Annotated in this window: 56 protein-coding genes (2 of these 56 cut by a window edge); 13 read left to right on the top strand and 43 right to left on the bottom strand. The window is 63.9% G+C overall.

Annotation, left to right across the window (positions count from 1 at the left end; genetic code table 11):
- The 4 genes in view from U873_RS0133065 to U873_RS0133050 are tightly spaced (at most 14 nt apart) and all read right to left on the bottom strand, a layout consistent with a single transcriptional unit that may run on beyond the window.
- Positions 1-1,324: the 5' portion of an efflux transporter outer membrane subunit gene (locus U873_RS0133065; protein ID WP_029978824.1), read on the bottom strand. It extends 122 nt beyond the left edge of the window; only the first 1,324 of its 1,446 coding nucleotides appear in the window; it begins with the start codon at positions 1,322-1,324; its stop codon lies off the left edge, out of view.
- Positions 1,325-1,338: 14 nt separating this feature from the next.
- A complete protein-coding gene (locus U873_RS0133060; protein ID WP_025132331.1) occupies positions 1,339-4,464 on the bottom strand; it encodes an efflux RND transporter permease subunit in 3,126 nt (1,041 codons plus the stop codon).
- The gene (locus tag U873_RS0133055) at positions 4,454-7,534 is read right to left on the bottom strand and encodes an efflux RND transporter permease subunit (protein ID WP_025132330.1); all 3,081 of its coding nucleotides are present in this window, start codon (positions 7,532-7,534) and stop codon (positions 4,454-4,456) included. The genes U873_RS0133060 and U873_RS0133055 overlap by 11 nt, the downstream gene beginning before the upstream one ends.
- Positions 7,535-7,544: 10 nt before the next feature.
- A complete protein-coding gene (locus U873_RS0133050; protein ID WP_025132329.1) occupies positions 7,545-8,672 on the bottom strand; it encodes an efflux RND transporter periplasmic adaptor subunit in 1,128 nt (375 codons plus the stop codon).
- A gap of 274 nt (positions 8,673-8,946) precedes the next feature.
- Between U873_RS0133050 and U873_RS0133045 the strand changes: the two genes are divergently transcribed.
- The gene (locus U873_RS0133045) at positions 8,947-9,555 is read left to right on the top strand and encodes a TetR/AcrR family transcriptional regulator (protein WP_025132328.1); all 609 of its coding nucleotides are present in this window, start codon (positions 8,947-8,949) and stop codon (positions 9,553-9,555) included.
- A 145-nt stretch (positions 9,556-9,700) separates the two neighbouring features.
- Here U873_RS0133045 and U873_RS0133040 read toward each other — a convergent pair whose 3' ends face one another.
- Positions 9,701-10,141 (bottom strand): heme-binding protein, encoded by a 441-nt coding sequence (locus U873_RS0133040; RefSeq protein ID WP_025132327.1) that lies wholly within the window; start codon positions 10,139-10,141, stop codon positions 9,701-9,703.
- A gap of 268 nt (positions 10,142-10,409) precedes the next feature.
- On the opposite strand from U873_RS0133040, the gene gcl reads away from it, so the two are divergent.
- The 8 genes from gcl to U873_RS0133000 all read left to right on the top strand — a co-directional run bounded on the left by gcl (position 10,410) and on the right by U873_RS0133000 (position 19,909).
- Complete coding sequence (gene gcl, locus U873_RS0133035) at positions 10,410-12,185, top strand: glyoxylate carboligase (RefSeq protein WP_025132326.1); 1,776 nt, start codon at positions 10,410-10,412, stop codon at positions 12,183-12,185.
- 117 nt (positions 12,186-12,302) lie between these two features.
- Positions 12,303-13,085, top strand: coding sequence for a hydroxypyruvate isomerase (hyi, locus tag U873_RS0133030; protein ID WP_025132325.1), 783 nt, complete (start codon positions 12,303-12,305; stop codon positions 13,083-13,085).
- A 120-nt stretch (positions 13,086-13,205) separates the two neighbouring features.
- Complete coding sequence (locus tag U873_RS0133025; protein WP_025132324.1) at positions 13,206-14,096, top strand: 2-hydroxy-3-oxopropionate reductase; 891 nt, start codon at positions 13,206-13,208, stop codon at positions 14,094-14,096.
- Between the two features lie 157 nt (positions 14,097-14,253).
- Positions 14,254-15,534 (top strand): glycerate kinase, encoded by a 1,281-nt coding sequence (locus tag U873_RS0133020; RefSeq protein WP_025132323.1) that lies wholly within the window; start codon positions 14,254-14,256, stop codon positions 15,532-15,534.
- Entirely contained in the window at positions 15,524-16,939 is a 1,416-nt protein-coding gene (gene pyk / locus U873_RS0133015; RefSeq protein ID WP_025132322.1) for a pyruvate kinase, read from the top strand. Before U873_RS0133020 ends, pyk begins: the two co-directional genes overlap by 11 nt.
- A 111-nt stretch (positions 16,940-17,050) precedes the next feature.
- Complete coding sequence (locus U873_RS0133010; RefSeq protein ID WP_025132321.1) at positions 17,051-17,971, top strand: urea transporter; 921 nt, start codon at positions 17,051-17,053, stop codon at positions 17,969-17,971.
- Between the two features lie 21 nt (positions 17,972-17,992).
- A complete protein-coding gene (locus tag U873_RS0133005; protein ID WP_025132320.1) occupies positions 17,993-18,817 on the top strand; it encodes an ion transporter in 825 nt (274 codons plus the stop codon).
- 90 nt (positions 18,818-18,907) lie between these two features.
- A complete protein-coding gene (locus tag U873_RS0133000; protein ID WP_025132319.1) occupies positions 18,908-19,909 on the top strand; it encodes a sulfate ABC transporter substrate-binding protein in 1,002 nt (333 codons plus the stop codon).
- A 64-nt stretch (positions 19,910-19,973) separates the two neighbouring features.
- On the opposite strand, the gene U873_RS0132995 is transcribed toward U873_RS0133000, so the two are convergent.
- Positions 19,974-20,423, bottom strand: coding sequence for a RidA family protein (locus U873_RS0132995; RefSeq protein WP_025132318.1), 450 nt, complete (start codon positions 20,421-20,423; stop codon positions 19,974-19,976).
- A gap of 137 nt (positions 20,424-20,560) precedes the next feature.
- Complete coding sequence (locus tag U873_RS0132990; RefSeq protein WP_025132317.1) at positions 20,561-21,190, bottom strand: hypothetical protein; 630 nt, start codon at positions 21,188-21,190, stop codon at positions 20,561-20,563.
- 262 nt (positions 21,191-21,452) lie between these two features.
- Here U873_RS0132990 and U873_RS0132985 point away from each other — a divergent pair, with 262 nt between their 5' ends.
- Positions 21,453-22,661 carry an MFS transporter gene (locus U873_RS0132985; protein WP_025132316.1) on the top strand — a complete coding sequence of 403 codons (1,209 nt, stop codon included), beginning with the start codon at positions 21,453-21,455 and terminating at the stop codon, positions 22,659-22,661.
- Positions 22,662-22,785: 124 nt separating this feature from the next.
- Positions 22,786-23,670, top strand: a complete 885-nt coding sequence (locus tag U873_RS0132980; protein WP_025132315.1) for a LysR family transcriptional regulator — start codon at positions 22,786-22,788, stop codon at positions 23,668-23,670.
- A 26-nt stretch (positions 23,671-23,696) separates the two neighbouring features.
- Here the strand turns inward: U873_RS0132980 and U873_RS0132975 are convergent, their stop codons facing one another.
- The 11 genes from U873_RS0132975 to ccmA all read right to left on the bottom strand — a co-directional run bounded on the left by U873_RS0132975 (position 23,697) and on the right by ccmA (position 32,329).
- Complete coding sequence (locus U873_RS0132975; protein WP_025132314.1) at positions 23,697-24,839, bottom strand: hypothetical protein; 1,143 nt, start codon at positions 24,837-24,839, stop codon at positions 23,697-23,699.
- A gap of 108 nt (positions 24,840-24,947) precedes the next feature.
- A complete protein-coding gene (locus tag U873_RS0132970) occupies positions 24,948-25,349 on the bottom strand; it encodes a hypothetical protein (RefSeq protein ID WP_025132313.1) in 402 nt (133 codons plus the stop codon).
- 14 nt (positions 25,350-25,363) lie between these two features.
- Positions 25,364-26,569 (bottom strand): c-type cytochrome biogenesis protein CcmI, encoded by a 1,206-nt coding sequence (ccmI, locus tag U873_RS0132965; protein WP_025132312.1) that lies wholly within the window; start codon positions 26,567-26,569, stop codon positions 25,364-25,366.
- The gene (locus tag U873_RS0132960) at positions 26,566-27,036 is read right to left on the bottom strand and encodes a cytochrome c-type biogenesis protein (RefSeq protein WP_025132311.1); all 471 of its coding nucleotides are present in this window, start codon (positions 27,034-27,036) and stop codon (positions 26,566-26,568) included. The genes ccmI and U873_RS0132960 overlap by 4 nt, the downstream gene beginning before the upstream one ends.
- Entirely contained in the window at positions 27,033-27,569 is a 537-nt protein-coding gene (locus U873_RS0132955; RefSeq protein ID WP_025132310.1) for a DsbE family thiol:disulfide interchange protein, read from the bottom strand. Before U873_RS0132955 ends, U873_RS0132960 begins: the two co-directional genes overlap by 4 nt.
- Positions 27,566-29,554 (bottom strand): heme lyase CcmF/NrfE family subunit, encoded by a 1,989-nt coding sequence (locus U873_RS0132950; protein ID WP_025132309.1) that lies wholly within the window; start codon positions 29,552-29,554, stop codon positions 27,566-27,568. Before U873_RS0132950 ends, U873_RS0132955 begins: the two co-directional genes overlap by 4 nt.
- A gap of 3 nt (positions 29,555-29,557) precedes the next feature.
- On the bottom strand, positions 29,558-30,013 hold the full coding sequence (gene ccmE, locus U873_RS0132945; RefSeq protein ID WP_025132308.1) for a cytochrome c maturation protein CcmE: 456 nt from the start codon (positions 30,011-30,013) through the stop codon (positions 29,558-29,560).
- Positions 30,010-30,186, bottom strand: a complete 177-nt coding sequence (gene ccmD / locus U873_RS0132940; RefSeq protein WP_011060018.1) for a heme exporter protein CcmD — start codon at positions 30,184-30,186, stop codon at positions 30,010-30,012. Before ccmD ends, ccmE begins: the two co-directional genes overlap by 4 nt.
- Entirely contained in the window at positions 30,183-30,938 is a 756-nt protein-coding gene (locus tag U873_RS0132935) for a heme ABC transporter permease (RefSeq protein WP_025132307.1), read from the bottom strand. The genes ccmD and U873_RS0132935 overlap by 4 nt, the downstream gene beginning before the upstream one ends.
- Before the next feature lie 90 nt (positions 30,939-31,028).
- Positions 31,029-31,697: a heme exporter protein CcmB gene (gene ccmB, locus U873_RS0132930; RefSeq protein WP_025132306.1), complete on the bottom strand. Its 669-nt coding sequence runs from the start codon at positions 31,695-31,697 to the stop codon at positions 31,029-31,031.
- Positions 31,694-32,329: a cytochrome c biogenesis heme-transporting ATPase CcmA gene (gene ccmA / locus U873_RS0132925; protein ID WP_025132305.1), complete on the bottom strand. Its 636-nt coding sequence runs from the start codon at positions 32,327-32,329 to the stop codon at positions 31,694-31,696. The genes ccmB and ccmA overlap by 4 nt, the downstream gene beginning before the upstream one ends.
- Before the next feature lie 196 nt (positions 32,330-32,525).
- Between ccmA and U873_RS0132920 the strand changes: the two genes are divergently transcribed.
- Positions 32,526-34,106 (top strand): flagellar hook-length control protein FliK, encoded by a 1,581-nt coding sequence (locus U873_RS0132920; protein ID WP_025132304.1) that lies wholly within the window; start codon positions 32,526-32,528, stop codon positions 34,104-34,106.
- Positions 34,103-34,435 (top strand): EscU/YscU/HrcU family type III secretion system export apparatus switch protein, encoded by a 333-nt coding sequence (locus U873_RS0132915; protein WP_025132303.1) that lies wholly within the window; start codon positions 34,103-34,105, stop codon positions 34,433-34,435. Before U873_RS0132920 ends, U873_RS0132915 begins: the two co-directional genes overlap by 4 nt.
- Positions 34,436-34,509: 74 nt before the next feature.
- Here the strand turns inward: U873_RS0132915 and U873_RS0132910 are convergent, their stop codons facing one another.
- From U873_RS0132910 to U873_RS0132790, 25 genes are all read right to left on the bottom strand, one after another.
- The gene (locus tag U873_RS0132910; RefSeq protein WP_025132302.1) at positions 34,510-34,902 is read right to left on the bottom strand and encodes a DUF2802 domain-containing protein; all 393 of its coding nucleotides are present in this window, start codon (positions 34,900-34,902) and stop codon (positions 34,510-34,512) included.
- The gene (locus U873_RS0132905; RefSeq protein ID WP_011060011.1) at positions 34,903-35,385 is read right to left on the bottom strand and encodes a chemotaxis protein CheW; all 483 of its coding nucleotides are present in this window, start codon (positions 35,383-35,385) and stop codon (positions 34,903-34,905) included.
- A 79-nt stretch (positions 35,386-35,464) separates the two neighbouring features.
- The gene (locus U873_RS0132900; RefSeq protein ID WP_025132301.1) at positions 35,465-36,349 is read right to left on the bottom strand and encodes a CheW domain-containing protein; all 885 of its coding nucleotides are present in this window, start codon (positions 36,347-36,349) and stop codon (positions 35,465-35,467) included.
- Positions 36,350-36,433: 84 nt separating this feature from the next.
- Positions 36,434-37,222, bottom strand: coding sequence for a ParA family protein (locus U873_RS0132895; RefSeq protein WP_025132300.1), 789 nt, complete (start codon positions 37,220-37,222; stop codon positions 36,434-36,436).
- Positions 37,223-37,272: 50 nt separating this feature from the next.
- Positions 37,273-38,160 (bottom strand): flagellar motor protein MotD, encoded by an 888-nt coding sequence (motD, locus tag U873_RS0132890; protein ID WP_371261382.1) that lies wholly within the window; start codon positions 38,158-38,160, stop codon positions 37,273-37,275.
- The gene (locus U873_RS0132885; RefSeq protein WP_016963185.1) at positions 38,160-38,900 is read right to left on the bottom strand and encodes a flagellar motor protein; all 741 of its coding nucleotides are present in this window, start codon (positions 38,898-38,900) and stop codon (positions 38,160-38,162) included. The genes motD and U873_RS0132885 overlap by 1 nt, the downstream gene beginning before the upstream one ends.
- The gene (locus tag U873_RS0132880; protein ID WP_025132298.1) at positions 38,900-40,015 is read right to left on the bottom strand and encodes a chemotaxis response regulator protein-glutamate methylesterase; all 1,116 of its coding nucleotides are present in this window, start codon (positions 40,013-40,015) and stop codon (positions 38,900-38,902) included. The genes U873_RS0132885 and U873_RS0132880 overlap by 1 nt, the downstream gene beginning before the upstream one ends.
- A gap of 47 nt (positions 40,016-40,062) precedes the next feature.
- Positions 40,063-42,345 (bottom strand): chemotaxis protein CheA, encoded by a 2,283-nt coding sequence (locus tag U873_RS0132875; RefSeq protein ID WP_025132297.1) that lies wholly within the window; start codon positions 42,343-42,345, stop codon positions 40,063-40,065.
- Between the two features lie 12 nt (positions 42,346-42,357).
- A complete protein-coding gene (locus U873_RS0132870; protein WP_011060004.1) occupies positions 42,358-43,146 on the bottom strand; it encodes a protein phosphatase CheZ in 789 nt (262 codons plus the stop codon).
- Positions 43,147-43,176: 30 nt separating this feature from the next.
- On the bottom strand, positions 43,177-43,548 hold the full coding sequence (locus U873_RS0132865) for a chemotaxis response regulator CheY (RefSeq protein ID WP_003183998.1): 372 nt from the start codon (positions 43,546-43,548) through the stop codon (positions 43,177-43,179).
- 165 nt (positions 43,549-43,713) lie between these two features.
- Positions 43,714-44,454, bottom strand: a complete 741-nt coding sequence (gene fliA, locus U873_RS0132860) for an RNA polymerase sigma factor FliA (protein ID WP_007922505.1) — start codon at positions 44,452-44,454, stop codon at positions 43,714-43,716.
- Positions 44,451-45,281, bottom strand: a complete 831-nt coding sequence (fleN, locus tag U873_RS0132855; RefSeq protein WP_011060002.1) for a flagellar synthesis regulator FleN — start codon at positions 45,279-45,281, stop codon at positions 44,451-44,453. The genes fliA and fleN overlap by 4 nt, the downstream gene beginning before the upstream one ends.
- 118 nt (positions 45,282-45,399) lie before the next feature.
- Positions 45,400-46,722 (bottom strand): flagellar biosynthesis protein FlhF, encoded by a 1,323-nt coding sequence (gene flhF / locus U873_RS0132850; protein ID WP_025132296.1) that lies wholly within the window; start codon positions 46,720-46,722, stop codon positions 45,400-45,402.
- An 11-nt stretch (positions 46,723-46,733) separates the two neighbouring features.
- Positions 46,734-48,863, bottom strand: a complete 2,130-nt coding sequence (gene flhA, locus U873_RS0132845; RefSeq protein WP_025132295.1) for a flagellar biosynthesis protein FlhA — start codon at positions 48,861-48,863, stop codon at positions 46,734-46,736.
- Positions 48,864-49,091: 228 nt separating this feature from the next.
- On the bottom strand, positions 49,092-50,267 hold the full coding sequence (flhB, locus tag U873_RS0132840; protein ID WP_025132294.1) for a flagellar biosynthesis protein FlhB: 1,176 nt from the start codon (positions 50,265-50,267) through the stop codon (positions 49,092-49,094).
- A gap of 3 nt (positions 50,268-50,270) precedes the next feature.
- Positions 50,271-51,053: a flagellar biosynthetic protein FliR gene (gene fliR, locus U873_RS0132835; RefSeq protein WP_025132293.1), complete on the bottom strand. Its 783-nt coding sequence runs from the start codon at positions 51,051-51,053 to the stop codon at positions 50,271-50,273.
- A gap of 3 nt (positions 51,054-51,056) precedes the next feature.
- Complete coding sequence (gene fliQ / locus U873_RS0132830; RefSeq protein ID WP_011059988.1) at positions 51,057-51,326, bottom strand: flagellar biosynthesis protein FliQ; 270 nt, start codon at positions 51,324-51,326, stop codon at positions 51,057-51,059.
- A gap of 24 nt (positions 51,327-51,350) precedes the next feature.
- Positions 51,351-52,100 carry a flagellar type III secretion system pore protein FliP gene (fliP, locus tag U873_RS0132825; RefSeq protein WP_025132292.1) on the bottom strand — a complete coding sequence of 250 codons (750 nt, stop codon included), beginning with the start codon at positions 52,098-52,100 and terminating at the stop codon, positions 51,351-51,353.
- Complete coding sequence (fliO, locus tag U873_RS0132820) at positions 52,100-52,543, bottom strand: flagellar biosynthetic protein FliO (protein ID WP_025132291.1); 444 nt, start codon at positions 52,541-52,543, stop codon at positions 52,100-52,102. The genes fliP and fliO overlap by 1 nt, the downstream gene beginning before the upstream one ends.
- Positions 52,544-53,005, bottom strand: a complete 462-nt coding sequence (gene fliN / locus U873_RS0132815) for a flagellar motor switch protein FliN (RefSeq protein ID WP_025132290.1) — start codon at positions 53,003-53,005, stop codon at positions 52,544-52,546.
- A gap of 55 nt (positions 53,006-53,060) precedes the next feature.
- Positions 53,061-54,029: a flagellar motor switch protein FliM gene (fliM, locus tag U873_RS0132810; protein WP_025132289.1), complete on the bottom strand. Its 969-nt coding sequence runs from the start codon at positions 54,027-54,029 to the stop codon at positions 53,061-53,063.
- A 9-nt stretch (positions 54,030-54,038) separates the two neighbouring features.
- On the bottom strand, positions 54,039-54,539 hold the full coding sequence (gene fliL / locus U873_RS0132805; RefSeq protein ID WP_025132288.1) for a flagellar basal body-associated protein FliL: 501 nt from the start codon (positions 54,537-54,539) through the stop codon (positions 54,039-54,041).
- A gap of 219 nt (positions 54,540-54,758) precedes the next feature.
- A complete protein-coding gene (locus tag U873_RS0132800; RefSeq protein ID WP_025132287.1) occupies positions 54,759-56,159 on the bottom strand; it encodes a flagellar hook-length control protein FliK in 1,401 nt (466 codons plus the stop codon).
- Positions 56,160-56,256: 97 nt separating this feature from the next.
- Positions 56,257-56,601: an Hpt domain-containing protein gene (locus tag U873_RS0132795; RefSeq protein WP_025132286.1), complete on the bottom strand. Its 345-nt coding sequence runs from the start codon at positions 56,599-56,601 to the stop codon at positions 56,257-56,259.
- Between the two features lie 30 nt (positions 56,602-56,631).
- Positions 56,632-57,141: the 3' portion of a fused response regulator/phosphatase gene (locus U873_RS0132790; RefSeq protein WP_025132285.1), read on the bottom strand. It continues 1,197 nt past the right edge of the window; 510 of the gene's 1,707 nt are visible here — the last part of the coding sequence; the start codon falls outside the window, past its right edge; the stop codon is at positions 56,632-56,634.

Genomic DNA, 57,141 nt, shown 5'->3' with positions numbered 1-57,141 from the left:
GTTGCTGGGTCAGCAGGCTCTGAGCGCTGACCGTGCCGGCCAGCAGCTGGGCCTGCTGGCTGCCGAACAGTTGCTGGTTGCGTTGGAAAACCTGCTGATAGGTGTCCACCTGAAGCTGCAGGTGATTGACCGACGACAGCTGGTCCTCGACGTTCTGCAGTGCCGCCAGCACGGTGCCCCGGTAGTTGGCCACATCCTGGTCATAGCTGGCATGGGCCTGTTGCAGCGCCGCTTCCCGGGCGCCACCGTCGAACAACGTGGCCGCCAGCGCCGGACCGAGGCTCCAGATCCGGTTCGGCACCGAGAACAGGCCGCCCAGGGCGCTACCGCGAAACCCCACTTCAGCGGTCAGGTCCAGGGTCGGGAAAAACGCCGCCTCGGCCACGCCGATCCTGGCGTTGGCTGCAGCGGCCGTGCGCTCCGCCGAGACCACGTCGGGCCGGCGCAGCAGCAGGGTCGAGGGCAGGCTCAGGGGCGGACGGGGCACATGGAAGCGGTAGTCGGCCAGCGGCGCCAGGCTGAACTGTGCCGGCGCCAGGCCGACCAGTACTGCCAGGGCATGCTCGTACTGCTCACGGGAGATCTGCGCCGTCTGCAAGGCCGCCACTACCGAGCTCAGTTGATCCTGGACCAGCAGCAACTGATCGTTGGAGGCGGTGCCCTGAACGTAAGCGGCCTGGGTCATGTCCTGCAGCCGCTGGGTGATCCGCTGCTGCTCCTGCAACAGGCCGATGTCGATGTCCAGGTGCCGCAGGCTCAGGTAATTGCTCGCCACGCTGGCGCTGATCGACAACCGTACCCCGGCCAGCAGCGCATCGGAGGACTGGGCCAGGGCCTGGCTCGATTCGATGCCGCGCCGCACCTGCCCCCACAGGTCCGGTTCCCAGCTGGCTCCCAGGGTGGCACTGACACTCTGTTCGACACTTCCAGAGCCGCTGCTACTGGTGCTGCCGCTGGTACTGCTGGTGCCACTGCTGCCACCCACGCCGCGCGACCCGGAAAGCCCGGCGCTGATGGTCGGGAACAGCCCGGCGCGACTGGACGCCACCTGGGCCTGGGCCAGCCGGTAGGCGGCCTCGGCGGCAACGATCGACTGGTTGGCGCTGGCCGAACGCTGGACCAGCTCGTTGAGCTGCGGATCCTGATAGGCCAGCCACCATTGGCTGTCCAGGGCGCCCTGGGGGTTGGCCACCGCCCTTTGCCATTGCCCGCCCTCCTTGAAAGTGGTGGGCAGTGTCATGTCCGGTTGTCGATAGTCCGGCCCGACCATGCAGCCGCCCAGCAGCAGGCTGAGCAATGCCGCGCTGCACCATGTTCTGCCCATCTGGCCATGCATGATCATGCCTCCTTGACGACCCGGCCCAGGCGCTGGGACGCCCGGTCGAGCCACAGGTAGATAACAGGCGTGGTGTACAGCGTCAGCACCTGGCTGAGCAGCAAGCCACCGATGATCGAGATCCCCAGCGGGCGGCGCAGCTCCGAGCCGTAGCCGCTGCCCAGCACCAGGGGCAGCGCGCCGAGCATCGCCGCCAGGGTGGTCATCATGATCGGCCGGAAGCGGATCAGGCAGGCCCGGCGGATCGCCTCCTGGGCGCTGAGCCCCTGCTGCTGGCGCTCGGTAATGGCGAAGTCGATCATCATGATGGCGTTCTTCTTGACGATGCCGATCAGCAGAATGACCCCTACCAGGGCAATGATCGACAGCTCGGTGCCTGTCAGCAGCAAGGCGATCAGGGCCCCGAGGCCGGCCGAGGGCAAGGTCGAAAGAATAGTCAGCGGGTGCATCAGGTTTTCGTAGAGGATGCCCAGCACGATGTACACCGAGAGCAAGGCGGCGACGATCAGCAAGGGTTCGCTGGCCACCGAGGACTGGAACACCTGGGCCGTGCCGGCAAATTGCCCGACCACGCTGGCCGGCATGCGCAATTGAGCCACGGCCTGGTCCACCAGGGCGGTGGCCTGGCCGATGGACACCCCCGGCGCCAGGTTGAACGAAGCGGTCACTGCCGGAAAAGAGCCCTGGTGGCTGATGGCAATGGCAGTGCGCTGCACCGACGGTTCGGCCACCGCCGACAGCGCAATCAGCGTCTGCTGGGCATTGGCGGAAAGGTCCGGACTGGCGGCCCCGCCCTTGCCCGTGACCACCGCCCCGGGGGGCAGGTAGATCGAGTTCAGGGTCGAGGGATCGGTCCAGTACTGCGGAGCCACCTCCATCACCACGTGGTACTGGTTGGCCGCCCGATAGAGGGTCGAGACCTGGCGCTGGCCGAACGCGTCGTAGAGGGTCTGGTCAATGGCCGCCATGCTCACCCCCAGGCGCGAGGCGCTGTCGCGGTTGACCTGGACATTGGCCAGCAAGCTGTTGTCCTGCTGGTCGGTGTTCAGGTCCTTGAGCTGGGGCAGGCCACGCAGCACCGCCACCACCTTGGGCACCCACTGGTCGAGGTCGCTCTGGTCATCGGCGGTCAGGGTGTATTGGTACTGCGCGCCGCTCTGGCGCCCGCCCACGGTGACGTCCTGCACCGACTGCAGGTACAGCCGCGTGCCGGGCATGTCCCCCAGGGTCTGGCGGATCTGCGCGATCACCTGGTCGGCACTGGCATGGCGCTGCTCCAGGGGCTTGAGGGCGATGAACAGTTGCGCACTGTTGATCGCCCCGCCACCGCCGCCGCCCCCACCGACGAAACCGCCGACCGTGGCGACATTGGGGTTGTGCATGACCTTGCGGTTGATCTGCAGAAAATCCTTCTGCATGGCACCGTAGGAAATGCTCTGCGCCGCCAGGATGCTGCCGGACAAGCGACCGGTGTCCTCCTGGGGAAAGAAGCCCTTGGGCACCAGCACATACAAGGCGCCCGCGAGGAAGATCACCAGCAGCGTCACCAGCCCCATCATCCGCGAACGCGCGATGACCCAGCCCAGGGAGCGGTCGTAGAAGCGATGCACCCGCGAGTCCAGGGGCTGGGTGCCTTCGGGCAATAACTCGCGGGTGCGCAACAGCACGCTGGAAAGCATCGGTGTCACCGTCAGGGAAATCAGCATCGAAATGACGATCGACACCGACAGCGACACCGAAAACTCACGGAACAGGCGCCCGACGATGCCGCCCATCAACAGCAGCGGAATGAACACCGCCACCAGCGACACGCTGATGCTCAGCACCGTGAAGCCCACCTCCCGGGCCCCGGCCAGTGCCGCCTGCAACCGCGACTCGCCGCGTTCCAGGTGGCGCATGATGTTTTCCACCACGACGATGGCATCGTCCACCACGAAGCCGGTGGAAATGGTCAGGGCCATCAGCGACAGGTTGTTCAGGCTGTAGCCGAGGAAATACATGGCGCCGAAGGTGCCCAGCAGCGACAGCGGCACCACGATGGCCGGCACCAGGGTGCTGCGCCAGTCGCGGAAAAAGGCGAAGGTCACCAAGGTCACCAGCACGATCGAGGCGATCAGGCTCAGCTCCACATCCCGCAACGAAGCGCGGATGGTGGTGGTGCGGTCCATCAGCACGTTGAGGTGGATCGAGGCTGGGATCGAGGCCTGGAGGAACGGCAGCTCGGCCTTCACCGCGTCCACGGTGTCGATGACGTTGGCCCCCGGCTGCTTGAAGATCACCAGCAGCACCGCCGGCTTGCCGTTGAACAGGCCGAAGTTGCGCAGGTCCTCGACGTCCTCGCGCACGTAGCCCAGGTCAGCGATGCGCACCAGGCTGCCATTGCTCTGCTTGACCACCAGGTCGGCATAGTCGCCGGTCGCGTAGAGCTGGTCGTTGGCGCTCAGCACATGGTTCTGCTGGCCAAGGGTGATCGCCCCCTTGGGCAGGTTGACGTTGGCCGCGGCGATCACCTGCCGCACCTGTTCCAGGCTAACCCCGTAATGGTTGAGCCGGTCCGGGTTGAGCTCGACCCGCACCGCCGGCAAGGCCCCACCGCCGACGGTCACGTCACCAACCCCGCGGGTCTGCAGCAGACGCTGCTCCAGCAGGGTCGAGGCGACGTCGTACATCTGCCCCGGCGTGGCACTGTCCGACGTCAGGCTGATGATCAGGATCGGCGAGTCGGCCGGGTTGACCTTGCGATAGGTGGGGTTGCCCGACAGGTCGCTGGGCAGGTTGCTGCGCGCGGCATTGATCGCCGCCTGCACGTCCCGGGCGGCACCGTCGATGTCGCGGTTGAGGTCGAACTGCAGGTTGATCCGGGTCGCCCCCAGGGTGCTCGAAGAGGTCATCTGGGTGACCCCGGCGATCTGCCCAAACTGGCGTTCCAGGGGCGTGGCCACCGAGCTGGCCACGGTATGCGGATCAGCCCCGGGCAGCGAGGCGCGCACGCTGATGGTGGGAAAATCCACCTCCGGCAGCGGCGCCACCGGCAACAGGTTGAAGGCCAGGATGCCGAACAGCGCCAGCCCGGCCGCCAGCAGGGTGGTGGCGATCGGACGCTGGATGAACGGCGCGCTAAGGTTCATCGCCGTTCCCCTGCCCGCCCGTGCGCCGCCCCTTCAAACGCTGCCCCAGGCCGTGCATGGCCAGGAAGATCACCGGCGTGGAAAACAGCGTCAGCAGTTGGCTCAGGAGCAAGCCGCCAATGATTGCGATCCCCAGGGGATGCCGCAGCTCCGAGCCGATCCCGGTGCCCAGCGCCAGGGGCACCGCACCAAACAGCGAGGCCATGCTGGTCATCAGGATCGGCCGGAAGCGCAGTTCCGCCGCCTGGCGAATCGCCGCCTGGGGCGTGAGGCCACCCTTGCGCTCCAGCTCCAGGGCGAAGTCCACCATCATGATGCCGTTCTTCATGACGATACCGATCAGTAGCACGATGCCGATCAGGCCGATGATGTCGAACTGGGTGCCGGTGATCAGCAGCGCCAGCAACGCGCCCAGGGCTGCCGAGAGCAGGGTCGAGAGGATGCTCACCGGGTGCACGAAGCTCTCGTAGAGGATCCCCAGCATCAGGTAGACCACGACGATCGCTGCCAGCACCAGGAACACCTGGTTCGACAGCGACGCTTCGAAGGTCGCCGCCGCGCCTTCCAGCGAGGCTTGCACCGAGGCCGGCAAGCCCACCTGGGCTTCGATCTGCCGCAGTCGGTTCACCGCCGCGCCCAGGGTCTGGCCGGAGGCCAGGTTGAACGAGACATCGGCATAGGGAAACTGCCCCAGGCGGTTGATGGTCAGGGGCGCACGCTGCACCTGCTGAGTGATCATGCTCGACAGCGGAGCCACCCCGCCGCCGGGAATGTTCACATAGAGGCCGGTCAGCAGGTCCGCCAGGTTGCGCGACGGGCGGTCGGTGGCCATGACCACGTGGTACTGGTTGAGCTGGGTGTAGAGGGTCGACACCTGGCGCTGGCCGAAGGCGTCGTAGAGCACATCGTCGATGGCCTGGGGCGTCACGCCCAGGCGCGAGGCGGTGGCGCGGTCGATGTTCAGCTGGATCTGGTTGCCGAACTGCATGGCCTGGCTTTGCACGTCGCTGAACATCGGGTCCTGCTTCAGCGCGACAAGCATCTTGCCGGTCCACTGCTCCAGCAGGTCCGCGTCGGTGGCCTGCAGGCCCAAGCGATAGCTGGTGGTGGAGACGGTGGCATCCAGGGTCAGGTCCTGGACCCCGTGCAGGTACAGGCGGATGCCGGCGTCGTCGGCATTGCCATCGGCCAGCCGGCGGATCACTGCCGCGCTGCTGTCGCGCTGATTCCGAGGCTTGAGGTTGATCAGCAGGTTGCCCTGGTTCAAGGTCGGGTTGGTCTGGTCGATGCCGACGAACGACGACAGGCTCTGCACCGCCGGATCCTTGAGGATTCGCGCCGCCAGGCGCTGCTGCTGTTCCTGCATCTGCTGGAAGGAAATGCTCGGCGCGGCCTGGGAAATCCCCTGGATCAGCCCGGTGTCCTGTTCGGGAAAAAAGCCCTTGGGCATCAGCACCAGGGTCAACAGCGTCAGCACCGCGGTCAGCACCACCGAAAGCAGGGTCAGGGTGCGATGGGCCAGCACCCAGTCCAGGCCGCGCACATAGTGCTGGTTGACGCGGTCAAAAAAATCCGCCCGGCGCTCGCCCTGGCGGTGCTTGAGCATGCGCGCGCACATCATCGGGGTCAGGGTCAGGGAAATCAGCGCCGAAATCACGATGGTCACCGCCACGGTCATGGCGAACTCGCGAAACAGCCGCCCCACCACATCGCCCATGAACAGCAGCGGGATCATCACCGCGATCAGCGCCACCGACAGCGAGATGATGGTGAAGCCGATCTGCTCGGCCCCCTTGAGCGCCGCCTGCAACGGCGGATCACCGGCCTCGAGGTAACGGGTGATGTTCTCGATCATGACGATGGCGTCGTCGACCACAAAACCGATGGCGATGGTGAGCGCCATCAAGGTCAAATTGTTCAGGGAAAATCCCAGGGCATAGGCCACCGCCAGGGTGCCCACCAGGGTCAGGGGTACGGTCACTGCCGGGATCACTGTGGCCGCAACGTTGCGCAGGAACAGGAAGATCACCAGCACCACCAGCAGCACCGCCACCGCCAGCTCGAACTGCACATCCACCACCGAGGCACGAATGGTCTGGGTCCGATCGGTGAGCACCTCGACCTTGAGGGTGCCCGGCAGGCTGGCCCGCAGCTTGGGCAGCAGTTGCTGGACCCGGTCCACCACCTCGATGACATTGGCCCCGGGCTGGCGCTGGATGTTCAGGACGATCGACGGGGTGCTGTTGGTCCAGGCCGCCTGGCGCGGGTTCTCCGGCCCCTGCACCGAACTGGCGATCTGCGCCAGGCGAATCGGCGCGCCATTCTTGTAGGCGATCACCAGGTCACGGTACTCGTCCGCCGACTGCAGCTGATCGTTGGCACCAATGGAGTACGCCTGGTAGCGGCCGTCGATATTGCCCTTGGCCTGGTTGACGTTGGCCGTGCCCAGCAACGTGCGCAGGTCATCCAGGGACAGGCCGAGATTGTTCAACGCCGAAGTGTTGGCCTCGACCCGCACGGCCGGGCGCTGGCCACCGCTGATGGTCACCAGGCCGACCCCGGAGATCTGCGAGATTTTCTGCGCCAGGCGGGTGTCCGCCAGGTCCTCGACCTTGGTCAGGGGCAGCACGTCGGAGGTCAGGGACAGGGTCAGCACTGGCGCATCCGCCGGGTTGACCTTGCTGTACACCGGCGGGTACGGCAGGTTGCTCGGCAGGAAGGTCCCGGCCGCATTGATCGCCGCCTGCACCTCCTGTTCTGCCACATCCAGGGACAGGGCCAGATCGAACTGCAGGGTCACCACCGAGGCACCATTGGAACTGCTGGAGCCCATGGACTTGAGCCCCGGCATCTCGCCGAGCTGGCGCTCCAGGGGCGCGGTGATCGAGGAACTGATCACCTCCGGGCTTGCCCCCGGGTACTGGGTGTAGACCTGGATGGTCGGGTAATCCACCTCGGGCAGGGCCGACACCGACAACAGGTGATAACCGAGCATCCCCAGCAACAGCACGGCCACCATCAGCAAGGTGGTGGCCACCGGGCGCTGGATAAAGGGACGCGAGACGTTCATCGGCGGCTCCTTATTGGGCGACGACCTTTACCGCCGAACCGTCATCGAGCTTGTCCGCCCCCTCGGTGATCACCTGCTCGCCGGCCTTGAGCCCGGAATCGAGGATCGCGGTGACATCGCCACTGGCGGGACCGGCCTTGATGTGGCGCAGGCTGGCCTTGCTCCCGGCCACGACAAACACGAAATCACCCTGGCTGCCATGCTGGATCGCCCGGGTCGGCACCACCGGCACCTGAGCCAGGGTGTCGGCCTTGAGCCTGGCGTTGACGAACTGATTGGGGAACAGGCGCCGGCCCGCGCCATCGAAGCGCGCCTTGACGTTGATGGTCCCGGTGCTGGTGTTGACCTGGTTGTCCAGCGCCAACAGGCTGCCGGTGGCCAGCAGATCGTGCTTGTTGCGGTCGTAGGCCAGCACCGGTACCGGCCCCCTGGCCACAGCCTGGCTGATCGTCCCGAGGTCATCCTCGGGCACCGCGAACACCACGTTGGCCGGCTCCATCTGGGTAATCACCACGATCCCGGTGGTACTGCTGGAGCTCACGTAGTTGCCTGGGTCCACCAGGCGCAGGCCGGCCACGCCCTCCACCGGGGAGGTGATGGTGCAGTAGCTCAATTGCACTTCGAGGTTCTGCACACTGCCCTGGTCGGCGGCCACGGTTCCCGCCTGTTGCTGCACCGTCGACACCTGGGTATCCAGGGTCTGCTGGCTGACCGAGCCGGCCTTGATCAGCTCGCGATAACGGGCCAGGTCGCGCCGCGCGTTGTCCAGCAGCGCCTGGTCATGGGCGAGCACGCCCCGGGCCTGGGCCAGTTGCGCCTTGAGCGTACGATCGTCGATCCGCGCGATCACCTGGCCCTTGTGCACCTGTTGACCTTCATTGAATTCGACGCTGGCCAGGATGCCGTCGACCTGAGTGATCACCGTCACACTGCGGGTGGGGGTCACCGTGCCCAGGGCATCGATATACACCGGCACATCCTGCAACTGCACCGCCACCGCCACCACCGGTTCGGCGGAGGACGGAGCCTTGGCCGGATGCCGTGAGGCGGACAGGAAGAACCAGAGACCGCCGGCCAGCGCCAGAAGTATCAGAGCGGTGATGAGCAGAGTGGTGTTGCTTCGCCTGTTCTTGTTCACGACTCAGCACCCGATCCAAGCCTGATTGAACCCTGGTGAATGGCGAACCGAGCCCATTGCCGCGAGGGCTCCACAGGCCAGCGACCCGAGCAGTGTCTTGAACTCTAGCAGCCGCCTTTTACACCGCTGAAGACGTTGCATTGTTGTTCAGCTCGGTGACAGGCAAATGCGCCGAAGTGCAGGCAAACCGGGGCTGCCCCGGCATTCTTGAGCCCCGCGCAACGCCGGTGCTACCATGCGCAACCGCCCGAACAGGCAAGGAATCCTCTGGTTTATGAGCACCATCCGCGAGCGCAATAAAGAACTGATCCTGCGGGCCGCCAGTGAAGAGTTTGCCGACAAGGGCTTTGCGGCGACCAAGACCAGCGACATCGCCGCCAAGGCCGGGTTGCCCAAGCCCAACGTCTACTACTACTTCAAGTCCAAGGAAAACCTCTACCGCGAGGTGCTGGAAAGCATCATCGAGCCGATTCTCCAGGCCTCCACCCCGTTCAATGCCGACGGTGTGCCCAGCGAAGTGCTCAGCGGCTACATTCGCTCGAAGATCCGCATCTCCCGCGACCTGCCGTTCGCCTCCAAGGTATTCGCCAGCGAGATCATGCACGGCGCCCCGCACCTGAGCCCGGACCAGGTGGAACAGCTCAACGCCCAGGCCAAGCACAATATCGAATGCATCCAGACCTGGATCGACCGCGGGCAGATCGCCCCGCTCGACCCCAACCACCTGATGTTCAGCATCTGGGCCGCGACCCAGACCTACGCCGACTTCGACTGGCAGATCTCGGTGGTCACCGGCAAGACCAAGCTCGACGAAGACGACTACGAGGCCGCCGCGCAGACCATCATCCGCCTGGTGCTCAAGGGCTGTGAGCCGGACCGCTGAGAACCGGGCCACTCCGGCCTTCCTTCGATTGACCACTGGCGCAGGCGGCGAACCTGCGCAGCGCTCGTGGCGAACGCCCTGCCCCCAAAGCCCCTTCGAGCCTTGTTGAGCGGGTGTCGCCCGAGCCTTGGCCGCCCGTGCCGGGTCAGGCAGCGACGCCGGCGTCGGCCTTCAGGCCCTGGGCCTCGATAGCGCTGATGGCGCACTGTTCATCAATGTCCGACGTATCCCCGCTGATGCCGATCGCCCCGATCACCAGCCCCGCCTGATCCCGAATCAATACCCCGCCCGGCGCCGGCACCACGCTGCCCTGCCCCAGACCGTTCAACGCACCGATGAACGCCGGACGCTGCTGTGCATCCAGGGCCAGCAGGCGCGAGCCCTTGCCCAGGGCAACCGCGCCCCAGGCCTTGCCGATGGCGATCTGCGGCCGCAGCAGGCTGGCGCCATCTTCCCGTTGCAGGGTCACCAGGTGCCCGCCGGCATCCAGTACTGCGATGGTCAACGGAGCCGCACTGATCTTGCGCCCTGCACTGATGGCCTGGTTGGCCAGGTTGACTGCGACTTTCAAGGTTAAAGCGCTCATGGGTGCCGTCCTTATCTTGTTATTGAGAAAGCCTGGGGAAGCTTCTTGTAGGAGAAGTCCGATACAACAAATAGAACACAATGAATTTATTTTTTGTATACAATAATTCGCGAAAGGCAGTCCCTGCGACAAAAGGACGCCGGTTTATCGGGGTCTTGGTGAAAGCCACTGTAGCTCAAGAAAATGGATTGACCTGCGCCACCCGCCGTGAATACACTTTGCGGAAAGCCACTTGTATACAATTACAAAACGTAAGAGGCACAAAACCATGAGCAAAATGAGAGCAATCGAAGCCGCCGTTCTGGTGATGCGCCGCGAAGGGGTCGATACCGCTTTTGGCATCCCGGGTGCCGCCATCAACCCGCTGTATTCCGCGTTGCAGAAGGTCGGCGGCATCGATCACGTGCTCGCTCGACACGTTGAAGGCGCCTCGCACATGGCCGAGGGCTACACCCGCACCAAGGCCGGCAATATCGGCGTGTGCATCGGGACCTCGGGCCCTGCCGGCACCGACATGGTCACCGGCCTGTACAGCGCCTCCGCCGACTCCATCCCGATTCTCTGCATCACCGGCCAGGCGCCTCGTGCTCGCCTGCACAAGGAAGACTTCCAGGCCGTGGACATCACCAGCATCGTCAAGCCGGTGACCAAGTGGGCGACCACCGTACTGGAGCCGGGCCAGGTGCCCTATGCCTTCCAGAAAGCCTTTTATGAAATGCGCTCGGGCCGTCCTGGCCCGGTGCTGATCGACCTGCCGTTCGACGTGCAGATGGCGGAAATCGAATTTGACATCGACGCCTACCAGCCCCTGCCCCTGGCCAAGCCTTCGGCCACCCGGATCCAGGCCGAGAAGGCCCTGGCCCTGCTGGATCAGGCCGAGCGCCCGTTGCTGGTGGCCGGTGGCGGCGTGATCAACGCCGATGCCAGCGACCTGCTGGTGGAGTTCGCCGAGCTGACCGGCATCCCGGTGATCCCGACCCTGATGGGCTGGGGCACCATCCCTGACGATCACCCACAGATGGTGGGCATGGTCGGCCTGCAGACCTCCCATCGCTACGGCAACGCCACCCTGCTCAAGTCGGACGTGGTGCTGGGCATCGGCAACCGCTGGGCCAACCGCCACACCGGTTCGGTGGACGTCTACACCGAAGGCCGCAAGTTCATCCACGTGGACATCGAGCCGACCCAGATCGGCCGGGTATTCACCCCGGACCTGGGTATCGTTTCCGACGCTGGCAGCGCCCTGACCGTGCTGCTGGAAGTGGCCCGCGAATGGCAGACCGCCGGCAAGCTGAAGGATCGCAGCGCCTGGCTCAACGACTGCCAGCAGCGCAAGGCCAGCCTGCACCGCAAGACCCACTTCGACAACGTGCCGGTCAAGCCGCAACGGGTCTACGAGGAGATGAACCAGGTGTTCGGCAAGGACACCTGCTACGTCAGCACCATCGGCCTGTCGCAGATTGCCGGCGCGCAGTTCCTGCACGTCTACAAGCCACGCCACTGGATCAACTGCGGCCAGGCCGGCCCCCTGGGCTGGACCATTCCCGCGGCCCTGGGCGTGGTCAAGGCCGACCCGAACCGCCAGGTGGTGGCCCTGTCCGGCGACTACGACTTCCAGTTCATGATCGAAGAACTGGCAGTGGGCGCGCAGTTCAACCTGCCGTACATCCACGTGGTGGTGAACAACTCCTACCTGGGGCTGATCCGCCAGGCCCAGCGCGGCTTCGAGATGGACTACTGCGTGCAGCTGTCCTTCGACAACCTCAATGCGCCGGAACTCAACGGCTATGGCGTCGACCACGTCGCGGTGGCCGAGGGCCTGGGTTGCAAGGCCCTGCGGGTATTCGAACCCAAGGACATCCAGCCGGCCCTGCGCCAGGCCCAGGAAATGCTCAAGACCTTCAAGGTACCGGTGGTGGTGGAGATCATCCTGGAGCGCGTGACCAATATTTCGATGGGCACCGAAATCAACGCGGTCAACGAGTTCGAAGACCTGGCGCTGGTGGGCAACGACGCCCCGACCGCAATTTCCCTGCTCGACTGATACCCCTGGCCGCTGGCACCGGCCGGGCACCGGACGCAACCTCCCGCCAGAGGTTGCGCCCGGGCCGCCCGCCCCCTGGCGCCAGCCCTAGGCTTGACCGAACCACAGGAGACCACCATGCCGCGTTTTGCTGCCAACCTGTCCATGCTGTTCACCGAACAGGACTTCCTCGCCCGCTTCAAGGCGGCCGCCGATGCCGGTTTCAGCGGTGTCGAATACCTGTTCCCCTACGAATTCAGTTCCGCCGAGATCAAGACCCAGCTCGACGCCCATGGCCTGACCCAGGTGCTGTTCAACCTGCCGGCCGGTGACTGGGCCAAGGGCGAGCGCGGTATCGCCTGCCTGCCCGACCGGGTCGAGGAATTCCGGGCCGGGGTCGACCTGGCCATCGCCTACGCCCAGGTGCTGGGCAACACCCAGGTCAACTGCCTGGCCGGGATCCGCCCCCAGGGCGCAGACCAGGCGCTAGTGGAAAAGACCTTCGTCGCCAACCTCAAGTACGCCGCCGACAAGCTCCAGGCCGTCGGCATCAAGCTGGTGATGGAAGCCATCAACACCCGCGACATTCCCGGTTTCTACCTCAACAACACCGCCCAGGCGCTGTCGATCCGCGAACAGGTGGGCAGCGCCAACCTGTACCTGCAGTACGACATCTATCACATGCAAGTCATGGAAGGTGACCTGGCGCGGACCATGGCCAACCACCTGGAGCAGATCAACCATATCCAGTTGGCGGACAACCCCGGGCGCAACGAGCCGGGCACCGGTGAAATCAACTACCGCTTCCTCTTCGAGCACCTGGACCGCATCGGCTACCAGGGCTGGGTCGGCTGCGAGTACAAGCCGTTGACCACCACCGAAGCCGGCCTCGGCTGGCTGAAGACCCACAACGCGATCTGAACCCGTCCCCGTAGGAGCCGGCTCGCCGGCGAACAGGCCCGAAGCCTTGCAGCGCCCTTGCGGCCGCCTTCGCCGCCAAGCCGGCTCCTACAAGGTCTGTCTGAATAGAGGATTTTCATCATGGCTAAAATCGGATTTATCGGCACCGGCATCATGGGCCACCCAATGGCTGCGAACCTGCAAAAAGCCGGTCACAGCCTGTTTCTGTCCGAGCATCACGGCAAGGCTCCGGCCGACCTGATCGCCGCCGGCGCCGTGGCCCTGGCCTCGCCGAAGGAAGTGGCCCAGGAAGCCGAGTTCATCATCGTCATGGTGCCCGATACCCCCCAGGTCGAAGACGTGCTGCTGCGCGCCGACGGCGTCGCTGCCGGGATCGGCAAGGGCAAGATCGTCATCGACATGAGCTCGATCTCGCCCACCGCGACCAAGGCCTTTGCCGCCAAGATCAACGAGAAAGGCGCCCAGTACCTGGATGCCCCGGTATCCGGCGGCGAAGTCGGGGCCAAGGCCGCGACCCTGAGCATCATGGTCGGCGGTGACAGCCAAGCCTTCGAACGCGCCCTGCCGCTGTTCCAGAGCATGGGCAAGAACATCACCCTGGTGGGTGGCAACGGCGATGGCCAGACCGCCAAGGTGGCCAACCAGATCATCGTCGCGCTGAACATCCAGGCGGTGGCCGAGGCCCTGCTGTTCGCCTCGAAGAACGGCGCCGATCCGGCCAAGGTGCGGGAAGCGCTGATGGGCGGCTTCGCCTCTTCGAAGATCCTCGAAGTGCACGGCGAGCGCATGATCAAGGGCACCTTCGACCCGGGCTTCCGCATCAACCTGCATCAGAAGGACCTGAACCTGGCCCTGAGCGGCGCCCGCGAGCTGGGCATCAACCTGCCCAACACCGCCAATGCCCAGCAAGTGTTCAGCACCTGCACCGCCTTAGGTGGCGGCAACTGGGACCACTCGGCCCTGATCAAGGGCCTGGAGCACATGGCCAACTTCTCGATCCGCGACAAGTAACACGCACTGTCTGTAGCCGCTGCCGCAGGCTGCGAAGGCTCACGCAGGAGACGCTTCGCAGCGGGCCAGGGAAAGGCCCTGCACACACCGTCGCCGCTTTCGGCGGCGGCTACACCCAGCTTCAAGCCCCCCATAACAAGAAATCCGGGAGCCCGCCATGTCGGTCGATCCGCAACAATTCCTGCGTGAGCTGTTCGCCACAGCCATCGACGCCGCCCATCCGCAACACGTTCTCGAAGCCTATCTACCCAGCGACCGCAGCGGCCGGGTCATCGTCATCGGCGCCGGCAAGGCCGCCGCAGCCATGGCCCAGGTGGTGGAACGCGCCTGGCAGGGCGAAGTCTGCGGGCTGGTGGTCACCCGCTACGGCCACGGCGCGCCCTGCAACAAGATCGAAGTGGTCGAGGCCGCTCACCCGGTGCCCGACGCCGCCGGCCTGGCCGTGGCCAAGCGGGTGCTGGAACTGGTCAGCAACCTCAGCGAGCGGGACCGGGTGATCTTCCTCCTGTCCGGCGGTGGTTCGGCGCTGCTGGCCCTGCCTGCTGCCGGCATCACCCTGGCCGACAAGCAAGCGATCAACAAGGCCCTGCTCAAGTCCGGCGCCACCATTGGCGAGATGAACTGCGTGCGCAAGCACCTTTCGGCGATCAAGGGCGGACGCCTGGCCAAGGCCTGCTTTCCGGCCACGGTCTATACCTATGCGATTTCCGATGTTCCCGGCGACCTGGCCACGGTCATCGCCTCCGGCCCCACCGTGGCCGACCCGAGCACCTCGGCCGAAGCCCTGGGGATTCTCAAGCGCTACGGGATCGAGGTACCCGCAGCGGTACGCAGCTGGTTGCAGAGCCCCGAGTCGGAAACCGTCAAGCCGGGCGACCCGAGCCTGGCGCGCAGCCACTTCCAGTTGATCGCCCGCCCCCAGCAGTCCCTGGAAGCGGCGGCGGTGAAAGCCCGCCAGGCCGGTTTCAGCCCGCTGATTCTCGGCGACCTGGAGGGCGAATCCCGCGAGGTGGCCAAGGTCCACGCCGGCATCGCCCGGCAAGTGGCCCTGCATGGCCAGCCCCTGGCCGTGCCCTGCGTGATCCTCTCCGGCGGTGAAACCACCGTCACCGTGCGCGGCAATGGCCGTGGCGGGCGCAACGCCGAGTTCCTCCTGAGCCTCACCGACAGCCTCAAGGGCCACCCCGGGATCTACGCCCTGGCGGGCGACACCGACGGCATCGACGGCTCCGAGGACAACGCCGGCGCCATCATGACCCCGGACAGCTATGCCCGCGCCGCGGCCCTGGGCCTGAGCGCCAGCGACGAGCTGGACAACAACAATGGCTACGGCTACTTCGAGGCCCTGGGCGATTTGATCGTCACCGAGCCGACCCGTACCAACGTCAACGACTTCCGCGCCATCCTGATTCTCGAGAGCCCCAAACATGACGCCTGACAAGAAGGTCAAAATCCTCGCCACCCTGGGTCCGGCCATCGACGGGATCGAAGATATCCGTGAGCTGGTACAGGCCGGAGTGAACATTTTCCGCCTCAATTTCAGCCACGGCACCCACGCCGACCACGCCCAGCGCTACCAGTGGATCCGCCAGATCGAGAAAGAGCTAAACCACCCCCTGGGCATCCTCATGGACCTGCAGGGGCCGAAACTTCGGGTCGGCACCTTCGCCGACGGCAAGGTCCAACTGGTCCGCGGCCAATCCCTGCGCCTGGACCTCGACACCCAAGCGGGCAATGCCCAGCGGGTCAACCTGCCCCATCCAGAGATCATTGCTGCACTGGAGCCGGGCATGGACCTGCTGCTGGACGACGGCAAGCTGCGCCTGCGAGTCATCGCCAAGCACGCCGACGCCATTGACACCACGGTGCTCAACGGCGGCGAACTGTCGGACCGCAAGGGCGTCAACGTGCCCCAGGCAGTGCTCGACCTCAGCCCGCTGACCGCCAAGGATCGCCGCGACCTGAGCTTCGGCCTGGAACTGGGAGTGGACTGGGTGGCGCTGTCCTTCGTGCAACGCCCGGAAGACATCCGTGAAGCCCGTGCACTGATCGGCGACAAGGCCTACCTGATGGCCAAGATCGAGAAGCCTTCGGCCGTCACTCAACTGCGGGAAATTGCCGAGCTGAGCGACGCGATCATGGTCGCCCGCGGTGATCTGGGGGTTGAAGTCCCGGCGGAAGCCGTGCCGCAGATCCAGAAGAACATCATCAGTACCTGCCGCCAGCTGGGCAAGCCGGTGGTGGTGGCCACGCAGATGCTGGAGTCCATGCGCTTCTCACCGGCGCCGACCCGGGCCGAGGTGACCGACGTCGCCAACGCCGTGGCCGAAGGGGCCGACGCGGTGATGCTGTCGGCGGAAACCGCTTCCGGCGAATACCCGCTGGAAGCGGTGCAGATGATGAGCAAGATCATCCGCCAGGTAGAGACCGGCCCGGACTACCAGACCCAGCTCGACGTCAGCCGGCCCCAGGCCGAGGCCACGGTGTCCGACGCCATCAGCTGCGCGATCCGTCGGGTGTGCAGCATCCTGCCGGTGGCGGTGCTGGTGAACTACAGCGAGTCCGGCAGCTCGACCCTGCGCGCCGCCCGTGAGCGTCCGTCGGTGCCGATCCTCAACCTGACGCCGAACCTGCAGACCGCTCGCCGCCTGACCGTGGCCTGGGGCGTGCACTCGGTGGTCAACGACCGCCTGCGCCAGGTCGACGAGGTCTGCGCCACGGCCCTGGAGATTGCCCAGGCCCAAGGCCTGGCCAAGCGCGGCGACACCGTGGTGATCACCACCGGCGTGCCGTTTGGCCAACCGGGTACGACCAACTCGCTACGCGTCGAAACCCTTCTCTGACCTGCGGCCTTCGATGCCGCTGCACAACCGATCCGTACAGAGCCTCCCGCAGAGGGTGCCTTGCGGATCGAGTGCAGCGTCCGCCAAGGCTCGTATCCACTGATGTCCGTCATGCCTTCACAGTCTTTCAACGCTTTCTGCCCTGACTGGGCCACGGCCCTGCTCAACGGTTTCAGTCAGATCTTCCTCCAGCGTCACCCGCTGTGCGGCCTGCTGTGCCTGCTAGCGATCCTGGTCTGCGCTCCAGCCCTGTTCGGCGGCGCCCTGCTGGGCGCCCTGGCCGGTTTGCTCACCGCGCAACAGCGGGGGTACTCCAAAGCCGACCGGCAAGCCGGGCTGTTCAGCTACAACGGCGTGCTGCTGGGCCTGTTGCTGAGCCTCTTCCTGCCCTGGTCGGTGCTGCTGCCACCGCTGATCATCGCCGCAGGCGGCCTGAGCGCGATCATTACCCAGCAGTGGCTCAAGCGCGCCCAGAACCCTGGCAGCCTGCCGGCCTACACGGCGCCCTTCGTCGGCCTCGGCTGGTTGCTGCTGAGCCTGTTCGAGACCCTGCCGAGCCTTCCTCCTCTCTCCCCCGCACTGTCCGCCACCGGCTTGGGCAGTGCCCTGTTGCAGGGGCTGGGACAGATCATGTTCCTCGGATACCCGCTGGCCGGGCTGCTGATTGCCCTCGGGCTGGCGCTGGCCAGCCGGCGTGCGGCGCTCTGGGCCCTGGCCGGTTCCGCTGCAGGGTTGGCCTTCAGCCTGATGCTCCAGGACAACAGCCAGGCCCTGCTCGGCCTGGGTGGCTACAACTGCGCCCTGGTGGGCCTGGCCCTGGGCCCCCAGGCTCGGCGCCCCTGGCCGCCGCTGCTGGGCATGCTCCTGGCCCTGCTGATCACTCCGGGGCTGGTGGCCCTGGGGCTGCCACCCCTGACCGCGCCCTTTGTCCTGGCCTGCTGGCTGGTACGCGCCGGCAGCCGGATCTTCGGCGCGCAAGCCCGGGACGATGTGCCTTGCGCTCCTTCGGCAAATCCCCCTAGGCTTCGCTGACTTTCGATTCAGGCGATTTCCATGGGCAACAGCGACAACTGGCGGCAACGCCTCTACGTGATGATCTTCCAGACCGATACCGTGGCTGGAAGACGCTTCGACACCACCCTGCTGCTGATCATCCTCGCCAGCCTGGTGATCGTGGTTCTCGACAGCATCGATCAGGTGCACCGCGACTATGCCAACGTCCTGGCCTACATCGAATGGGGCTTCACCCTGATCTTCGCCATCGAGTACGGCCTGCGGCTGTATTGCTCACCCAAGCCGCTGCGCTACGCCTTCAGCTTCTATGGCCTGGTGGACCTGCTGGCGATCGTCCCCGGGATCCTCGCCCTGTATTACAGCGACGCCCAGTACCTGCTGATCATCCGCATCATCCGCATGCTGCGGATCTTCCGTGTGCTCAAGCTCGCCCCCTACCTGAAGCAGGCCCATTACCTGCTGGACGCCTTGCGCGGCAGCAAGCAGAAGATCCTGGTGTTCCTGCTCTGCGTCTGCACCCTGGTCACGGTGTTCGGCACCCTGATGTACGTGGTCGAGGGCCCGGAACACGGCTTCACCAGCATTCCCAAGGGCATCTACTGGGCCATCGTCACCCTGACCACCGTGGGCTACGGCGATATCGTGCCCAAGACCGTGCTCGGCCAGATGATCTCGTCCATGGTGATGATCACCGGTTACTCGATCATCGCCGTGCCCACCGGGATCTTCACCGCCGAACTGGCCAGCGCCATGCGCGGCGAACAGCTCAAGCACGACTGCCCGGTGTGCCGGAAAAACAGCCACGAACCCGCCGCGGCGTTCTGCTCTCGCTGTGGCAATGCGCTGTTCAAGAAAATGGAATAAGCAAAGATCTTTTTAATCTTTAAAGAGATATAGCGCCCCGGCTATAGTCGGCGGCAAATGGCCTTCACTCTCGAATAAAAGGAATGTGCAGTGAAAAAACTTTTCAGCGCCTCGCTACTGGCTGCCGGCCTGGCCCTGGGCAGTGCCGCCCAGGCCGCACCGACCCTGCTCAACGTCTCCTACGACGTGATGCGCGACTTCTACAAGGACTACAACACCGCCTTCCAGAAACACTGGAAAGCCGAGCACAACGAGAACATCACCCTGCAGATGTCCTTCGGCGGCTCCAGCAAGCAGGCGCGCTCGGTCATCGATGGCCTGCCGGCGGACGTCATCACCATGAACATGGCCACCGACATCAACGCCCTGGCGGACAACGGCAAGCTGGTACCGGACAACTGGGTGACCCGCCTGCCGGACAACAGCGCCCCCTTCACTTCGGCCACCGTGTTCATCGTGCGCAAAGGCAACCCCAAGGCCCTGAAAGACTGGCCGGACCTGCTCAAGGACGGCGTGCAGGTGATCGTGCCCAACCCCAAGACCTCGGGTAACGGTCGCTACACCTACCTCTCGGCCTGGGGCTACGTGCTGAAGAATGGCGGCGACGAGAACAAGGCCAAGGATTTTGTCGGCAAACTGTTCAAGCAGGCGCCGGTGCTGGACACCGGTGGCCGCGCCGCGACGACCACCTTCATGACCAACCAGATCGGCGACGTGCTGGTGACCTTCGAGAACGAAGCGGAAATGATCGCCCGGGAATTCGGCCGCGATCAGTTCGAAGTGATCTACCCGAGCGTGTCCGCCGAAGCCGAGCCGCCGGTATCGGTGGTGGACAAGGTGGTGGAGAAGAAAGGCACCCGTGCCGCGGCCGAGGAATACCTGAAGTACCTGTGGTCGCCGGAAGGCCAGGAAATCGCCGCCAACAACTACCTGCGCCCACGGGACCCGAAGGTGCTGGCCAAGTACACCGACCGCTTCCCGAAAGTCGACTTCCTTTCGGTGGAGAAGACCTTCGGTGACTGGCGCAGCGTGCAGAAGACCCACTTCAACGACGGCGGGATCTTCGATCAGATCTACACCAACGCCAAGTGACCCGAAGCCGTGAATGAAAAAAGCGACCCTGGCGGTCGCTTTTTTTATAGTGCTATCACCGGGCTCAGAGGGCCCGGGCCGGGCTGAACAACGCCGCCTCGACCACTTGGAACCGCTCCTCCAGCACCGCTTCTGCCTCGACTTCGATCAGCCACTCCGGCAATGACAGCCCGCTGACGATGATCCAGGAAGACGCTGGCGGCTGGCTGGCAAAACGCTCCAGCAGCACCGCGCTGATTTGATCCTGCTGCTCCCGGGCCGCTTCGGCGATGTAGATCCGCAGCATCACCACATCCGCCAGCTGACCACCGGCCTCGGCCAGGACTTTCGCGATGTTGTCGAAGGCCTGCTCGGTCTGCTCCCGCAGGCCCGGGCCCACCGTACGCTCCTGCTCATCCCCCCCCACCTGGCCGGACAGCAACAGGCGCCGGCCACCACGGACCTCCACCGCCTGGCTGAAGCCGTACTGCAATGAATTGAACACACTGGCCGGATTGAACGTTGACTTCTCCATAAGGGGTCCTTGCCGTACTGAACGACCGGAAACCCTAAACCAAGGCCCCACCGACTTCCACCGCAACTACCGCGCTGCAACATTTGGCAATGCAAGGCTCGACGGGATCCCGTGCCCAGTGCCCCAGGCACAGCCCCTTACATCGGCGGTGCAACCCCGTCCTTGCCGGCGGAAATCGATTGCGCGGTGAGTTTGCCGTCGGCGCTCTGGGTGACGAACATCACCACCTTGACCCCGGTCTTGAGCAGGCTGCGATCGCCGGGAGCGAGGTTGACGATGGGCACGTCGTCCGGCACCAGGATCTTCTGCTGGCCCCCCTTGTAGTTGACGGTCAGGGTGCGGCCATTGCTCACCACCAGGTCACCGACACTGCCATTGGTCATGCTGCTGCCCTTGGCCAGGTCGAAGGGCCGATGGCCATCGCCGGTGCCGGCCAGCTGCGGTGGGAATACATGCACTTCCATGGCCTTGAGGGTGCCGTCGGCCATGGGCATGGCCGCCGAGCCGATATAGCTGCCGGGCTTGATGTCTTCGATATTGGCCAGGGTCACGGCGCGCACCTGGGTCTGCGGCGTGAGATCGACACTGACATTCTCGCCGCTGTTGGCATGCACCCGCAGCACGTCGCCGCTGACTCCGGTGATTTCCCCCCGCACGCCAATGCGCATGCCCGGGGCGTCCTGGGCCTGGGCCAGGACACTGCCCAGCAGGATCACCAGGGCAAGGCACTGCATGCTGCACAACAGGCCGGGTAACGATCGATTCATAAGGCCGACTCCTCTGCACAAAGGCGGAGCGCAAAGCCGACCACCGGCTCAAGGGCTCCTGAAGAAGATGAGCATGCTATCGAACAGGATGTAAGTAAATGTATCATCGACCCTCGGCAGCGGCACGCCCGGCCATACCCGTCCGTTCTTCCCTCGGTCATTTATTCCCCACAGGAATGAATGCTATTGCCCGGCCCTCTCTACTGCGTTAGCGCGCTGTCTCTTAATCTCGCTCGATCCTTTCGTCGCCAAGAGAACCCTGATGACTTCCATCTCCCAGGCGCTGCCGGCCGGCAGCCTGACAATGACCCGAGGCATGGTGGCGCTGTTCGCCTTCTGCTGCGGCGCCATCGTCGCCAACATCTACTACGCGCAACCGATCATCGAACTGATCGCCCCGGACCTGGGCCTGTCCAGTTCCCTGGCCAGCCTGATCGTCTCCCTGACCCAGATCGGCTATGCCCTGGGGCTGTTCTTCCTAGTGCCCCTGGGCGACCTGCTGGAAAACCGCCGGCTGATGATCATCACCACCCTGGTGGCAATCGCCAGCCTGCTGGGGGCGGCCTTTACCCAGAAACCCAATGCCTTTCTCCTGGTGTCGCTGCTGATCGGCTTCAGCTCGGTGTCGGTGCAGATCCTGATTCCCCTGGCGGCGCACCTGGCGCCTGAAGAATCCCGGGGCCGCGTGGTCGGGGGCATCATGGGCGGCCTGCTGCTGGGGATCCTCCTGGCTCGCCCGGTCTCGAGCCTGGTGGCCGACCACTTCGGCTGGCGGGCCATGTTCATCGCCGCCGCTGCGCTGATGGCGGCCATCAGCCTGGTGCTGCTGCTCACCATCCCCAAGCGCCAGCCCAACCACAGCGCCACCTATGGCCAACTGCTGCGCTCCCTGGCAACCCTGCTGCGCCAGCAGCCGGTCTTGCGCCAGCGGGCCTTCTACCAGGGTTGCATGTTCGCCGCCTTCAGCCTGTTCTGGACCGCCGCGCCCCTGGAGTTGGCGCGCAACCATGGCCTGTCCCAGAGCGAGATCGCGCTCTTTGCCCTGGTCGGTGCCATCGGCGCCATTGCCGCCCCCATCAGCGGCCGCCTGGCCGATGCCGGGCATACCCGCATCGCCTCGCTGCTGGCCATGCTGTTCGCCGTGCTGAGCTTCCTGCCGGCCTTTGTCCACCCGGCCTACAGCGTCATTGGCCTGGCCGTGACCGGGGTGGTCCTGGATTTTTGCGTGCAGATGAACATGGTGCTGGGGCAACGTGCGGTGTACACCCTGGATGCCCATAGCCGCAGCCGTCTGAATGCGCTGTACATGACCAGCATCTTCATCGGCGGGGCCTTTGGTTCTTCGATCGCCAGTGCGGTATACGAGCACGGCGGCTGGCTGTGGATCGTGATCGTCGGCAGCGCCTTCCCGCTGCTGGCCCTGGCACGTTTTCTCTGCGTACCGACCGCAGCCCGTCGGACCAGTGCCTGAACCAAGCAGGCGATGCGCTGAGCAACCCCGCCGGGGATGGTCAGGTTGACCGGCCCGGCATTGTCCGGCCAGGAGCACGAGCCCATTGCCGGCGAATCCGCCCCCAGCCTTCAAGGACACCCCGATGGACCGTCTGGCAGCAATGGAAACCTTTGTCCACGTGGTGGAAAGCGGCTCGTTCTCCGCTGCCGCCCGACGCTTGAACATTGGCCAGCCCGCCGTATCGAAAAGCGTCGCCCAATTGGAAGCACACCTGAAGGTGCGCTTATTGTTGCGCTCGACCCGCGGCCTGACCCCGACCGAGGCCGGACTGGCGTTCTTCCAGCGAGCCAAGCGCGCCATTGAAGAAGCCGACGAAGCAGAGCATGCCGCACGCGGCTCGGCGGCAGGATTGCGTGGCACGCTGCGCATCAGCGCCCCGGTAACCTTTGCCCGCATGCACATCATTGGCCATCTGGGGGCCTTCCTCGATCAGCACCCGCAATTGCACATCGACGCGGTGCTCGACGATCGCAATATCGATCTGGTGGAAGCCGGGGTGGATGTGGCCCTGCGGATCGGCAATCTCACCGACTCCAGCCTCACGGCGCGCAAGATCGGCGAATGCCCGCGTCTGGTGATGGGCACACCGCAGTACTTCGCCCGCCACGGCGAGCCGGCCCACCCCGCAGAACTGGACCGGCATCAGACAGTGCTCTACAGCCTGGCCGGGGGGACCACCTGGGGCTTCACTCGGGGGGCGGAAGAACACTGGATAACTGCCAATGGCCGGATCCGGGTCAACGCCGCCGAAGGCCTGCGCGAGGCGGTGCTGGCCCACCTCGGGCTGACCGTGACCTCCCAGTGGATGTTCGCCCCGGAGCTGGCCAGTGGCGCGATCAAGGCCGTGTTGCCTCAATGGCAACTGCCTCCCCAGCACTTATGGGCGGTGTTTCCCAGCGGGCGCATGACCAGCGCCAAGGCCCGGGCGTTTGTCGAGTATGTGCAACCCCTGCTGGCCGGTCCCTGAAGTCCCGGGCGCTGGCGTCGCCCGCCTCAGATCCGCTCGCGAATCAGCACTTCAATGCCTGCCGCCTCGCCCCAGCGACGCAGCCGCTCGATCAGTTCGAGGTCGGTTTCGCCGACCAGGTACAAGGTGTCGATGGTCTGGCTCGCGGCCCACTCGACGAACTCGCTGCTGTCGAAGTCAGTCAGGCTGGCCAACTGGAATTCATTTTCGTAGAAGCCCGGAGTGACCGGGACCGGGGTGTCCTGAGGGCCGGGCGCGCCAATGAAGTCGCAGCCCAGGTGCACCACCCCCCAGCGGGCTACCCGCCAGTTGCCCAGGGCTTCGTCCAGCCGGGCCCGGGCGCCACGGGCAAAGCCCAGGCCATCGATGACCACGCGGCGGTTGACGATCAGCCACAACTTGCGCCGCCGCGGTGCCTTGAGCAGCACTTCGCCGGTGACCTTGGAAGCACGCAATGCCAGGGCGATCACCAGCAGCAAGGGCACGAAGTAGCTGTAGAGCCTCTCGGTAGCGCTGACCGTTACCAGCCCGCTCAGCCGCCGTACCTCGGCCCGCTGCTGCTCCAGTTCCTTGATGCTTGCGCTCAAGCCCTGCAGCCATTGGCTGATGGGGGCCGCCGTATATTCGCCGCGGATATCCCCCAGCGCCTGCTGCACCTTGACCACCGCCAAGGCCGAAAGGCGCCCGTCGGCGGTGCGCTCCAGTGCTGCAAAACGCTCGCACAGGCTGCTGACCTGGGCCGCATCCTGGGGCTCGTAGCGATCAACGGCGGCCTTGCAGTGCTCCACGCCCAGCATGTCGTCGATCTCGGTGGCCACCCGCCGCTGCAGCCCGGCCTGGGCCTGCTGCGCCAACTGGTAGTCGGTCTGGAACCAGTCCACGCGTACCGCCTGGGTGGCGCTGATCAGGGCCAGGGACGCCAGCAGCAGCCAGCCGTAGTCCACGCGCTTCCAGCCGATCTCGCCCAGACGAAAGACCGATATGAAGCTCCAGCAGAAGAAGTAGTACATGAAGGCGAACGCCACCAGCAGGCACGCCGGCTCCAGCGACAGGTAGATCAGCTCCGGCACCTCGGCCGGACCAAAGCCATACGCCAGCAACAGCACACAGACCACGGCCAGCCAAGACACCATCGGCGCAAAATAGGGTTTGTTCAGGTCATTCTTCATCGGGCGCTCAACGGCTGATACTCGGGAACACCCCGCTGTATCGGCCAGAGGGCCCGAGGCTTAAATAAACTGCTCGGGGCGCAGGCTCTGGCCTGCAGCTTTCGGCGACTACTGGAACTGGCGTCCGAGCCCGGCAGGTACACCGTGGATGTCGGTGTCTTCCCAGGGGCCGTCGGGGCTGATGGAACGGCTCCAACCGTCGTTCCAACGGTAATAGGTACGCTGGCGATAGAAGGTGTTGCTCTGGTTGTCCAGCACATAGACCCCAAGCCGCGCATCCCAGTGGCTATGACCACCCGGTGGCGGGGCAAAGCTGGCGGAGGTGCGGGGCAAAGGCTTGGCGGCAGGAATAGGCGCGCTGGGCGTGCCCGGAGCCGTAGACGGGACCGGGCGTGTGCTCGGCCCCGCAGGCGGGATGGGTTCGGAGGAAGTGGGCTGCGGCCGATGCACCGTACAAGCGCTCAACCCCAGGACCAGTGACAACAGGGTGATGCGAGCGATGGCGGTCATGGCGGCTTCTCTGATTATTGGTCCGGACGGTCGATGGTCAACTGCTGGGCGGCCGTGGTGCTGCTGGCCAGTGGCTGACTGTGCCCGACCCACTCACCGGCCGTGGGCTGGCCGGCACGTGAGACGCGCGCAACCAGTTGGACTTCAGGGAAGTTCGACAGTTTCAACTGCGGCATCATTGCATCGCTGTCCCCCAGCTCGACGGTGGCTGGCAGGTCGGCCACCGTCAGGCGCTTGGCCGCCAGCGGCGCCGGCGGGCCCTGGGTGGCGCGGGCGAAGATGAACACGCTGTCACCGGGCTGGACCTTGGCCTTGAGTTCGGGGGCCAGGTCGACCCGGACCTTGAGCAACGCACCCTTGGCCTTGACCGCAGGCTGCGTCGCGACCTTGCCGCCCTCGGCCACCAGCTTCTCGCTGGCGCGATCAATACCGCCCTGCAGCGCAGCGCGGGAGTTATCGTCCGGCGGCAACTGTGCCTGCAGGCGCTTCCAGTAATCGATGGCGTCCTGGAAACGCCCGCCCTCGAAGGCGGCGATCCCCAGCAGGCCAAGGCTGGTGACTTCATTGGGGTCGGCCTTCAAGGCTTCGTCGGTCAGTTCCTTGACCTTGTCCGACCATTGCTTGTTGTCGGCAAAGTACTGGGCCTGGGCCCACTGCCCCAGCAGCTCGGGCTGACGTCCGGCCAGGGCCACGGTGCGCTCGAAGATCTTCGCCGCGTCCGCCGGCCGGTCCTGGGCCATGTAGGTACGGCCGAGGAAGTACAGGCCCTCGGCAGAATCCGGCTGCGCCGCCACCGCACGCTCCAGGCGCCGGGTCATTTCTTCCATGGATTGCGGTGCCTGGGCGAACTCGCGGGTCAGCTCGACCTTGTCGCTGGCACCGAAGTGCATGTACAGCCCCAGGCCCAGGATCGGCACCAGCAGTGCTGCCAGCAGTGGCAGCGGCTTGCCCAGGCGCGAAGTGCGCGCCGGGCCTGTGCCTTCGGTGTCGGCCAGCAGTTCCCGGGCCGCTTCAGCGCGGCCACTGTCCATCTGTTGGGCACTGAGCACGCCTTCTTGCTGCTGGCTCTGCAATTCGGCCACGCGTTCTTCATAAAGCGCCACGTTCAGCGCGGTACGATCCTCTTCACGCTGGGCACGACGCTCACGCAAGACCGGGATCAACAGGAAACTCAGGGCGATCAGGAGCAGCAGGCCTGCCGCAAGCCAGAAATCAATCATGGGTGGTTTTTATCCAGCAGTTGGTCGAGGCGCTGACGCTCTTCGACGGAAAGCGTGGCCGGGCTGTCGTTGCGCTGTACGCGACGCCGCCGGACTATCACGACAATGATCACCAGGCCGCCCAGCAGCAGCGCACCGGGGCCGAACCAGAGCAACGCAGTCTTGCCGGTCAGGGCCGGCCGGTAGCGCACGAAGTCACCGTAGCGGTCGACCATGAAGTCGATGATCTGCTGATTGTCCTTGCCCTCGCCGAGCATGCGGAAAATCTCTTTGCGCAAGTCTGCGGCGATGGGCGCGTTGGAGTCGGCGATGTCCTGGTTCTGACATTTGGGGCAGCGCAGCTCCTTGGTCAGCTCGTGATAGCGCTCACGCTCGGCGTCATTGGCGAACTGGTAGGTATCGATGGCGGCGTGGGCCACGCCGGCGATGCTCAGGCCCAGGATGGCAGCAGCTAACCAGCGCTTCATGGCTTGGCCTCGTCCACCAGGGCCTGGTACTTGGCCGCCAGCTGTTCGCGCCAGACCACCTCATCGATCACCCCGACGAACTTGTCGCGGATGATGCCCTTGGCATCGATGAAGAAGGTTTCCGGGGCGCCGTAGACACCGAGGTTCAGGCCCAGGGAGCCCTCCTCGTCACGCACGTCCAGCAGGTAGGGGTTGTGGAACTCGGCCAGCCACTTCTGGGCGTCGGCATTGACGTCCTTGTAGTTGACGCCGTAGATCACCACGCCCTTCTGCGCCAGTTTGTTCAACACCGGGTGCTCGACCCGGCAGGAAATGCACCAGGTGGCCCAGACGTTGACCAGGGCCGGCTTGCCCAGCAGGTCGGCACGGGTCAGGGTCTTGTCGCCCTGCACCGAAGGCAGGGAGAACTCCGGGAACGGCTTGCCGATCATCGCCGATGGCAGTTCGGCCGGGTCCAGGTACAGGCCGCGATAGAGGAACACCGCCACCACCAGGAACACCGCCAGGGGCAACATCATCATCCAGCGTCTCATGCGGTCGCTCCTGTCATGCCCAGCGCCTCGCGCACACGGCTTTTGACCTTGACCCGATAACGCCGGTCCATGGCCGCCAGCAAGCCACCGAAACCAGTGAGCAGGCCACCGAACCAGATCCAGCGCACAAACGGCTTGACGTGCACCCGTACCGCCCAGGCGCCATCGCCCAGCGGTTCGCCCAGGGCGACATACAGGTCACGGGTGAAGCCGGCATCGATCCCGGCCTCGGTCATCATCGAGCTCTGCACGGTGTACAGGCGTTTCTCCGGGTGCAGCACTGCCACTTCCTTGCCATCGCGCACCACGCGGACGGTGCCCTTGTCGGAGGTGAAGTTCGGCCCCTCGAAGTGCTTGGCGCCTTCGAAGATGAAGTGGTAGCCGGCCAGGTCCATGGACTCGCCCGGCGCCAGGCGCAGGTCGCGCTCGGCGCTGTTCTGGCTCGACAGCACCACACCCAGGGCGCAGACGGCTATGCCCAGGTGCGCCAGCTGCATGCCCCAGTAGCTGCGGGTCAGGCTGGGCAGGCCCTTGATCAGGCCTTTGTGACGGGTCTTGTCGAAGATGTCGCGCACTCCCGCCAGCAGCACCCAGGCCGCCAGCAGGAAAGTCGCCAGCACCGCCCAGTTGAAGTCGCCGTAGGCCACCCCGGCCACCACCGCCAGGACCACGCTGCCCAGCAGCACGGGACCGAGCATGCCCGCCAGCCACTTCACCGGGGTGTCTTTCCAGCGCACCAGCACGCCTACCGCCATCACCACCATCAGCAGCGCCATCAGCGGAATGAACAAGGCGTTGAAGTACGGCGGGCCCACCGACATCTTGGCCCCGCTCAGGGCGTCGAGCACCAGTGGATACAAGGTGCCCAGCAGGATCATCGAGGCCGCCACCACCAGCACCAGGTTGTTGCCCAGCAGCAGGGTTTCCCGCGACCAGAGGTTGAAACCCACCTGGCTCTTGACCACCGGCGCGCGCAGGGCGAACAGGGTCAGGGACCCCCCCACCACGAACAGCAGGAAAATCAGGATGAACACGCCGCGCTCGGGGTCCGAGGCAAAGGCATGGACCGAGGTCAGGACCCCGGAACGCACGAGGAAGGTCCCCAGCAGGCTCAGGGAGAAAGCAGCGATGGCCAGCAACACGGTCCAGCTCTTGAACACCCCGCGTTTTTCGGTCACGGCCAAGGAGTGGATCAGCGCCGTACCCACCAGCCAGGGCATGAAGGAAGCGTTTTCCACCGGGTCCCAGAACCACCAGCCGCCCCAGCCCAGCTCATAGTAGGCCCACCAGGAACCCAGGGTGATGCCGATGCCGAGGAAGGCCCAGGCGACGATGGTCCAGGGCCGCGACCAGCGGGCCCAGGCCGCGTCCAGGCGACCGCCGAGCAAGGCGGCGATGGCGAAGGCGAAGGCCACGGAGAAGCCGACATAGCCCATGTAGAGCATCGGCGGGTGAACGATCAGGCCGATGTCCTGCAGCAACGGATTGAGGTCGCGACCGTCGGCCGGGACCTGGGGCAGGATCCGTGAAAACGGGTTGGAGGTCATGATCAGGAACAGCAGGAAGCCGGTGCTGATCATGCCCATCACTGCCAGTACCCGAGCCAGCATCACTTGCGGCAACTGCCGCGAGAACACCGACACGGCGAAGGTCCAGCCGCCGAGGATCAGCGCCCAGAGCAGCAGCGAGCCTTCGTGGGCGCCCCACACCGCGCTGAACTTGTAGTACCAGGGCAAGGCGCTGTTGGAGTTGCTGGCCACATAGGCCACCGAGAAATCATCGCTCATGAAGGCGTAGGTCAGGCAACCGAAGGCAAACGCCAGGAAGGCGAACTGGCCCCAGGCCGCCGGCTGGGCCAGGCTCATCCACAGGCGGTCGCCGCGCCAGGCACCCAGCAAAGGCACCACGGCCTGGACCAGGGCAAAGCACAGGGCGAGGATCATCGCCAGGTGGCCGAGTTCGGGAACGAACAGTGCGGAGCTCATGGCTTAACCCTCTTTGGCTGGCGTCGGTGCCGACTGGCCGCTGTCTTTCAAGGCCTTGGTGACTTCCGGCGGCATGTACTTCTCATCGTGCTTGGCCAGCACCTCATCGGCCACCACCACGCCATCGGCGTTGAGCTTGCCCAGGGCGACGATGCCCTGCCCTTCGCGGAACAGGTCCGGGAGGATGCCGCGGTAGGTGATGGTCACCGACTTGTTGAAGTCGGTGACCACGAATTTCACGTCCAGGGAGTCGGCGGAACGCTGCAGCGAACCGGCCTCGACCATGCCGCCGGCGCGGATTCGCGTATCCAGGGGCGCTTCGCCGTTGGCGATCTGGGTCGGGGTGTAGAACAGGTTGATGTTTTCCTTCAGCGCGCTGAGGGCCAGGCCGACGGCAATGCCGACGCCCAGCAGAATCGCCAGGATGATCAAAAGACGCTTTTTACGCAGCGGATTCACTTACCGTTCTCCCGGCGCAGACGACGCGCCTCTTGTTGCAGATAACGCTTGCGCGCCAGGATCGGCGCCACCAGCTCACGCGCCAGGACCACCAGGCAAATGCCATAGGCCGACCAGACATAGAGGCCGTGATGGCCCATGGCGAGAAAATCGCTGAAGGATGCAAAGCTCATTGGGCGGCCTCCAGGCTGCGTTGGACTTCGGCCTTGACCCAACTGGTCCGGGCTTCGCGCTTGAGCACCTCAAGGCGCATGCGCAGCAACAGCAGCACACCGAAGAAACAGTAGAAGCCCAAGGACGTCAGCAGCAGCGGCAGCCACATTTCCACCGGCATGGCCGGCTTTTCAGTCAAGGTGAAGGTCGCGCCCTGGTGCAGGGTGTTCCACCATTCCACCGAGTACTTGATGATCGGAATGTTCACCACGCCGACAATCGCCAGCACCGCGCAGGCCTTGGCCGCGCTGTCGCGGTTGCTGATGGCGGCATTGAGCGCGATCAGGCCGGCGTACAGGAACAGCAGGATCAGCATCGAGGTTAGACGGGCATCCCAGACCCACCACGAGCCCCAGGTCGGCTTGCCCCAGATTGCCCCGGTGACCAGGGCCAGGAAGGTGATCGAGTGCCCGATGGGCGCCGCGCATTGCAGGGCGACATCGGCCAGTTTCATTTTCCACACCAGTCCGACCACACCGCACACGGCCAGCATGACGTAGCAGGACTGAGCCAGCATCGCCATCGGCACATGGATGTAGATGATGCGAAAGCTGTTGCCTTGCTGATAGTCCGGTGGCGCAAAGGCCAGGCCCCAGACCACGCCGACAGCGATCAGCAACACCGCGGCAATGCTGAGCCAGGGCAGCATCCTGCCGCTGATGCCATAGAACCATTTAGGCGAGCCGAGCTTATGAAACCAAGTCCAGTTCATTCACTATTTCCATCACGGGTGCTTTTCGTGGTCGAAAAGCCTGGGTCTTTTCTTAGAAAGAAGTGATCAAAAAATGATCAGACCTCATTATTATTCGCCGACGCTGATCTTCAGGCCAGCCGCTATTGCAAAGGGTGTCAAGGTCACGGCCAGAGCGGTCAGGCTCCCGAGCCACAGCAGGTATCCGGTAGCCGGCATGCCCTGCAATGCCGCCTGCAGGGCGCCACTGCCAAGAATCAGCACCGGGATGTACATCGGCAGGATCAGCAACGCCAGCAACAGGCCGCCGCGCTTGAGCCCCACGGTCAATGCCGCACCCACCGCGCCCAACAGGCTGAGCACCGGTGTGCCCAGCAGCAAGGACATCAGCAGCACCGGCAGACAGGCGGCAGGCAGCCCCAGCATCACCGCCAACAAGGGTGCGAGCAAGACCAGTGCCAACCCGGAAAACACCCAGTGTGCCAGCACCTTGGCCAGAACCAGAAGAGGCAGGGGGTGCGACGAAAGGACCCACTGTTCAAGGGATCCGTCTTCGAAATCGCTGCGGAAAAGCCCGTCCAGCGAGAGCAGGACGGACAATAAGGCCGCTACCCAGACCAGCCCTGGAGACAAGGTTTGCAACAATTGTGTCTCAGGTCCCACGGCCAGCGGGAACAGTGCGACAACAATTGCGAAAAATACCAAAGGATTGGCCAGTTCCGCCGGACGCCGGCACAACAGGCGCGATTCGCGGGCCACCAACAAGGCAAAGACTTTCATGCGGCCCACCGCCCCAGGTCGATGTCGCGATAGCCCGGGGGCAGGCGGGACAGGCTGTGGTGGGTGGTCAGGATCACCGAGCCGCCCTGCTCGCAGTGCTGGGCCAGGTGTTCTTCGAGCTGGGCCACGCCCTGCTTGTCGAGGGCGGTGAACGGTTCATCGAGGATCCACAGCGGCGGACTGTCCAGGTACAGGCGGGCCAGGGCCACGCGCCGTTGCTGGCCGGCAGACAGGGTGTGGCAGGGCACGTCTTCGAACCCCTGCAGGCCGACGGCCGCCAGGGCCTGCCAGATGGCCTCGCGCGAGGCTGGCTGGTGCAAGGCACAGAGCCAGCTGAGGTTTTCCTCGGCCGTCAGCAGGTCCTTGATGCCGGCGGCATGGCCGATCCACAACAGGTTGCGGGCCAACTCGCCACGCTGATCGTGCAAGGGCTGGCCATTGAGCAGTACCTGACCGCTGGTGGGTTGCATCAGGCCGGCGAGCAAACGCAGCAGGCTGGTCTTGCCGCTGCCATTGGGGCCGCTGATCTGCACCATGTCTCCGCCGTTCAGACGCAACTCGAGGTGTTCAAACAGCATCCGCCAATCACGCTCACAGGCGAGTGCTAGGGCTTCGAGAAGGGGGCTGGTCAAGGGATAACAGGCCTTTACGGGTTCAAGTCGGCAATCGAGCGGCCGTTAAAGAGATGCAGGATAAATGCATTCGCGGCCTGTTCTAGAGAGCTGCGTCAAACATTTGCAATGTTTTCACCACTCCCCCAAAGACGGGCGGCATTATACATGCGAAGCCCTACTCTAATGAGGGCTAATTTCCACAGGTTGTGTCCGAATGACAGGCGAAATCAACATCCTCCCGCTGCCCCAGGCGCCCGTTCCCGGCACTGCGCGCCCGCAGGCGATCAGCGGTGAGCTGCTCAAGCTGGTGCAACCTCTGGAAGGCCTGATAACCGCCGGTCAGAGTGCCAAGGCCGAAGTGCTGTCGCTCAAGCAGACCGACCAGACATTCCAACTGCTGCTCAAGGTAACCCTGGACAACGGCCGGCAAACTACCCTGCAGGCCACCAGCAGCCAGCCCCTGCCCCAAGGCACCAGCCTGGCGGTGACCCAGCCCTCGGCAGGCAACCTGGCAATCACCGTGCAACAGGCGCTTGCCAGCAGCGTCGCCGCCCTGACTCGCCTGGACACCACCCAACTGCCACCGGGAACCCTGCTCCAGGGCAAGGTGCTGACCACCCAGATGCTGCCCCAGGGCGCCAATCAACCGGCCAACTACCGCTCCCTGGTGAGCCTGCTCAACACTGCCCAGAGTGGTGCCACCCTGAGCATCGACAGCCCCCAGCCGCTGCGCATCGGCAGCCTGCTCAGCGCCCTGGTCTCGGACTCCCAGACCCTGAACTTCGTGCCCCTGAGCAATCGCCAGGAGCAGCTGGCCATTGCTGCCCAACTGGCCAGCCAGCAAAGCCGCCAGGGCTCACTGAGCGGCTTGATCAATGCCCTGCAGAACCTGCCTGCCGACAGCGACACCTCCACCACCGCCGACCTGCGTGCAGCAGTGGACCGCCTGCTGGCCGGCCTGCCCGATGCGCAACAGCTGAGCAACCCGCGCGGCGTGGCCCAGGCCCTGCTGGGCAGCGGCCTGTTTCTGGAGGCCCGGCTGCTGGCCGGGGCCAACCCGGGGCAAGTGCCGGACATGAAGGCCGACCTGCTGCGCCTGATCGCCCAACTGACCCCGGGCCTGCCCTCCTCCACCAGCTTCAACGCCATCCTGGCCGCCAATACCCTGGCCCAGTCATTGCCCAGTTTTGTGCGCAGCGCCCTGGGCACCCTCGGCCAGGTCAGCGCCAAGGCCTCGCCCACCGGCTTTCCATTGCCCGAGCGGCTGCTGCAAAGCCTGGAAAGCGAAGGTGACCTGGAGCAACTGCTGCGCCTGGCAGCCGCCGCGGTATCGCGCTTGCAGAGCCACCAACTGTCGAGCCTGGAACAAAGCGGCCTGACCGACGATGGCCGGCAGCTGACCACCTGGCAGCTGGAGATCCCCATGCGCAACCTGCAGGACATCGTGCCCTTGCAGGTCAAGCTGCAGCGCGAGGACCCACCGGAACCGGAGCCGGAACAGAAGCGTGACGAACGTGAACCCAAACAGTCCCTGTGGCGAGTCGACCTGGCCTTCGACCTGGAACCCCTGGGACCGCTGCAGGTCCAGGCGCAACTGGTCCAGGGCCGGCTGTCCAGCCAGCTCTGGGCCGAGCGCCCCTACACCGCGAGCCTGATCGAAAGCCACCTGGGCAATCTGCGTGAACGCCTGCTGGCTTCGGGGCTGAACGTCGGCGACCTGGATTGCCACCTCGGCACACCGCCCCAGGGCCCGCAAACCCGACTGGAACAACGCTGGGTGGACGAAACCGCATGACCAAGCACAGCCCCGCACCGCGCCAGGCCATCGCCCTCAAATATGACGGCCAGCAAGCCCCGACCCTCACCGCCAAGGGCGACGATGAACTGGCGGAAGCCATCCTGAAGATTGCCCGGGACTATGAAGTGCCGATCTATGAGAACGCCGAGCTGGTGAAGCTGCTGGCGCGACTGGAATTGGGCGAGAGCATCCCGGTGGAACTGTACCGGACCATCGCCGAGATCATCGCCTTCGCCTGGAATCTCAAGGGCAAGTTTCCGCAGGGGCACGATCCGCAGCTCGCGGAACAGGAGAAGGACATCACCGAACGCGGCGACGACTACTGAAAGGTCAAGCAGCGGCCAGCTTCAAGCGCTCAGCTACAGGCTTGTCGCTTGCAGCTGGCAACTTGCAGCCGCCCCTACCCCTTGTGCAGCTTGCTGACCAGTTCGGCCTCGGCCTGGGTCAGGCCGCAGGATTGAGTCAGTTCGTCGACGCTGGCGCCCATGCCCACCAGGCGCGCGGCCTGGGCGAAGGACAGGGTCGAGGGGTCGCGCTGCTCAAGTTGTGCCAGCTTGTCCGGTAACGGACCCACCACCGAGCGCAGCTCGTGCAGATCCTCGCCCATGCGCACCGTACCGTTCTGATAATGGTCGACGCGCTTGGCCAGGTCCTTGATCCGCTGGTCGCGCACGGCATCGCCCTCGGCCTGCTGCGCAGCGATCTGCCGCTGGTTGCGGGCATAGGACAGGAAAAAAGCCAGAGTGGCGACCCAGAGGATCGCCAGGACAATTACCGCTACCTCGAGGATCAATCAGATACTCTCCAGTTCCGACCATTCCTCTTCGCTCATCATCTTGTCCAGCTCCACCAGAATCAGCAGTTCGCCGTTCTTGTTGCAGACGCCCTGGATGAACTTGGCCGACTCTTCGTTACCGACATTCGGCGCAGTCTCGACTTCCGACTGACGCAGGTAAACCACTTCCGCCACGCTGTCGACCATGATCCCGACCACTTGCTTGTCGGCCTCGATGATGACGATCCGGGTGTTGTCGTTGACTTCGGTCGGCACCAGGCCGAAACGCTGGCGGGTGTCGATCACGGTGACCACGTTGCCGCGCAGGTTGATGATCCCCAGCACGTAGCTTGGCGCGCCCGGCACCGGAGCGATCTCGGTGTAGCGCAGGACTTCCTGGACCCGCATCACGTTGATGCCGTAGGACTCGTTATCCAGCTTGAAGGTGACCCATTGCAGGATCGGATCTTCGGAACCCTGTGCAGACGACGACTTATTCATACCCTGACCCCTCAAAAAACCGTTGAAAACGGCGTGTGTTCTGTCTGGCCGCGCCTGAAGGACGCCGCCTGTTGTTGGTTTACTTCGGCTTGTGGGCCGGTTGAGTGATAGCCATCTGCTTGGCAGCACCGCTGGCGATCAACTCGGCCAGTTCGGCGACGTCAAGCAAGGCGCACATGTGTTCAATCACCGTGCCGGCCAGCCATGGACGCTGGCCACGGTGGCTGCGCCACTTGATTTCATTGGGGTCCAGACGCAGCGAACGGCTGACCTGATGCACCGCCAGCCCCCACTCATAGCCCTGGACCGAGATCACGTATTGCAGGCCCTGGCGAAAATCATCACGGTAGCGATCCGGCATGACCCAACGCGCGGTATCCAGGACCTTCAGGTTGCCGGACTGGCTCGGCAAGATGCCAAGGAACCACTCGGGCTGGCCGAACAGCGGTGTCAGCTCCTGCCCGGCCAGGGAATAGATCGAGCCCAGGCACACCAGGGGCACAGCCAGGGTCAGGCCGGCAACATCGAACAACAGGCATTCAAAAGGCTCCGCCGCCCAGCTGGGACGGTCACTGCCAGTGACCGGAGGCGGCGTGTTGCTCGGCGGCAAGTGCACTTCCACCAACGGCGGTACCAGCGCCTGGAGCATCGGCACCACGGGCGAAACCGTCGTCGCCACGGGCGCTGGCGCTTCCAGCACCGGCGTCACCACCGGGGCAGGCACTTCGACCCGGGCAGCAGGCGTGGCCTGCTGCTGGACCCGGGCGTCCCGCGCCTGCTCTTCCAACACCGCGGCCTGGAACTCGTCCAGCACTTCGCTGGAAGCCTCCAGCACTACGGGCGGCGCAACCTCGACGGCCGGCTCCGGCGCCAGCGGCTCTTCGGTGGCGTCCTGCAGCAAGGCGTCCAGGTACGACTGCAACGCCAGCTGCGGCCGGCTCTTGATATCCAGAGGACGGTTCATGAGGATGCCCACGCAAAAACCCCGACACAGTGACCTGTAGGGGTTATCGGCCGGGCTGGGGAGCGACTTGAATAGCGCTTCACGTCAAGCCACCTGCGCCACGAGCTGCTGGGCCAGCAGGTGCTTGAGCAAGGCCTTGTAGGCCAGTACGCCACGGCTTTTGCCGTCGAACTGCGAAGGCGTGAGGCCGGCCCGGCTGGCATCGCGCAGGCGGGTGTCCACCGGGATATAGCCCTGCCAGATTTCCTCGGGGAACTTGTCCCGCAGGACGCGCAGGGTGCCCAGGGAGGCCTGGGTACGGCGATCGAACAGGGTTGGCACTATGGTGAACGGCAGCGGCTGCTTGCGCGAGCGGTTGACCATGGCCAGGGTGTTGACCATGCGCTCCAGGCCTTTGACCGCCAGGTGCTCGGTCTGCACCGGGATCACCAGTTGCTGGCTGGCCGCCAGGGCGTTGACCATCAGCACTCCGAGCAACGGCGGGCTGTCGATGACCGCGTAGTCGAAATCCTGCCACAACTGCGCCAGGCTCTTGGCGATCACCAGGCCCAGGCCGCTCTGCCCGGGCGACTGGCGTTCGAGGGTGGCCAGGGCGGTGCTCGAGGGCAGCAATGAAATGCGCTCGTGGCTGGTGCCCAGCAGCAACTGGCCCGGCAAGTCCTCGGGCACGCTGCCCTTGTGCAGGAACAGGTCGTAGCTGCTGTGCTCCAGGCTGTCCGGGTCATAGCCGAAATAGCTGGTCATGGAACCGTGGGGGTCGAGATCGACCACGACCACGCGCTTGCCCGCCTCGGCCAGCAACCCGGCTAAAGCGATGGAACTGGTGGTTTTACCGACACCACCCTTTTGATTGGCAACTGCCCAGACTCTCATTCAGTTTGTTCCTCCCGCCCGGCCACAGCGGGGCGAGACATAGCGCTAAGTTATAAAGCGGGTGACGGAGAATTGACGGCGCTTCCCTGTACCGGCGTTTTCACCGGGGTTGGTGCAGTTTGTGTGCCAGCCCGCTTGAGTGCCGCATCCGGTGTCGCATTGGCGGTCCCGGTGCCGGTCAGGCTGCGCCGCACATCCAGGTTGCGCGACACCACCAGTACCACCCGGCGATTGCGTGCACGGCCTTCGGCAGTGGCATTGTTGGCCACCGGCTGGAACTCGCCGTACCCCACCGAAGCCATCCGCGCCGGGTTCACCCCCTGCATCGCCAGCATGCGCACGATGCTCGCCGAGCGGGCCGAGGACAGTTCCCAGTTGGTCGGGTATTGCGCGGTCTGGATCGGCAGGTTGTCAGTGAAGCCTTCGACATGGATCGGGTTGTCGAAGGGTTTGAGGATCTTCGCCACCTTGTCGATGATGGTGAACGCCTGGTCACTGGGCATGGCATCGCCGCTGCCGAACAACAGGCTGGAATTCAGCTCGATCTCCACCCACAGCTCATTGCCGCGCACGGTCATCTGGTTGGAGCTGATGAGGTCGCCAAAGGCCGCGCTGATGTCATCGGCGATGCTCTTGAGCGGATCACTGGCCCCGGAGATACCGGCGTCGGTCTGATCGCTGTCCTTGACCAGCGGCTTGGCCGGGGTCACGGTCTTGGGCCGCTCATCGCCGATGGGAATCGGCTTGAGGGCACGATCGGAGTCGGTGAAGACCCCGACCAGCGCTTCGGAAATGACCTTGTACTTGCCTTCATTGATCGAGGAGATCGAGTACATGACCACGAAAAACGCGAACAGCAAAGTGATGAAGTCGGCGTAGGAAACCAACCAGCGTTCGTGGTTGACGTGTTCTTCAGGCTGGCGACGACGGGCCATAATCAGTCCATGAAGCCTTGCAGCTTCAACTCGATGGAACGTGGGTTCTCGCCTTCGGCAATCGACAGGATGCCTTCGAGCAACATCTCCCGGTAACGCGACTGGCGCAGGGCGATCGATTTCAGTTTGGCGGCGATCGGCAACAGCACCAGGTTGGCACTCGCCACCCCGTAGATGGTGGCGACGAAGGCCACGGCAATGCCGCTGCCCAGCTGAGACGGATCGGCCAGGTTGCCCATCACGTGGATCAGGCCCATGACCGCACCGATGATACCGATGGTCGGCGCATAGCCGCCCATGCTCTCGAACACTTTGGCGGCTTCGATGTCGCGGCTTTCCTGGGTGTAGAAATCCACTTCAAGAATACTGCGGATGGCTTCGGGTTCGGCGCCATCCACCAGCAGTTGCAGGCCCTTGCGCGAATAGGTGTCGGGCTCGGCATCCGCCACGCCTTCCAGGCCCAGCAGGCCTTCCTTGCGCGCGGTCAGGCTCCAGTTGACCACTCGGTCGATGCCACCTGGCAAGTCGACCCGCGGCGGAAACAGGATCCAGACCAGGATCTGCATGGCGCGCTTGAAGGCGCTCAGCGGCGACTGCAGCAAGGCCGCGCCGATGGTGCCACCGAGCACGATCAGCGCGGCCGGACCGTTGGCCAGGGCCGACAGATGACCGCCTTCCAGGTAGTTGCCGCCGATGATGGCGACAAACGCCATGATGATCCCGATGAGGCTGAGCACATCCATCAGAGACAGGCCTCGACCAGATGCCGGCCGATGTCGTCCAGGCTGTACACCGCATCCGCCAGGTTGGCTTTGACGATGGCCATGGGCATGCCGTAGATCACGCAACTGGCTTCATCCTGGGCCCAGACCGCACTGCCACCCTGCTTGAGCAGGCGCGCACCTTCACGGCCGTCGGCGCCCATGCCGGTGAGTACCACCGCCAGAACTTTGTCACTGTAGGACTTGGCCGCAGAACCGAAGGTGATGTCCACGCACGGTTTGTAGTTCAAGCGCTCGTCGCCGGGCAGAATCTTCACCGCGCCACGACCGTCGATCATCATCTGCTTGCCGCCGGGAGCCAGCAACGCCAGGCCCGGACGCAGGATGTCGCCATCCTCGGCTTCCTTGACGCTGATGCGGCACAGCTTGTCCAGACGCTCGGCAAAGGCCTTGGTGAAGGCCGCCGGCATGTGCTGGATCAACACGATAGGCGCCGGGAAGTTCGCCGGCAGCTGGGTCAGGACCCGCTGCAGGGCGACCGGGCCACCAGTGGAGGTGCCGATCGCCACCAGCTTGTAGGCTTTGCGCTTGGGGGCCGGCGATGCCGGACCTGCTGCCGGTGCACGGGCAGGTGTCGGCGCTGGCGCCGAACGCGCGGTGCTGCTGAAGCTGGAGGTGCTCGGCGCCGGTGCCGCGGCCGGTTGTGGCTGCGGTGCGCTGTAGCTGCTGAAACGACGGTTGCTGCGCGAGATGCTGTGGACCTTCTCGCACAGCAGTTGCTTGACCTTCTCCGGATTGCGCGAGATGTCTTCGAAATTCTTCGGCAAGAAATCCACGGCCCCGGCATCCAGCGCGTCGAGGGTCACTCGAGCGCCTTCGTGGGTCAGGGACGAGAACATCAGGACCGGCGTCGGGCAGCGCTGCATGATATGCCGCACTGCGGTGATGCCATCCATCATCGGCATCTCGTAGTCCATGGTGATCACGTCCGGCTTGAGGGCCAGGGCCTGATCGATCGCCTCTTTACCGTTGGTCGCCGTGCCGACGACCTGGATATTCGAATCCGCTGAAAGAATTTCCGAGACGCGGCGGCGGAAAAAACCCGAATCGTCCACCACCAGGACTTTGACTGCCATAAACACTCCGTTAGGTGGGGCGAGGCCAACCGCCCCTCCCCGCCGAATCAAATACGCCGTGCGGCGTAACGCTTGAGCATGCTCGGGACATCGAGGATCAGAGCGATGCGGCCGTCACCGGTGATGGTGGCGCCGGACATGCCCGGGGTTCCCTGAAGCATTTTGCCCAAGGGCTTGATGACCACTTCTTCCTGGCCCACCAGTTGATCGACGACAAAGCCGATCCGCTGGGTGCCCACCGAAAGGATCACTACGTGGCCCTCGCGCTGCTCTTCATGAGCGGCGGAACTGACCAGCCAGCGTTTGAGGTAGAACAGGGGCAATGCCTTGTCACGCACGATCACCACTTCCTGGCCGTCCACCACGTTGGTGCGCGACAGGTCGAGGTGGAAGATTTCGTTGACGTTGACCAGCGGGAAGGCGAAGGCCTGGTTGCCGAGCATGACCATCAGGGTCGGCATGATCGCCAGGGTCAACGGCACCTTGATGACGATCTTCGAACCCTGGCCCTTGGTCGAGTAGATGTTGATCGAACCATTGAGCTGGGAAATCTTGGTCTTCACCACGTCCATGCCCACACCACGCCCGGAGACGTCGGAAATCTCGGTCTTGGTCGAGAAGCCCGGGGCAAAGATCAGGTTGTAGCACTCGGTGTCGCTCAGGCGGTCGGCGGCGTCCTTGTCCATCACCCCACGCTTGACGGCAATGCCGCGCAGCACGTTCGGGTCCATGCCCTTGCCGTCGTCGGAGATCGACAGGAGGATGTGGTCACCCTCCTGTTCCGCCGCCAGCACCACCTTGCCACCCCGGGACTTGCCCGAGGCCTCGCGCTCTTCCGGCGATTCGATGCCATGGTCCACCGCGTTGCGCACCAAGTGCACCAGCGGGTCGGCCAGGGCCTCCACCAGGTTCTTGTCGAGGTCGGTTTCTTCCCCTACCAGTTCCAGGTTGATTTCTTTCTTCAGCTGCCGGGCCAGGTCGCGAACCAGGCGCGGGAAGCGCCCGAAGACCTTCTTGATCGGCTGCATGCGGGTCTTCATCACCGCGGTCTGCAGGTCGGCCGTCACCACATCGAGGTTCGACACCGCCTTGGACATGGCTTCGTCGCCGCTGTTGAGGCCCAGGCGCACCAGACGGTTACGCACCAGCACCAGCTCGCCCACCATGTTCATGATTTCGTCCAGGCGCGCAGTATCCACGCGCACTGTGGTTTCAGCTTCGCTGGCCGGCTTTTCTGCCGGAGCTGCAGCGGCTGCACGGGCTGGAGCTGGAGCCGGCGCCGCAGCCGCTGCGGGCTTGGCCGCCTCGACCTTGGCCTCGGGCTTCTTCGCCACCGGCTTGGCCACTGCCGCGCTAGCCGCTGCCGCAGGTGCCGCAGTCGCCGCAGTCGCCGCAGCGGGCTTGGCCGCGCCAGGGGTTTCGGAAAACTTGCCCTTGCCGTGCAGCTCATCCAGCAGGGATTCGAATTCGTGATCGCTGATCAAATCGCTGCCAGCAGCTGCCGCGCTAGGCGCCGCTGCTGCCGGGGCCGCGGCCACTGCCGATTCCAGAGCATCCACGGCAAAGCTGCCCTTGCCGTGCAACTGATCCAGCAAGGCTTCGAATTCGTCGTCGGTGATTTCATCACTGGACGCCGCCGCACCAGCGCCGGTGCTGGCCGCTGCGGGAGCTACCGCATCGGGAGCGAACTGGCCCTTGCCGTGCAACTGGTCCAGCAGGGATTCGAACTCGGCGTCGGTAATCTCATCGCTGCCCGGCTCGCCCTGGGCCGCCGGTGCGGCAGCAGGCGCGGCCTCGGCTTCGGCCTTGGCGGCATTCAGCGAATCGAGCAGCAGTTCAAATTCGTTGTCGGTGATATCACCTGACGGGGCTTGAGCCTCAGGCTCGGCCACGGCCTCGACCACCTCTTCCACCACGGCGGCGGGAGCCGGCGCGGCACTGGCCGGTTCGGCCAGGCGTGCCAGGGCAGCCAGCAATTCAGGTGTCGCAGCGGTGATTGCGGAGCGCTCGCGGACCTGGCTGAACATGCCGTTCACCGCGTCCAGCGCTTCAAGCACCACGTCCATCAGTTCCGAATCGACCCGCCGCTCACCCTTGCGCAGGATGTCGAAGACGTTTTCGGCGATGTGGCAGCACTCCACCAGCTCGTTGAGCTGGAGGAAGCCGGCGCCCCCTTTAACAGTGTGAAAACCGCGAAAAATTGCATTGAGCAAGTCCGCATCATCTGGCCGGCTTTCCAGCTCGACCAGTTGTTCGGACAGTTGCTCTAGAATCTCGCCGGCCTCAACCAGGAAATCCTGAAGGATCTCTTCATCGGCGCCGAAGCTCATTAATGGGTGCTCCTAGAATCCAAGGCTGGAAAGCAAATCGTCTACATCGTCCTGACCGGACATAACGTCTTCCCGTTTATCGGCATGAATCTGCGGACCTTCACCCTTGGCGAGATGTTTTTGCGGATCTTTTTCAGCGAGGATCGATTCACGGTCATGTTCGATGCCGGCGAAACGATCGACCTGGCTGGCCATCAAGACGAGTTTGAGCAGATTGCTTTCGACTTCCGTGACCAACTGGGTCACACGCTTGATCACCTGACCGGTCAGGTCCTGGTAATCCTGCGCCAGCAGAATGTCGTTGAGGTGGCCGGAAACGGTACGGGTTTCCTGCTCGCTGCGCGTCAGGAAACTGTCGACCCGGCGTGCCAGTTCGCGAAACTCTTCAGCGCCGACCTCACGCCGCATGAAGCGCCCCCAGTCTGCACTCAAGGCCTGGGCTTCAGTGCTCAGGCCGTTGACCAGCGGGGTGCTGCTCTCTACCAGGTCCATGGTGCGGTTGGCTGCGGCTTCCGTCAGCCGGACCACATAGGACAGGCGCTCAGTGGCATCCGTGATCTGTGAAACTTCCTCGGCTTGCGGCATGTGCGGATCAATCTGGAAATTGACGATCGCGCTATGCAGCTCGCGGGTGAGCTTGCCCACTTCCTGGTACAGGCCGCGGTCACGGGTCTGATTGAGCTCATGGATCAATTGCACCGCTTCGCCAAACCTGCCTTTTTCAAGGCTCTCGACCAGTTCCAGTGCATGTTTTTTCAGGGTCGACTCAAAGTCGCCCAGTGAAGATTCGTTATGCTCCATAGCTCCCCCGTGGCCCAATGGCTACGCATCTCAACCGATGCGTTCAAAGATCTTTTCGATCTTCTCTTTCAACGCCTGAGCCGTGAATGGTTTGACTACATAGCCGTTAACGCCGGCCTGGGCAGCTTCGATGATCTGCTCGCGCTTGGCTTCGGCAGTCACCATCAGCACCGGCAGGTGCTTGAGCTTTTCATCGGCGCGCACATGGCGCAGCAGATCGATACCGGTCATGCCCGGCATGTTCCAGTCCGTTACCAGAAAGTCGATGCTCCCGCTGTTGAGTACCGGAATGGCAGTAGTGCCATCGTCGGCCTCGACCGTGTTGGTGAAACCCAGATCACGCAACAGGTTTTTTATGATCCGCCGCATCGTTGAAAAGTCATCAACGATGAGGATTTTCATGTTCTTGTCCAATTCGACCTCCAAGCAGTCTTAAACGCATCCAGCACCTGGACGCGTCATTCAATCAATCCGGCACAACACACAACGACTGCATGGAGCACATACTGCAAGACCGGTGCAGCGCTTGCTTCACCGGTCCTGATCGCAGTGTCCCCACACTGACTGTCAGCGCGCTCGCCACTCCCCCAAACGCCCCCGCAAACGGGCCGCGCACTGGCTGTGTAACTGGCTGACCCGCGATTCGCTGACTCCCAGGACCTCACCGATTTCCTTGAGGTTCAGCTCTTCGTCGTAGTACAGCGCCAACACCAGTCGCTCGCGCTCCGGCAAATTGGCAATCGCATCCGCCAGCGCAGCCTGGAAGCGTTCATCCTCCAAGTCCCGTGACGGTTCGAGATGAGCACTGGCGCCATCCTCGTGCAGCCCTTCATGCTCGCCGTCCTGCAACAGATCGTCGAAGCTGAACAGCCGACTGCCCAAGGTGTCGTTCAAAATCCCGTAATAATCGTCGAGACTCAATTGAAGTTCGGCCGCAACTTCGTGATCTTTAGCGTCACGACCGGTTTTAGCTTCAATTGCGCGAATCGCGTCACTGACCATCCGCGTATTGCGGTGTACAGAACGCGGTGCCCAATCGCCCTTGCGGACCTCATCGAGCATCGCCCCGCGAATACGGATACCCGCGTAGGTTTCGAAACTCGCCCCCTTGCTCGCGTCATATTTGGTCGACACTTCGAGCAGTCCGATCATCCCGGCCTGAATCAGGTCTTCCACCTGAACACTGGCCGGCAACCGCGCCAGCAGGTGATAGGCAATACGCTTGACCAGGGGCGCATAGCGCTCGATCAGTTCGTATTGGCTGTCACGTGCCGACTTCTTGTAGAGGTTGTAGCCGCTGGCACTCATAACACCGGTCCTGCTGTCTGATGCACGAGCCGCTCGACAAAAAATTCCAGATGCCCGCGCGGATTCGCCGGCAATGGCCAGGTATCCACTTTTTGCGCGATGGCCTTGAACGCCAATGCACACTTCGAACGAGGAAACGCCTCATAGACCGCACGCTGCTTTTGCACGGCCTTGCGCACACTTTCATCGTAGGGAACTGCACCGACGTATTGTAAAGCCACGTCCAGGAAGCGGTCCGTGACCTTGGTCAATTTTGCAAACAGGTTGCGCCCTTCCTGAGGGCTCTGGGCCATGTTGGCCAGGACCCGGAAACGGTTCATGCCGTAGTCGCGATTGAGCAATTTGATCAGTGCATAGGCATCGGTGATCGAGGTGGGCTCATCGCAGACCACCAGCAACACTTCCTGGGCCGCCCGCACGAAACTGACTACCGAGTCACCGATACCCGCAGCGGTGTCGATCACCAGCACATCGAGGTTGTCGCCGATGTCGCTGAACGCCTGGATCAGGCCGGCATGCTGCGCGGGGCTCAGGTGCACCATGCTCTGGGTGCCCGAGGCCGCCGGAACGATGCGAATGCCGCCAGGCCCCTGGAGCAGCACATCGCGCAGCTCGCAGCGCCCCTCGATGACATCGGCCAGGGTGTGTTTGGGGGTCAGGCCCAGCAGGACATCGACGTTCGCCAAGCCCAGGTCGGCGTCCAGCAGCAACACCCGCCGACCGAGCTCAGCCAGAGCCAGGGACAAGTTCACTGACACATTAGTCTTGCCGACGCCACCTTTGCCGCCGGTCACCGCGATCACCTGTACGGGATGCATGCTGCCCATGTTCTTTCTTTACCTTGTCTTACTTAGACGGGGCCACATAACTGGCTGCGCGTTCACCATCGGAACAATGCATGGCAGACCATCGATGTAGATACACTGCAATCTATTCATGATTACCTCAGCCCACCCGCTTGGACGGGCTGTGGTAAAGATCGGCGAACATGTCGGCCATGGCCTCCTCGCTCGGCTCCTCCTGCATCTGCACACTCACCGCGCGGCTCACCAACTGGTGCCGCCGAGGCAGGTGCAGATCATCCGGAATCCGCGGGCCGTCGGTCAGGTAGGCCACCGGCAGTTCATGACTGATGGCCAGGCTCAACACCTCGCCCAGGCTGGCTGTCTCATCCAGTTTAGTCAGGATGCAACCGGCCAGGCCGCAGCGCTTGTAGCTGTGGTAGGCAGCAGTGAGCACCTGCTTCTGGCTGGTGGTGGCCAGCACCAGATAATTCTTCGAACGGATCCCCCGACCGGCCAGGCTTTCCAGCTGCATGCGCAAGGCTGGGTCACTGGCCTGCAGGCCTGCGGTGTCGATCAGCACCACACGCTTGCGCAGCAGCGGATCCAGGGCCTGGGCCAGGGATTGGCCGGGATCGACGTGGGTCACCGACACATTGAGGATGCGGCCCAGAGTCTTGAGCTGCTCCTGGGCACCGATGCGGTAGCTGTCCATGCTCACCAGGGCGATGTTCTGCGCCCCGTACTTGAGCACGTAGCGCGCCGCCAGCTTGGCCAGGGTGGTGGTCTTGCCCATGCCGGCCGGGCCGACCATGGCGATCACTCCGCCCTCTTCCAATGGCTCGACTTCCGGGGTATGGATCATCCGCGCCAGGTGCGCCAGGAGCATGCGCCAGGCCTGGCGGGGCTCGTCGATTTCGCTGATCAGTGCCAGCAGATCGCGGGCCAAAGGGCCAGACAGGCCGATACGCTGCAGGCGGCGCCAAAGGTTGGCCTGCTCCGGACGGCTGCCCTGCAACTGGCTCCAGGCCAGGGAGCCGAGCTGCACTTCGAGCAGCTCGCGCAAGCCGTTGAGTTCAAAGCGCATCGAGTCCAGGGCCCGCGTGTCGGCCACGGGAGCCGCCGGGGCTGGCGCCGGGCGCGGACGCTCGGTCAGGGTCGGCTCGATCAGCGGCTCGGCAGCGGTCAGCGGCAGACCGGCGAACAGCTGGCGATTGGTAATGGCGGTGCTGTCGCCCTCGCCCCGCAGGCTCAGTTCGGCCTGGGCGGTGACGATCCGCGACTGGGTCTTGCGCAGCTCGTCCTCGAGTTCCATGTTCGGAACCCGTGGCGACAAGGCCGACAATTTGTAATCCAGCGCAGCCGTCAGCTCGACACCTCCGGCGATCCGCCGGTTGCCGATGATGGCGGCTTCAGCGCCCAGCTCATCACGAACCAGTTTCATGGCCTGACGCATATCGGCGGCGAAAAAACGCTTAACTTGCATAACCCACTACCTCAGCCGTTGGGCCCTACTGTCGCAACGATGGTCACTTGCTTGTTGTCGGGAATTTCCTGGTACGCCAGCACATGCAGCCCGGGAACGGCGAGACGGCCGAACTTCGAGAGCATGGCGCGGACTGGACCCGCGACCAACAGAATCACTGGTTGACCTTGCATCTCTTGACGCTGTGCCGCATCGATCAGCGATCGCTGCAGCTTTTCAGCCATGCTTGGCTCCAGCAGAACGCCTTCTTCCTGGCCTTGTCCTGCCTTCTGCAGACTGCTGAGCAAAATCTGTTCCAACCTTGGCTCCAAGGTGATCACAGGCAGCTCAGACTCAGTCCCTACAATGCTTTGGACGATGGCGCGAGACAATCCAACGCGCACCGCGGCAACCAAAGCGGCAGTATCTTGACTCTTGGCGGCATTGTTGGCGATGGCCTCGGCAATACTGCGAATGTCGCGCACCGGCACCTGCTCCGCCAGCAGCGCTTGCAGCACCTTGAGCAATTGCGACAGCGACAGCACGCCCGGCACCAGTTCCTCGGCCAGCTTCGGCGAACTCTTGGCCAACAACTGCATCAGTTGCTGGACTTCTTCGTGGCCGATCAGCTCGCTGGAGTGCTTGTACAGAATCTGGTTCAAGTGGGTGGCGACCACGGTACTGGCATCCACCACGGTGTACCCCAGAGACTGCGCCTGGGGCCGCTGACTGATCTCGATCCACACCGCTTCCAGGCCGAAGGCCGGGTCTCGGGCGGCAATACCATTGAGAGGGCCGTAGACCTGCCCCGGATTGATCGCCAACTCGCGCTCCGGGTAGATCTCCGCCTCGGCCAGGATCACCCCCATCAGCGTCAGGCGATAGGCGCTGGGCGCCAGGTCCAGGTTGTCACGGATATGCACCGTGGGCATGAGGAAACCCAGGTCCTGGGAGAGCTTCTTGCGCACCCCCTTGATCCGCGCCAGCAACTGCCCACCCTGGTTGCGGTCCACCAGGGGAATCAGCCGGTAGCCGACTTCCAGGCCGATCATGTCGATCGGGGTCACATCGTCCCAGCCCAATTCCTTGGTTTCCATGGCCCGAGCCGGGGATGGCAACAGGTCCTGCTGGCGCTGGACTTCTTCCAGGGCCTGGACCTTGACCGCTTTTTGCTTGCGCCACAGCAGGTAGGCGGCGCCGCCAGCCACCGCCGCGAGGCTGAGGAAGGAGAAATGCGGCATGCCCGGTACAATGCCCATGACCGCCATCAAGCCTGCAGAGACCGCCAGCGCCCTGGGCGAGGCGAACATCTGCCGGTTGATCTGCTTGCCCATGTCCTCGGAGCCCGAAGCTCGGGTCACCATGATGGCCGCCGCAGTAGAGAGCAGCAGCGATGGCAGTTGCGCCACCAAACCGTCACCGATGGTCAGCAGGGCGTAGACCCGGCCTGCATCGCCGAACGACATGTTGTGCTGGAAGATACCGACGGCCATGCCGCCGATCAGGTTGATGAACAGAATCAGCAGGCCGGCGATGGCGTCACCGCGGACGAATTTGCTGGCACCGTCCATGGAACCGTAGAACTCGGCCTCCTGGGCCACTTCCAGACGGCGCAGCTTGGCCTGGTTCTGATCGATCAGCCCGGCGTTCAGGTCGGCGTCGATGGCCATCTGCTTGCCGGGCATGGCGTCCAGGGTGAAACGCGCGCTCACCTCGGAAATACGCCCGGCACCTTTGGTCACGACCACGAAGTTGATGATCATGAGGATCGCGAAGACCACGATACCGACCACGTAGTTACCGCCGATCACCACCTCACCGAAGGCCTGGATCACCTTGCCCGCCGCTGCGTGGCCGTCCTGGCCGTGAAGCATCACCACCCGGGTAGAGGCAACGTTGAGCGCCAGTCGCAACAGCGTGGCCACCAGCAGGATGGTCGGGAATACGGCGAAATCCAACGGCCGCAGGGCATAGACGCACACCAGCAGGACCACGATCGACAGGGCGATGTTGAAGGTGAAGAACACGTCCAGCAGGAACGGCGGCACCGGCAACATCATCATGGCCAGCATGACCAACAACAGCACCGGTACACCCAGGTTGCCCTGGCCGAGACCAGCCAGGTTACTGCGAGCCGTGTTGATTAACTGAGAGCGATCCACCGATTTACCCCGTTCCGTAAAGCAAACTTTTGACGCCTGAAGCGGCACGGGGCTGTTACTGCAAGAAGCCTTCCAACTTTAATCGAACGCGGTAACCAGGGGCTCGCAGGAATATCCACCTCCCCCACCCGCGCCTGCCGGCAAACGGAAAAAGCCGATGGAGCACCTAATGGCAATTAGCCATTTTTCTGACAAGGGGCGCCTGCGAGCGGAGCCTTGCCTGCTCCCCTACAGCGGCTCGATGGGACCCGAGGAAGACTGCTTGCCGGAAGTATCGCGCCGCAGATCCGGTGGAATCGGCAGGTCCTTGAGCGGGTCCGGGCGCTTGCCCTTGCCTGCGCGGTGTTGGCGGATCTGGTAGACGTAGGCCAGCACCTGGGCCACCGCCAGGTAAAGCCCGGCAGGAATCTCTTCCTCAAGCTCGGTGGAGTAGAAGATCGAGCGCGCCAGGGCCGGCGACTCCAGCAGCATGACTTGGTGAGCCACGGCAATTTCGCGAATCTGCAACGCCAGGAAGTCACTGCCCTTGGCCAGCAGCACCGGCGCCCCGCCCTTCTCGGCGTCATACTTGAGCGCCACGGCAAAATGCGTCGGGTTGGTGATGACCACGTCGGCCTCCGGAATCGCCGCCATCATCCGCCGCTGGGACATTTCACGCTGCAGTTGGCGAATCCGCTGCTTGACCTCCGGTCGCCCCTCCTGGTCCTTGTGCTCGTCGCGCACCTCCTGCTTGGTCATCAAGAGTTTCTTGTGGGCCTGATACAACTGCACCGGCACATCCACCGCGGCAATCAGGATCAGGCCGCAAGCCATCCACAAAGTGCTCCAACCCACCACCTGAATGCTGTGAATGATCGCCAACTCAAGAGGCTCGTGGGCGATACGCAACAGGTCGTCAATGTCCGAAGACAGCACCGACAGCGCCACGAACAGCACCAGGGCGAACTTGGCCAGGGCCTTGAGCAGCTCGATCAGCGCAGTGGGCGAGAACATCCGCTTGAGTCCGTTGGCCGGGTTCATCCGACTGAACTTGGGGGCCAGGCTCTTGGCCGCGAACAGCCAGCCCCCGAGGGAAATAGGTCCGATGATCGCCGCCAGCAACAGAGTCAGCAGTACTGGCTGCACCGCCAGGATGGCGATCTTGCCCGAATGCAGCAGGTACAGCCCCATGGCGCCAGGACTGAGCAGCACCTCCCGAGGCAGGGAAAAGTTCAGGCGCATGATTTCCAGCAGGTCCCGAGCCAGGCCACCGCCATAGATCAGCAGGCCACCGGCCCCGGCCAGCATGATCGCCAGGGTATTGAGCTCTTTGGAGCGGGCAATCTCTCCCTTTTCCCGGGAGTCTTTCTTGCGCTTCTCCGTGGGCTCTTCTGTCTTGTCCTGGCCGCTCTCGCTCTCTGCCATGACTCAGCGCGCCTTTGCCAGTTCACGTAAAAACTGCAGGGCCTCGGAGGCCAGCGGCTGATACTGATTGAGAATGTCCGCCAGGCTGATCCAGACGATGCCCATGCCCAGCACCAGGGTCAGGGGAAAACCGATGGAGAAGATGTTCAGCTGCGGCGCCGCCCGGGTCATGACGCCAAAGGCGATGTTGACCACCAGCAAGGCCGTGATCGCCGGCAGCACCAGCAGCAGGGCCGCACCCAGGACCCAGCCGAGCTTGCCCGCCAGCTCCCAGTAGTGATTGACCATCAGGCCTGCGCCCACCGGCAAGGTGGTGAAGCTTTCGGTGAGCACCTCGAAGACCACCAGGTGGCCGTTCATGGCCAGGAACAGCAAAGTCACCAACATGGTGAAGAATTGCCCGATCACTGCCACCGACACACCGTTGGTGGGGTCGACCATGGACGCGAAGCCCATGCCCATCTGGATCGCCACGATCTGCCCGGCCACCACGAAGGACTGGAAGAACAACTGCAGGGAAAACCCCAGCACCGCGCCGATCAGGATCTGCTCGGCGATCAGCAACAGGCCGCTGAGGTCCAGGGCATGCACCTCGGGCATCGGCGGCAGGCCCGGGGCGATGACCACGGTAATCGCCAGGGCAAAGTACAGCCGCACCCGCCGAGGCACCAGGGTGGTACCAAAGATCGGCATCACCATCAACAATGAGGCGACCCGGAACAGCGGCAACATGAAAGACGCCACCCAGGAACCGATCTGGGTGTCGGTAAGCGCCAGCAAGGACATGGCTCAGCCAATCAACTGCGGAATACTGCCGTACAACTGACGGATGTATTCCATGAAGGTTTGCACCAGCCAGGGCCCGGCCACGATCAGGGTCACCAGCATCACCAGCAGGCGCGGGAGGAAGCTCAGGGTCTGTTCGTTGATCTGGGTGGCAGCCTGGAACATCGCCACCATCAGGCCCACCAGCAGGCTCGGCACCACCAGCACGGCAACCATCATGGTCGTCAGCCAGAGCGCTTCGCGAAACAGGTCTACCGCGACTTCCGGAGTCATTGTCGATCACCCGCTAACAAGGTTTTAAACACCACCGAAACTGCCCGCCAAGGTGCCGATGATCAACGCCCAGCCATCCACCAGGACAAACAGCATGATCTTGAACGGCAGGGAAATGATCAGTGGCGAGAGCATCATCATGCCCATGGCCATCAGCACACTGGCCACGACCAGGTCGATGATCAGGAACGGAATGAAGATCATGAAACCGATCTGGAAGGCGGTCTTCAGCTCCGAGGTCACGAAGGCCGGCACCAGGATGGTCAGCGGCGCCTGGTCGGGGCTGGCGATGTCGGTCCGCTTGGACAGGCGCATGAACAGCTCGAGGTCACTGCTGCGGGTCTGCGCCAGCATGAAGTCCTTGATCGGTACCTGGGCCTTGGCAACCGCATCCTGGGCCGTGAGCTTTTCCGCCAGGTAGGGCTGCAGCGCGTCCTGGTTCACCCGGTCGAACACTGGGGCCATGATGAACATCGTCAGGAACAATGCCATGCCGGTGAGGATCTGGTTCGACGGCGTCTGCTGCAGGCCCAGGGCCTGACGCAGGATCGAGAAGACGATGATGATCCGGGTAAAGCTGGTCATCAGCATGACGAACGCCGGAATGAAGCTCAGCGCGGTCATGATCAGCAGGATCTGCAGGCTGACCGAGTACTCCTGCTGGCCGCTGGCGTTGGTGCCAAGGGTGATCGCCGGGATCGACAACGGGTCGGCCGCCAGCGCCAGCGGCGCTACCAGCAACAGCGCCAACGTCAAGAGGATGCGCAACGGCATTACTTCCTATCCTTCTGGTCCTTGCCCAACAGCTCCATCAGGCGCTGGGCGAATTCGGGCGTCGCCTGTTCGCTACTGGGCACCTGCACCGGCTCCTTGAGCACATGCAGCGGGGTGATGGTGCCAGGAGTCAGGCCCAGCAGAATCTGCTCATTACCGACCTGCACCAGCACCAGGCGATCCCGCGGCCCCAAGGCCCGGGAGCCGATCAGCTCGATCACCTGGCCCTTGCCGGAAGGGCCGGCCTGTTGCACCCGCCGCAGCAACCAGGCGAGGAAGAAGATCAGCCCGATCACCAGCAGCAGCCCCAGCACCAGCTGAGTCAACTGCCCACTGACGCTGCCCGCCGCCGGCACCGCCGCCGCCACGGTCGTGGTCGCCACCGGCTCTGCTGCCAGAGCGCTCAGGGGCAAACCAAACAGGATGCCTAGCAGCCGGTTCATTTAGCGCAACTTCTTGATGCGTTCGCTGGGGCTGATCACGTCGGTCAGGCGAATGCCGAACTTCTCGTTGACCACCACCACCTCGCCATGGGCGATCAGGGTTCCGTTGACCAGCACGTCCAGCGGTTCGCCGGCCAGGCGATCCAGCTCGATCACCGAGCCCTGGTTGAGCTGCAGCAGGTTGCGGATGTTGATATCGGTGCTGCCGACCTCCATGGAGATCGACACCGGAATGTCGAGGATCACATCAAGGTTGGGACCGTCGAGGGTGACCGGATCATGGTTCTTCGGCACGCTGCCGAACTCTTCCATCTGCAGGCGCCCGGAGCCTGACGCGGCACCGGCGTCAGCCGCCAGCAAGGCGTCGATATCGGCCTGGCCGGCATCACCGGTCTCTTCCAGCGCAGCAGCCCATTCATCGGCCAGCGCCTGGTCGTCCTGGGAGTTAATTTCGTCAGCCATCTTGGGTCCTCGACGGGCAAAAATTCATTGAACAGCAAACAGGTTGGAGCGCCGTTCAGCGACGCTCGATCGGCTCGATCACTTGCAGTGCCAGGTTGCCCTTGTGGGAACCGAGCTTGACCTTGAACGACGGCACGCCGTTGGCCCGCATGATCATGTCTTCCGGCAGCTCTACCGGGATCACATCCCCCGGCTGCATGTGCAGGATGTCCCGCAGGCGCAACTGGCGTCGGGCGACCGTGGCGCTCAGTGGCACCGCCACGTCCAGCAGGTCTTCGCGCAATGCCTTGCTCCAGCGCTCATCCTGGTCATCCAGGTCGGACTGGAAGCCGGCGTCGAGCATTTCGCGGATCGGCTCGATCATCGAGTACGGCATGGTCACGTGCAGGTCGCCGCCGCCACCATCGAGTTCGATGTGGAAGGTCGACACCACGATGGCCTCGCTGGGACCGACGATGTTGGCCATGGCCGGGTTCACTTCGGAGTTTATGTACTCGAAGTTGACCGGCATGATTGCCTGCCAGGCTTCTTTCAGATCGACGAAGGCCTGCTCCAGCACCATGCGCACCACCCGCAGTTCGGTCGGGGTGAATTCACGCCCTTCGATCTTCGCGTGCCGGCCGTCGCCGCCAAAGAAGTTGTCCACCAGCTTGAACACCAGCTTGGCGTCGAGAATGAACAGCGCGGTGCCGCGCAGCGGCTTGATCTTCACCAGGTTGAGACTGGTGGGCACGTACAGCGAGTGCACGTACTCACCGAATTTCATGACCTGCACGCCACCCACCGCCACATCAGCCGAACGACGCAGCATGTTGAACATGCTGATCCGGGTGTAGCGGGCGAAACGCTCGTTGATCATCTCCAGGGTCGGCATGCGTCCGCGGACGATGCGATCCTGGCTGGTCAGGTCGTAGCTTTTGACGCTGCCGGGTTCGGCTGCGTGTTCGGTCTGTACCAGACCGTCGTCGACGCCATGCAACAGCGCATCGATCTCATCCTGGGACAGCAGGTCCTGCACGGCCATGTCGTGTTCCTACTGCAGTACGAAGTTAGTAAAGAGCAACTGCTCGACGACCACTTTGCCCACCTCTTTCTGCGCCACTTCCTGGACGCTGGCGGTGGCCTTCTGGCGGAGCATTTCCTGACCGACCGGAGTCGCCAGGGTCTCGAAACTCTGTCCGGAGAAGAGCATCACCAGGTTGTTGCGGATAACCGGCATATGCACTTTCAGTGCATCCAGGTCAGCCTGGTTGCGTGCCAGCAGGGTAATGCTCACCTGCATGTAGCGCGGCCGGCCGTTCTGGGTGAAATTGGTGACAAAGGCCGGGGCCATGGACTCGAAAATCGCCGCAGGCTTGACGTTGCTGGCGGTTTCCGTTGTCACCGCAGGCTTGCTCTGCGCGCTGTGCATGAAGTACCAGGTGGCACCGACCGACAAGCCGATGGCCAGCAACAACGCCAGGACAATCAACAGGATAAGCTTGAGTTTGCTTTTCCCTGCGGTGGGTTTTTCTGCTGCTTCGCTCTTCGCCATGCCAATAATCCGTCACTATTCGGGGGTTCACAGTCGCACGGCAAGGCAAGAGCAAGTGTTATGCCAGATTTGTCAGAAATGAAGGGATGAACGGCAGAGGGGGATCAGACAGGGGCAACCCCACGACTTGCGCGCTCGGGATTGCCTCAGGGAACCGGGCCCATGAAGGGCCGGGACAGCGTTGCAACATCGGGCGGGAGCTCATGCCCCCGCCACGAATCAGGCGTAATAGTCGACAGCGCTGGAACCGATGACCGTCTGCACCGGGACGTCCACTGCCGCCACGGCGTTGCTCACCTCATCCTCGCCAGCGTCCAGGCGACTGCCACTGGTGCTGGAGCCGCTACCGCGGTTCTGCCCCTGCTGGGCCTGCTCCTGACCCTGCCAGCCACGAGACTGGTCGGAAACGTTGACGTCGACCTGCCCCAGGCCTTGCTGGTTGAACATGTCGCGCATGCGGTGCATTTGCCCTTCCAGGGCCTCACGCACTCCGGCATGGGCGCTCATGAAGGTGACCTGGGTCTGCTGGTCCGGGATCATGTGCACGCGGATATCCAGGCGCCCGAGTTCGGCCGGCTGCAGCTGGATATCGGCCGATTTGAGGTTGGTGCTCGACAGGTACATGACCCGGTTGACCACTTCGTCGGTCCAGCCGCTCTGGTGCATGGCCAATGGCTGGTTGACCGGCGTCGCATTGGCGGTCTTCGGCGTCGCGGCCTGGGTCAAAGCCGCCAGACGGTTGGCGAAGTCGTCCACACGGGTATCGCTGGAAGCCCCCTTGAGGTCTTTCAAGCCTTCGGCGACCAACCCGGCAAAAGCCTTCTCGCCCCCTTGCTCGGTGCTGCTCTTGCCGGCCTGCTGCTCCAGCATGCCAGCCATGCCGTTGGCGAAGTTCTGCACCGAGGCCAACTGGCCGTCGGCCTCGGCATTCGCCGGCGCCGCCTTGGGCTGTGACTGGCTGGCGGCCGAGACGTGCCCGCCCTGCTCCATCGCCAGGCGCAAGACAGGCAAGGCATCCAGCGGATCGGCTTCGGGATCGAACTCGGCCTTGGCCGGCTCCGCGGCTGCCACCACGGCAGCCGCCACCGGTGGCGGCACCGCCACCGGCGCAGCCTCGACCTGAGGCTGCGGCGCCACAGGAGCCGGCGCCGGGGCCTCCACGGTTGCCGGCGGCACCTGCACCAGCAGGCTCGGGTCCAGTGACGGATCACTCGGCGGCGTCTCGGTTTGAGCAGTGTCAGCCTGGGCCTTGTCGGCCGGCTTGCTGTCGTCGCTGGCGGTGGTTTTGCTGTCACCGCTGACGGGCTTGTCGGCAGGCAAGGTCTTGCCGCTATCGGCAACCGCTGGCTGCGACGCGGCAGACTGATTGTTGCCCACATCCTTCTTCGGACTGTTGTCGGCGCTCTTGTCGCGCACCGGCTTGGGGGCGCTGTCCGCAACCGTCAGGGGCTTGCTCTGCGGCGCGCTCTGGGACTCCTTGGCATAGAGCTGCGCAAAGCTGGACGCCCGGTCTCCAGGCTGGGCAACGCTTGCCAGAGGATTGGCAGGTGCCACCTGAGTCTTGGACTGAGGATTGGCCTGAGCGGTGGCCTGAAGGAGCGAATTGGGGGTAACAGCCATGGACAGTCTCCGCTGCACGGGGATCATAGGTACAGTTGCGAGACTTGACTGCAAGGGTCGAGCCAGCTTTATCAAGCGGCTGATAAAAAATTGTTTCTCAGCAATGGTAGCGCTGCAGTTCCTGCTCGCACAGGCGCCGGACAATGGCGAATTCGCCATCGATCTCGCCCACCAGTTGGCGAATGCCATCACCGGCCGGCTGCGCGGCCCGCACCTCCAGTTGATGACAGAGCTCGGCCAGGCGAATGGCCCCCATGTTGCTGCTGCTGCCCTTGAGGCTATGAGCCGTGGCGACCAGCTGGAGCGCATCCTCGGACTTGCGCAGCACGCGCACCCGCTCCGCGGAATCGCAGACGAAGGTGTCCAGCAGGACCGGGTATTCATCCTCCATGACTTCCTGCAATGCGTTGAGCACGGTGTGGTCCAGATGTATCTCAGCCACTTGTTCACTCCTTGATCAAGAACCCGCGAATTATGCCAGAGCCTCCCAGGAAAACTCCACGCAGACGCTGCGCCCGTCATCGGCCCAGACCGCTTGCTGGCTCATCTGCCGAACCAGACTGACACCGCGCCCCGACAAGCGCCCGGCATCGTTGGGCCGGGCCAGGACCGCAGCGACGTCGAAGCCTTCACCGCTGTCTTCGACCCGCACTTCCAGGCGCCCGCCAGTCTCCAGAGGCTGCACCTGCAGATGCACCCGGACAAAACCATCCTGCAACTGCGCCAGCCTGGCAGTGCGCTCGCGATAATAGCGGGTAAACCCCTCGGCATCGCGCTTGAGCCGGGAGTCGAGCTTGAGCACGCCGTGCTCCAGGGCATTGGAATAGAGTTCGGCCAACACGCTGTACAACGCGCCGCTCTGGGAGCGCAGGCCATGCACCTCGAGCAATAGCTGCAGCAGATATGGCAAGGGGTTGAAACGCTTGAGGGTGGCGGCGCGAAACTCGAAACTCACCGACCAGTCCAGCGGACAGGACTGGCC

The organism is Pseudomonas sp. PH1b, assembly GCF_000633395.1.
Lineage (GTDB): Bacteria > Pseudomonadota > Gammaproteobacteria > Pseudomonadales > Pseudomonadaceae > Aquipseudomonas.
The sequence above is the reverse complement of the archived record's forward strand: the minus strand, read 5'-3'. Positions and strand labels throughout refer to the sequence as shown.

Bases quoted from the DNA above. Each gene is read 5' to 3' on its own strand.
- U873_RS0133060 (WP_025132331.1), bottom strand. From the start codon at position 4,464: ATGAACCTTAGCGCGCCGTTCATCCAGCGTCCGATCGCCACCACCCTG.
- U873_RS0133055 (WP_025132330.1), bottom strand. From the start codon at position 7,534: ATGAACGTCTCGCGTCCCTTTATCCAGCGCCCGGTGGCCACCACCTTG.
- U873_RS0133045 (WP_025132328.1), top strand. From the start codon at position 8,947: ATGAGCACCATCCGCGAGCGCAATAAAGAACTGATCCTGCGGGCCGCC.
- U873_RS0133040 (WP_025132327.1), bottom strand. From the start codon at position 10,141: ATGAGCGCTTTAACCTTGAAAGTCGCAGTCAACCTGGCCAACCAGGCC.
- gcl (WP_025132326.1), top strand. From the start codon at position 10,410: ATGAGCAAAATGAGAGCAATCGAAGCCGCCGTTCTGGTGATGCGCCGC.
- hyi (WP_025132325.1), top strand. From the start codon at position 12,303: ATGCCGCGTTTTGCTGCCAACCTGTCCATGCTGTTCACCGAACAGGAC.
- U873_RS0133025 (WP_025132324.1), top strand. From the start codon at position 13,206: ATGGCTAAAATCGGATTTATCGGCACCGGCATCATGGGCCACCCAATG.
- U873_RS0133020 (WP_025132323.1), top strand. From the start codon at position 14,254: ATGTCGGTCGATCCGCAACAATTCCTGCGTGAGCTGTTCGCCACAGCC.
- pyk (WP_025132322.1), top strand. From the start codon at position 15,524: ATGACGCCTGACAAGAAGGTCAAAATCCTCGCCACCCTGGGTCCGGCC.
- U873_RS0133010 (WP_025132321.1), top strand. From the start codon at position 17,051: ATGCCTTCACAGTCTTTCAACGCTTTCTGCCCTGACTGGGCCACGGCC.
- U873_RS0133005 (WP_025132320.1), top strand. From the start codon at position 17,993: ATGGGCAACAGCGACAACTGGCGGCAACGCCTCTACGTGATGATCTTC.
- U873_RS0132995 (WP_025132318.1), bottom strand. From the start codon at position 20,423: ATGGAGAAGTCAACGTTCAATCCGGCCAGTGTGTTCAATTCATTGCAG.
- U873_RS0132990 (WP_025132317.1), bottom strand. From the start codon at position 21,190: ATGAATCGATCGTTACCCGGCCTGTTGTGCAGCATGCAGTGCCTTGCC.
- U873_RS0132985 (WP_025132316.1), top strand. From the start codon at position 21,453: ATGACTTCCATCTCCCAGGCGCTGCCGGCCGGCAGCCTGACAATGACC.
- U873_RS0132980 (WP_025132315.1), top strand. From the start codon at position 22,786: ATGGACCGTCTGGCAGCAATGGAAACCTTTGTCCACGTGGTGGAAAGC.
- U873_RS0132975 (WP_025132314.1), bottom strand. From the start codon at position 24,839: ATGAAGAATGACCTGAACAAACCCTATTTTGCGCCGATGGTGTCTTGG.
- U873_RS0132970 (WP_025132313.1), bottom strand. From the start codon at position 25,349: ATGACCGCCATCGCTCGCATCACCCTGTTGTCACTGGTCCTGGGGTTG.
- ccmI (WP_025132312.1), bottom strand. From the start codon at position 26,569: ATGATTGATTTCTGGCTTGCGGCAGGCCTGCTGCTCCTGATCGCCCTG.
- U873_RS0132960 (WP_025132311.1), bottom strand. From the start codon at position 27,036: ATGAAGCGCTGGTTAGCTGCTGCCATCCTGGGCCTGAGCATCGCCGGC.
- U873_RS0132955 (WP_025132310.1), bottom strand. From the start codon at position 27,569: ATGAGACGCTGGATGATGATGTTGCCCCTGGCGGTGTTCCTGGTGGTG.
- U873_RS0132950 (WP_025132309.1), bottom strand. From the start codon at position 29,554: ATGAGCTCCGCACTGTTCGTTCCCGAACTCGGCCACCTGGCGATGATC.
- ccmD (WP_011060018.1), bottom strand. From the start codon at position 30,186: ATGAGCTTTGCATCCTTCAGCGATTTTCTCGCCATGGGCCATCACGGC.
- U873_RS0132935 (WP_025132307.1), bottom strand. From the start codon at position 30,938: ATGAACTGGACTTGGTTTCATAAGCTCGGCTCGCCTAAATGGTTCTAT.
- ccmB (WP_025132306.1), bottom strand. From the start codon at position 31,697: ATGAAAGTCTTTGCCTTGTTGGTGGCCCGCGAATCGCGCCTGTTGTGC.
- U873_RS0132920 (WP_025132304.1), top strand. From the start codon at position 32,526: ATGACAGGCGAAATCAACATCCTCCCGCTGCCCCAGGCGCCCGTTCCC.
- U873_RS0132915 (WP_025132303.1), top strand. From the start codon at position 34,103: ATGACCAAGCACAGCCCCGCACCGCGCCAGGCCATCGCCCTCAAATAT.
- U873_RS0132905 (WP_011060011.1), bottom strand. From the start codon at position 35,385: ATGAATAAGTCGTCGTCTGCACAGGGTTCCGAAGATCCGATCCTGCAA.
- U873_RS0132900 (WP_025132301.1), bottom strand. From the start codon at position 36,349: ATGAACCGTCCTCTGGATATCAAGAGCCGGCCGCAGCTGGCGTTGCAG.
- U873_RS0132895 (WP_025132300.1), bottom strand. From the start codon at position 37,222: ATGAGAGTCTGGGCAGTTGCCAATCAAAAGGGTGGTGTCGGTAAAACC.
- U873_RS0132885 (WP_016963185.1), bottom strand. From the start codon at position 38,900: ATGGATGTGCTCAGCCTCATCGGGATCATCATGGCGTTTGTCGCCATC.
- U873_RS0132880 (WP_025132298.1), bottom strand. From the start codon at position 40,015: ATGGCAGTCAAAGTCCTGGTGGTGGACGATTCGGGTTTTTTCCGCCGC.
- U873_RS0132875 (WP_025132297.1), bottom strand. From the start codon at position 42,345: ATGAGCTTCGGCGCCGATGAAGAGATCCTTCAGGATTTCCTGGTTGAG.
- U873_RS0132870 (WP_011060004.1), bottom strand. From the start codon at position 43,146: ATGGAGCATAACGAATCTTCACTGGGCGACTTTGAGTCGACCCTGAAA.
- U873_RS0132865 (WP_003183998.1), bottom strand. From the start codon at position 43,548: ATGAAAATCCTCATCGTTGATGACTTTTCAACGATGCGGCGGATCATA.
- fliA (WP_007922505.1), bottom strand. From the start codon at position 44,454: ATGAGTGCCAGCGGCTACAACCTCTACAAGAAGTCGGCACGTGACAGC.
- fleN (WP_011060002.1), bottom strand. From the start codon at position 45,281: ATGGGCAGCATGCATCCCGTACAGGTGATCGCGGTGACCGGCGGCAAA.
- flhF (WP_025132296.1), bottom strand. From the start codon at position 46,722: ATGCAAGTTAAGCGTTTTTTCGCCGCCGATATGCGTCAGGCCATGAAA.
- flhB (WP_025132294.1), bottom strand. From the start codon at position 50,267: ATGGCAGAGAGCGAGAGCGGCCAGGACAAGACAGAAGAGCCCACGGAG.
- fliR (WP_025132293.1), bottom strand. From the start codon at position 51,053: ATGTCCTTGCTGGCGCTTACCGACACCCAGATCGGTTCCTGGGTGGCG.
- fliQ (WP_011059988.1), bottom strand. From the start codon at position 51,326: ATGACTCCGGAAGTCGCGGTAGACCTGTTTCGCGAAGCGCTCTGGCTG.
- fliP (WP_025132292.1), bottom strand. From the start codon at position 52,100: ATGCCGTTGCGCATCCTCTTGACGTTGGCGCTGTTGCTGGTAGCGCCG.
- fliO (WP_025132291.1), bottom strand. From the start codon at position 52,543: ATGAACCGGCTGCTAGGCATCCTGTTTGGTTTGCCCCTGAGCGCTCTG.
- fliN (WP_025132290.1), bottom strand. From the start codon at position 53,005: ATGGCTGACGAAATTAACTCCCAGGACGACCAGGCGCTGGCCGATGAA.
- fliM (WP_025132289.1), bottom strand. From the start codon at position 54,029: ATGGCCGTGCAGGACCTGCTGTCCCAGGATGAGATCGATGCGCTGTTG.
- fliL (WP_025132288.1), bottom strand. From the start codon at position 54,539: ATGGCGAAGAGCGAAGCAGCAGAAAAACCCACCGCAGGGAAAAGCAAA.
- U873_RS0132800 (WP_025132287.1), bottom strand. From the start codon at position 56,159: ATGGCTGTTACCCCCAATTCGCTCCTTCAGGCCACCGCTCAGGCCAAT.